Raw genomic sequence first — 55,249 nt, forward strand, 5'->3', positions numbered from 1 at the left:
GGTGGTCGCGGTTGGGTGCGGATGCAGCGACGCGGAACGCGCACGGTGGGGGCGTGAGGGACTCTCCGCGTTCAACACCCCCGGTGTTGAGAGGACACCCCACCCCGCTCGCGCTTCGCGCGAACGACCCTCCCCCTCCAGGGGAGGGTAGAGACCTCGCTCCTTCGGCGGCGCCGGCGGCTGCACGATCTCCCTGGACGGCGCCTGCGCCTCGCAACAACCGACAGTGCGCGACGCAAAGAGCGGCCTGCTCCTTTCTGACACACCACCAGGACGAGTCGCGGTCCGGAATTCGGCTCACCGGCAATTTCGCGCAGGAACCGGGCGGTGTGAACTCGTTCACTTGTCCGCTCAACCTTGATTCGATACTCTATCGGTCTACTACCTTCAAACCGATGGTTTGCTTGGGATCGAGCATATGAACCAGTTCATTGCACTGTTCGTCGCCGCGATCGCCCTTGTCGTGCTGCCCACGATTGCCGCGGCTGACTGTCCGAAAGGCTACGTGCCATGCGGCGAACGAAACCAGTTGTGCTGCCCGCGAAAGTAGCAAGTCGCAAATGGCTTTGGCTTGGTAGCCTCGTCTTTGTCGCGATCGGCCTGGTGATGGTTGCAGCCTGGGTCGGGTTCCCGCGAAAGAAACAGACGATCACGGCCATCCTCTCCGAGACCGGATATTTCGAGGTGGTCCCGCCGAGCACGTTCGGCGGTCCCGGCACCATCAACACGATCGAATATTTGAGCAATGGCCGGCTGGAGCTGCATCCGACCTGCGATATCGACCCCGCGCTGCTGGCCGACAAGATCCGGAAATCACCGACCGTGGACCGGGACCTGAAGCAGTCGCTCGAGAAGAATCTCGACGTGTCCGCGCAGGTCAGGGACAAGCTGTCGGCGGTCGCCGGAATGCAGCAAGTTGATTCAATTCACCTCAAGCTCGAGAACGCCAACATTCTCCTGATTTCCGACGAGTCGCTGATATCGACCCGCAATGCATTGCTGAAGGCCGAATGCGAGGACGCGATCGCCCTGAACCTTTCGAGCGGCGGAGTCGTCTGCCAGACGCGGTCCGTGCTGGAGGCCGACGTCGTCTACGAGATCAAATATCACAACACGATTTCGATGGAGGAGCGGGCCAAGCTGACATCCGAGATCGCAGCGAAGCTCGAGCTGGACGCACACCAGGGATCGGACGACAAGGTGTCCGGCTCTCAATTGTTCTTTGGCATAAGACTGTCGCCAAATCCGATCGTCCTGAAGTCCGCAGCGGGTGAGATCAAGCCCTGTAACAGGAGATAGGACGGCGCGCTTTCACCCCTTCGGCGGGGCCAGCGGCTGCACGATCTCCCCGAACGGTGCCAGCGCCTCGCAGCGTTCGGCGTGTGCCGACAGCGCCGGATAGCGCGACGGCTCGAACAGTTGCGGATGCGCTTCGCGGGTGAAGCGAACGACGCAGGCAACCGCAATGTCGGCGTGGCCGATCCGGCCGCCCAGCCAATACGGCGTCGTCACCCCGGCGCGTTCGGCTTCGAGCACTTTCAGCACGTCGGCGATCTGCGCCTGGCAGCGCTCGACCCACAGCGCAAGCTGCTCCTTCCGCAGCACGCGCTCATAGAGCAGGCTCACCGCCTTGTCGCCGAGGCCGGTGGCGAGTGCGCAGATGCGTAAATGCTTTCGCCGCTCGGCGCCGCCGCGCGGCAGCATCGCCTTCTCAGGCCCGACGAGCTCATCGAGATAATCGAGAATGATCGTGCTCTCGATCAGCGCCTCGCCGTCGTCGAGCACCAGGGTCGGCACGCGGCGCAGCGGATTATACGGCGCGATCTTGTCGGCGTCGCCGAAGGTGGACCATGGCCGGTGCTCAAAGGCGAGGCCGTAGAGCCGCAGCGCGATCGCGACACGGCGGACGAAGGGAGAATCGTATTGGCCAATCAGGAGCATGGTTCTCGCTCACTAGTCAGGGCCGGGGCTCGAAGCCGGCCATTCATCTTCTTCACAGGGCTATTATCGAACGACACAGCCAGCGAGCGGTGCCCAACGGCAACAGCTACGCATTTTCGTCTCGGCACCGCCTCAACTCCAGCTTGCCGAACAAATTGTCGCATGGTTCATTCCGCGGACCCAGAGGGAAGCCAAATGAATCGGCGGGCATTGAGAGCGGCAGCAGTCGGCCTGGCTCTTACGGCGATCGTGCCCGACGTCACGTCAGCAGCCGATCTGCCGATGAAGGCGCCGCCCAAACCTGCCGACTTCAATCCGTTCTGGGCCGAGGCCGACTACCTTGCCTGGAGCGTGACGGGCGACAAGCTGCCGGCGCTGGTGACCACGAGCGCGGTCGGCACGCCGCTGGGAGTTGTCGGCGTGCTCGGCCAGCCCACGACGACCGTGCTGTTCGGCAATTCCAGTGTGAACAGCGACTGGCGTTCGGGCGGGCGCATCACCGCCGGCTACTGGTTCGATCCGCAGCGCAGCCGCGGCATCGAAGCCTCGTTCTTCGGGCTGGAGAATCTCTCGACCGGATTTGCGACCGACATCAATGCCAATCCGATCCTGGCACGGCCCTTCACCAATGCGCTGACGGGAGTTCCCGACGCGCTGATCGCGGGATTTCCGGGGCTGGCCACCGGCAGTGCTAGCGCGAGCGAAACCTCGCGCCTGCTCGGCGCCGGCGCGCTCTATCGCTGGGATCTCGGCGCGTGGAGCGGACAGCGCGTCAGCGCGCTGGTTGGCTATCGCTATCTGCGGTCGACCGACACGCTGACGATCTCCAATACCGCGACCATTCTTGCCTTCGGCACCTTCAGCCCCACCGACAATTTCAAGGCGTCGAGCAATTTCCACGGCCTCGATCTCGGCCTTACCGGCGACTGGCGCAATGGCCCGTGGTCGCTGGAGTGGCGCGGCAAGGTGGCGCTCGGCGCCAATCTCAACAGCGCCGACATTTCGGGCTCGACCGCCTCGACCGTGGCCGGCGTCACCACGACGGCCCCGGGCGGCTTCCTCGCGCTGTCGAGCAATATAGGCCATTACGACCAGACCCGCTTCGCCGTGGTACCGGAGCTGTCGTTGAAGGCGGGATATCAGGTTGCGCCCGGCTGGCGGCTGATCGCCGGCTACGACGTGATGTACTGGACCGGCGTACAGCGCGCCGGCGGGCTGATCGACACCACCGTCAATCCGAACCTCACGCCACCGCCGGCCGGCGGCGGGCCGAACCGACCCGGGCCGGTGCTCAACACGACGAACCTGCTTGCGCAGGGGTTCAGCTTTGGCGTGCGGTATAATTATTGAGGGCGCGTAGCCCGGCATTACTCAATGATCGGCACATGCCTCGCCGCCGTCGGCAATGCCGTTCCATCGAGGCGCGGATCATCGGCCACCTCGATCTGGCGACGGAACGCACGAAATCCCGAGCGCTGATAGAACGCAACGGCGGACGGATGATCAAAGGTGCAGGTGTGCACCCAGACGCGGCGCAGCTCGCGCGACCAGGCAGTCTCCAGCGCGCGGTTCATCAGGAAGCGAGCGGCTCCCGTCCCGATCAATCCGGCGGTGACGCCGAAATAGACCAGCTCGCACTGGCCGGCCTCGCGGAAATCCAGCTCGAGCAGGCCTTCGTCGCGGCCGTCCACGACCAGGGCATGGACCTCGATGCCCGGCGCGTGGACGATTGCGGCAAGCTCCCCGTCATTCAGGCGCGCACGCGAGAACCACAGCCACTCCTCGCCGACGCGGCGATGGAGATCGCGATACCAGTGAAGCGCGGGCGCGTCGACCTTGCGCAAGGTCCAACTGCCTGGAGGATCGTCGCGGCGCGCGGGAGGTGCGGTCATCTCCAGATGGGTGACGACCGCCGCGATCTTGCCAGCGGGGATGTCGGAATAGCCGTCGGGGATGATCATGGGTGGCCTCTCAGAAAGACATGGCGAACAGCTCGCTTGCGGCCCATCCTTCGAGACGCCCGCCTACGGCGGGCCCTCAGGATGACGGCGCATTTCGCGGCGAGATATCAGACCCTCATGGTGAGGAGCCCGCCTAAGCGGGCGTCTCGAACCATGCAGGCCGCGCTCTTCCGGCACTCTCCAGCCAACAAGTCGATCATCGCGGCGTCAAAATGATCGCTTCCGCGGTTGCGGCTTCGACGGCCGGGCGGCTGTAGAGCAGCGGGACATATTGGCCCGTGGCCCAGAGCGGAGCGAGGTCGCGGTAATGGGCGCTGAAGGGATCGCCGGATTGGCCGGGCGTGTTGATGGTGCGGCTCGCATCCCAATTGCCGACGTCGAGCACCATGCGGAACGATGCGCCGGCGAACAGCTGGTAATCGGCGCGGCGGTAGGTGGCCGCGCGCGGCACATTGGCGGCACCGCCATAGGCGAGCGGGCCGACCGAGAGCTGCGCGGCGGTCGCCTTGTCGGCGAGCGGCATCAGCGCATGGTCGAATTTCGCGACATGCAGCCGGCCCCAGCGCCAGGTCGAGGCATCCGGCCCGAGCTTGCCCGTGACGTCAGCCACCGCGGCGCCGAGGCTGTCGCGCAGGATCTGGTCGCGCGCGGCAGCGGGATCGGCGCCGAACGACGCATCGGGAGATTCCAGATAGGCGACCAGCGCCGAAATGCTCGACGCCTCCGGCGCGATCAGATCGGCGGCCTTGGGCGCCGTGGTCTTCAGCAGCACCGGCCCAAGATGATTGGCGATCCAGACCTCGAACACGGCAGCCGCCGCGCTGTCGGCGGCATCGCGCGCGTCCCATGGCTTGAGCAGCTCGAGACCCTTCTTCACATTGGGATCGTCGGAGGTGAGCGGCTGCAACAGTTTGACGAGGCGCCGCCCCAGCATCGCGGTGTCGTCGTTCTGCAAATCCATGGCGTCGGCGAGCGTGACCTTGCTGTTGGCCGCAAGCACCTCGGTGATGCGCTGCCAGCGCGCGCTGTCGGACCATTCGAAGCCGACCTTGCGTTCGGCTATCGGGTAATCGGCCGGCAGGTTCATCTGGTTGGCGGTGGCGAGAAAGCCCTGCTTGGGCTGATAGGCCTTCGGCAATTCGTCGAGCGAGAGAAAGCCCTGCCACTCATAGCGGCCGTCGCCGGGCACCGGCATCAGGCCGTCGAAGTTGGCGCGCCGCGGCGTCTTGCCGGCGGCGACCCAGCCGATATTGCCGCGGGTGTCGGCATAGACCTGGTTCTCCGACGGCGCGCCCCAGCGCCGCATGGCGGCGAGGAAGCCGTTCCAGTCCTTCGCGGTCATGTAGTCGGACGAGCCGAAATAGGCTGACGTGCCGGGCTCGAACCAGATCGAGCGGACCGCAAAGGCGCGCTTGTTCGCATCGTCGACGAAGATGACGGGACCGTGGCGGGTGAACTTCAGCTCGAGGTCGCGATCGGCCTCGCCTTTGACCTGCTCGGTCTCGTGGACGATGCGCATGTCCTCCCAGCCATTGCCGTAGCGGTACTGGTTGGGGTTTTGCGGATTGAGCTCGTAGACGTAGAGGTCTTCCTGGTCGACGTTGAAGATGGTGAGGCCGAACGCAATGGTGCCGTTGTGGCCGATCGAGATGCCGGGCAGCGCCGGCTCGCCGGCACCGATCACGGAGAGGCCGGGCGCATTGAGGCCGACGATGTAGCGCAGCGAGGGCACGCTGTGCTCGCGATGCGGATCGTTGGCGAGGATCGGGCGGCCCGTCGCGGTGCGCGATGCCGCGATCACCCAATTGTTGGAGCCGATGGTGTCGCGCTGCTGGTCGGCCTCGGTGAGGTATTTGTCGGGATCATGCGCAAGTGCGGCCTGCTTGTCCTTCGGTGCCGCGAAGGCCACCGGGCGCGTCGCAAGATCGTAGGCCGCGAGCACGGCCTTCGGCACGCTGCAGGGGTCGAGCCCATCAGGGACTTTCGTGGTCCATGCCGGTTCGAGCTTGACGCGGAAACGATCGGCATCGAGGCCGGCCGCGCAGGCGACCAGCGAGCGCTTGACCTCGGAGGCGACATTGCGCGTCAGGCCGTGGCTGCGAATGCGGACGACGTCATCCGCCGTCCACGGATCAGGCATGGTGCCGGCGATCCTGAACTCGATCGGCAGCGGACGTTTTCCCGCGCGCACATCGGCGACATAGGCATTGACGCCGGCGACAAACGCGTCCGCATAGGTCTTCGCCTTGGGACCGTAGGCCGCCCACTCCGCGTTCATGTCGCCGCGATAGAGGAACAGCCGCAGCGCCTTGTCCTGCTCGGCATAGGCCGGGCCGAAATCCTTTGCGAGCAGGCCGAGGCCGCGCTTGCGCCAGAGATCGATCTGCCAGAGCCGATCGCGCGCGGCGTTGAAACCCTGCAGGAAGAACAGGTCGTGCTCATTGCCGGCATAGATGTGCGGGATGCCCCAGACGTCGACCAGGATCTGGGCGGGGGCGTCGAGGCCTGCGACGTCGGTCTTGAGCTGCCGCGCGCTTCCGAGCGGGTTCGCCTTCTCGCGCGCGATGGCTGTCGAGGTCAGCAGCGCGGCGCAGATGGCTGCGCCGCAGAGTTTTTGGATGACCCGGTTGAGATCCGTGTTCATTGTCTTCTCCCGTTGTTGTTCTTTTAGTCCGTAGCCCGGATGGAGCGAAGCGTAATCCGGGAATCTTATTCGTGGAAAAAACCCCGGATTACGCTTCGCTCCATCCGGGCTACGACATCCGCCCTATCCTTCTCCCTCATCGCTCGCGAGCACGCCCTTCACCGCCCTCGCCCAACCCGCGAGCTTCCGCTCCCGCGTCGCCTGACTCATGTTCGGCTTGAAACGATGCTCGAGGCGCCAATTGTCGGCAAACTTCGTCGGCTCGGGATAGACGCCGGCCTGGAGGCCGGCGAGATAGGCCGCGCCCAACGCCGTGGTCTCCTGGATCACGGGGCGATCGACCGGTGCGTCCAAGAGATCGGCGAGGCGCTGCATGGTCCAGTCGGAGGCGGTCATGCCGCCGTCGACGCGCAGCACGACGCTCGCGACTTCCGAGCTCGGCCAGTCCGCGCGCATCGCGGCCCAGAGGTCGAAGGTCTGGTAACACACGCTCTCCAGCGCGGCGTGCGCGAGCTCGGCAGGGCCGGTGTTGCGGGTGAGGCCGAACAGCGCGCCGCGCACGCGCGGATTCCAGTAGGGCGCGCCCATGCCGACGAAGGCCGGGACCAGATAGACGCTCTGCATGGAATCGGACTGATCGGCGAGAGGCCCGGTCTCGGCGGCGTGCTTGATGATGCCGAGGCCGTCGCGCAGCCACTGCACCGCCGAGCCGGCGACGAAGATCGAGCCTTCGAGCGCGTAGGTGCGCTTTCCGTCGAGCTGATAGGCGACGGTGGTGAGCAGCTTGTTCTTGGAGACGACCGGCGTGGTGCCGGTGTTGAGCAGGGCAAAACAGCCGGTGCCATAGGTGGACTTCATCATGCCCGGGCGGAAGCAGGCCTGGCCGATGGTTGCGGCCTGCTGGTCGCCGGCAATGCCTGAGATCGCGATCGCGCCGCCGAACAGGTCTGGCGTGCTCTCGCCGAAGCGGGCGGAGGAATCCTTCACCTCGGGCAGCATCGAGCGCGGCACGCCGATGATCTCCAGCAGCTCGTCATCCCACTGGCCGGTGTGGATGTTGAACAGCAGCGTGCGCGAGGCGTTGGTGGCATCAGTGGCGTGCACCTTGCCGCCGGTGAGGCGCCAGAGCAGATAGCAGTCGACGGTGCCAAACATCAATTCGCCGCGCGCCGCACGCGCCCGTGCGCCGGGTACGTGGTCGAGGATCCAGGCGACCTTGGTGCCGGAGAAATAGGGATCGATGATCAGGCCGGTCTTCTGCGAGATCACGGGCTCGCGGCCGTCGTGCTTCAGTTTCGCGCAGATGTCGGCGGTGCGACGGTCCTGCCAGACGATGGCGCGGTGCACGGCCTGGCCGGTGGCGCGGTCCCACACCACGGTGGTCTCGCGCTGGTTGGTGATGCCGATCGCGGCGATATCCTTTGCGGTGATGCCGGCCTGCTCGATCGCGTCGCGGCAGACCATGACGGTCGAGGTCCAGATGTCCTCCGGCTCGTGCTCGACCCAGCCCGAGGCCGGAAAATGCTGCGGAAACTCCTGCTGCGCGCGGGCGGCAATCGAGATGTCACTGCGAAAGACGATGGCGCGCGACGAGGTGGTGCCCTGGTCGATGGCGAGGACGAAAGACATGGAAGCTACCTTGGCGTTTCCCTGAGAGGGGGTCATTGTGTCGCGCCAAAGGGAGCGGATTAGGGCGGCAAGGTCAAGATTGGATGAGCGGACACGGCCGCCTTCCCTTCTCCCCTTGTGGGAGAAGGTGGCGCGCAAAGCGCGCCGGATGAGGGGTATGTTTCGGCGAATTCAGCAGGAAGAGATTCACTCGCGGAGAGATACCCCTCACCCGTCTCGCCGCTATGCGGCGAGCCACCCTCTCCCACAAGGGGAGAGGGAAGAAGGCTACACCGCTGCCGTGGTCACGCCGCCGTCGATGACGATGGTCTGGCCGGTCATGAAGCTGGACGCGTCGGAGGCGAGGTAGGCGACGGCGCCGGCGATTTCGTCGGGTTCGCCGATGCGGCGAAGGGGCGTGGTGGCAGTGCGGCGCTTGAGGTTGGCTTCGTCTTCCCACAGCGCGCGGGCGAAATCGGTCTTGACGAGGCCGGGCGCGATGCAGTTGACGCGGACGCCTTTCGGGCCCCATTCACCGGCGAGCGAGCGGCACAGCGCGAAATCGGCGGCCTTGGAGATGCCGTAGGCGCCGATCACGGTCGAGCCGCGCAGGCCCCCGATCGAGGAGATGATGACTACGGAGCCGTTGCCGCGCTCGGCCATTTGCGGGATCGCCAGCGCGGAGAGCCAGATGTTGCTCTTGACGTTGCTGCCCATGATCTTGTCGAAGGCCTCGTCGGTGATGTCGAGCAGCGGACCGTAATACGGATTCACCGCCGCGTTGCAGACCAGGATGTCGATCTTGCCGTAGTGCTTGATCGTGCCCGAAATCAGCGCCTCGACCTCGGCCTTGCGCGCGATGTTGCAGGGAATGACGATGGCATCGCCGCCGGCCGCGATGATGCCGTCGGCGACTTCCTTGCAGGCCTCCGCTTTCCGTGATGACACCACGACCTTGGCGCCGAGCTTTGCGAGCAGCTCCGCGGAAGAGCGGCCGATGCCGCGGCTGGAGCCGGTGACGATTGCGACCTTGCCGGTGAGATCGAACGGGGTGTTTTTCATTTTAGTGGTTCCCTCTTCTTTGCATCGTCAAACTCACCGTCATGGCCGGGCTTGTCCCGGCCATCCACGTTCTTCCCTTGCCGCCAAGACGTGGATGCCCGGGACAAGCCCGGGCATGACGATCTCAGTGCGGCTACCGTCTCGCGATACGGTGACTAGATCAACCCGCTCCCATCCGCGACGCGGCGCTGGTGGTAGTCGGTGTCACCAAAGCTGTTCTCGATCATGGTGAGGCGCTTGAAGTAGTGGCCGATCTTCGCCTCCATGGTCATGCCGATGCCGCCGTGGAGCTGGATCGCCTGCTGTCCGACGAACTTCAGCGACTTGCCGATCTGCACCTTGGCCGCGGCGATGGCGTTGGAACGCTCCTTGGCGTCCTCGAAATCGCCGGCCATGGTCGCGAACATCGACATCGATCGCGCCTGCTCGGCGGCGACGAACATGTCGGAGGCGCGGTGCTGCAACGACTGGAACGAGCCGATCGCGACGCCGAACTGCTTTCGGGTCTTGATGTACTCGACGGTGGTCTTGAGCGACTCGTCCATCAGCCCGACCGCCTCGGCGCAGAGCGCGATGCGGGCTTCGTCGACGACGCGCTCGATCAGTGCGAGCGAGTCGTCGGGATTGCCGATCGCGGCGTCCGCGCCCACTTCAACACCGGTGAAGGTGATGTCGGCGGCGTGCAGGCCGTCCTGGGTCGGATACGACTTCTTGGTCACGCCCTTGGCGCCCGCCGGCACCAGGAACACGCCGATGCCGGTCTTGTCGCGGCGGTCGCCCTTGGTGCGGGCGGTGACGATCAGGGTCTCGGCGTTCTCGCCGTTCAGAACGACGAACTTCTCGCCGTCGATCACGTAAGCCTCGCCCTTCTTCTTCGCCGTCGTCGAGACGTCGAAGAGATCGTAGCGCGAGTTCTTCTCGAGCTGGGCGAACGCCAGCGTCTTGCTGCCGTCGATGATCCCCGGCACGTGCGCGGCCTTCTGCGCATCGGAGCCGGCGTGGCGCAGGAAGCCGCCGCCGATCACGACCGTTGCCAGATACGGCTCGAGCACCAGCGCCTTGCCGAGCGCTTCCATCACGATCATGGTCTCGACACCGCCGCCGCCGAAGCCGCCATCGGCCTCCGCGAAGGGCAGGCCAAGCAGGCCCTGCTCGGCGAGCTTGCCCCAGACGGCCTGGCTCCAGCCGCCCTTCTCCTTCATGTACTTCTTGCGGCTCTCGAAATCATAAGAATCGGTCAGCAGGCCGTCGATGCTGTCCTTGAGAAGCCGTTGCTCCTCGTTCAGATCAAAATCCATTTCTTTGGTTCCTCGTACCCGAAATTATCTGGCTTCGTCATCCCGGGGCGCGCATCGCGCGAGCCCGGGATCCATACTCCCGATCGTGGCTATGGATTCCGGGCTCGCGCTGCGCGCGCCCCGGAATGACGCCTAGAGCCCCAGCACCGCCTTGGCGATGATGTTGCGCTGGATCTCGTTGGAGCCGCCGTAGATCGAGACCTTGCGGTTGTTGAAGTAGCTCGGCGCGATCTGGGCGGTCCACTCCATGGCTTCGTTCGAGCCGTCGTCGCCGTGCACGTCGTAGGGTGCTGCGAACGGACCGATCACTTCCATCAAGAGCTCGGTGGTGGTCTGCTGGATCTCGGAGCCCTTGATCTTCAGCACCGAGGACGCCGGATTAGGCTTGCCCTTGCCGTGCTTGCCTTCGTCCGCGACGACGCGCAGCTGCGTCAGCTCGAGCGCCTTCAGCTCGATCTCGCAGGCCGCCAGCTTCTCGCGGAACGCTGCGTCCTGGATGATCGGCTTGCCGCCGGATTCGACCTTGCCGGCCAAATCGCGGATGCGGCGCAGCCGCTCCTTGGACACGCCGACCCGGGCGATGCCGGTGCGCTCATTGCCGAGCAGGAATTTGGCGTAATCCCAGCCCTTGTTCTCCTCGCCGATCAGGTTCTCGATGGGCACCTCGACGTCGTCGAAGAACACTTCGTTGACCTCGACGCCGCCGTCGATGGTCTGGATCGGACGCACGGTGACGCCCTTCGACTTCATGCTGAAGACGATGAAGGAGATGCCCATCTGCTTCTTGGCGGAGGGGTCGGTGCGGCAGAGGCAGAAGATCATGTCGGCGTGCTGAGCGAGCGTGGTCCAGGTCTTCTGGCCGTTGATGATCCACTTGTCACCCTTGCGCTCGGCCTTGGTCTTGAGCGAGGCGAGGTCGGAGCCGGAGCCGGGCTCGGAGAAGCCCTGGCACCACCAGTCGTCGACATTGGCGATGCGCGGCAGATACTGCTTCTTCTGCTCTTCGTTGCCGAAGGTGTAGATGACAGGGCCCACCATGTTGACGCCGAAGGCGAGCGGCTGCGGCGCCGGATAGGACTGCAGCTCCTCGTTGAAGATGTAGTGCTGCACGGAGGTCCAGCCGGTGCCGCCATACTGCTTCGGCCAGTGGCTGACGCCCCAGCCCTTCTTGTTGAGGATGCGCCACCACGTCACCATCTCGTCCTTCGAGAGGTGACGGCCCTCGACCAGCTTACGCCGCGTATCCGGCGGTACGTTGTCGCGGAAGAATGATCGCACTTCCTCGCGAAACGCCTGCTCTTCCCTAGTGAATGCGAGATCCATCGGATCCTCCTGTGAGCTTCTTTGTTTCGTCGCCGTCAGGACGACGGTGAAATTACTGCAACACCTCGAACAGCCCGGCCGCGCCCATGCCGCCGCCGACGCACATGGTGACGACCGCATACTTGGCCTTGCGGCGGCGACCTTCGATCAGGGCGTGGCCGGTGAGGCGCGCGCCCGACATGCCGTAGGGATGGCCGACCGAGATCGCGCCGCCGTCGACGTTGATCTTCTCGGGGTCGATGCCGAGCTTGTCGCGGCAATACAGCACCTGCACCGCGAAGGCTTCGTTCAGCTCCCAGAGGCCGATGTCGTCGACGGTGAGGCCGTGGCGCTTGAGCAGGCGCGGCACGGCGAAGACCGGGCCGATGCCCATCTCGTCCGGCTCGCAGCCGGCGGAGACGAAGCCGCGGAAGATGCCGAGCGGCTTGAGGCCGCGCTTTGAGGCTTCCTTGTCGCTCATGATGACGGAGGCGCTGGCGCCGTCGGAGAGCTGGCTGGCATTGCCCGCGGTGATCGAAAAGCCTTCGCCGCGCACCGGCTTAAGGCCGGCAAGGCCTTCAGCGGTGGTCTCGGGGCGCGGACCTTCGTCCTGCGACAAGGTCACCTCCTTGAACGAGACGGCGCCGGTCGCCTTGTCGGTGACCGCCATCTGCGTCGTGATCGGCGCGAGCTCGTCCTTGAACTTGCCGCCCTGCTGGGCCGCGGCTGTGCGGCGCTGGCTCTCCAGCGAATACTCGTCCTGCTTCTCGCGCGAGATGCCGTAGCGCTTGGCGACGACTTCGGCGGTGTCGATCATGGGCATGTAGACTTCGCCCTTGATCTTGAGCAGCGCGGGGTCCTGGGCGTGAAAGCCGTTCATCTTGTCGTTCTGAACCAGCGAGATCGACTCGCCGCCGCCGCCGACCGCGATCTCGACGCCGTCGAAGATCACCGAGCGCGCGGCGAGCGCGATCGCCTGCAGGCCCGAGGCGCATTGCCGGTCGATGGTGGTGCCGGCGACCGTCACGGGCAGACCTGCGCGGAGCAGCGCCTTGCGCGCGATGTTACCGCCGGTCGCGCCCTGCTGGAGCGCCGCGCCCATCACGACGTCCTCGACCTCCTTCGGATCGACCTTGGCGCGGGCGACGGCCTCGCCGATGGCGTGGCCGAGCAGCGTTGCGCCCTCGGTGGCGTTGAGCATGCCGCGATAGGCCTTGCCGATCGGGGTGCGGGCGGTGGAAACGATGACGGCGTCGGTCAAGAGCGACCTCCTGGTTGCGTGGATTGTGCTGGTTTCTGCTGCTGGCGCAATTCGTGGCGCGACAATTTTCCGACCGGCGTGCGCGGCAGATCGTCGACGAACTCGACCGCTGCCGGCAGCTCGTGCTTCCCGACCTTGCCGGCGAGCTGCGCGCGCAGCTCGTCGAGCGAGAACGGCTTGGCGTCCGGCTTGAGCTTGATGAAAGCCTTGGCGGCCTCGCCGCGATACTGGTCGGGAATGCCGAGCACGATCACCTCGTGCACGCCTGGAATGGTGTAGATCGCCTGCTCGATCATCTGCGGATAGACGTTGAAGCCGCCGGAGATGATCATGTCCTTCTTGCGGTCGACCAGGAAGAAATAGCCGTCGGTGTCGACATAGCCGATGTCGCCGGTGAGGAAGCGGCCGTCCGAAAAGGACTCCGCGGACTCCTTCGCCTTGTTCCAGTAGCCCTTGGTGACGTTCGGGCCCTTGATGCGGATCTCGCCGACTTCGCCCGGCGGCAGCACTTTTGTCGGATCATCCAGCGAGACCACGTCCATCTCGATACCGGGCAGCATCAGGCCGATCGACCCCGGCTTGTCCGGTCCCGTCGGCGGGTGGCCGGTGCCTGGCGAGCAGGTCTCGGTCATGCCCCAGCCGCTGCGCAGCTTCTTGCCGACCTTGCGCTCGAAGAAGTTCGCGATCTCCACCGGCAGCGGCGCGCCGCCGGAGCCGATGACGGCGAGCGAGGAGAAGTCGCGCTTGTCGAGATCAGGCAGGGCTGCGATCGCGATCCACATCGTCGGCACGCCCGGGAAGTACGTCGCGCGCTTGATTTCGATGTCGCGCATCACCGCCTCGACATCGAAGCGCTGGTGGAGCGAGATCAGATTGCCGCGGCTGAGCGAGGACAGCAGCACGACGGTGAGCGCATAGATGTGGAACAGCGGCAGCACGCAGATCACGCGCTCGACGACGTCGCCGCGCGCCGCGCGCGACGGCTTGCCCCAGACATCGTAGATCGACACCGCCGAGGTGAGATTGCCATGGGTGAGCATCGCGCCCTTGGGCAGGCCGGTGGTGCCGCCGGTATATTGCAGCAGCGCGACGTCGTCCGCCGTCACGGACGGCCACTCAGCCGGCGCGGTGGCGCCTTCGACGAAGCTCTTGAAGGTGACGATGCGGGGATCATCGGGGATCGGCGCCTGCGGCGTGCCGACCTTGCCCCAATCGTCGTCCTCGCAGACGACCAAGCGATCGATCAGGCCCTTCTCCAGAAACTTCAGCGCGGTCGGCAGCAGCGCCGCGAGGTTGGAGGTGACGAGCAGGCGCGAGCCGGAATCCGAGACCTTGTGCGTCAGCGCGATCTCGCCGTCGAGCGGGGAGAGATGCGCGACGCGGGCGCCGGCCTTGAGCGCGCCGAAGAAATTGACGGGGTGATCGGGCGTATTGCCGAGGAACAGCGCCACGGAACTGGTCTTGCCGCAGCCGGCACGCAGGAACGCCGCTGCCGCGCGCTCGGCCATGGCGGCAAGCTCGGTATAGCTGATCGGACGATCGCGGAATTCCAGCGCGGTGCGCGGGCCGAAATCGGCGGCGGCGTTCGACAAGAGGTCAGGCAGCGAGCCCTGGACGATGGTGTCGTCCCAATGCACGCCCTCGGGATAAAACTGTTCGCCGGGATGGGTCATTATTCTTGATTGGTTGAGCGAGCAACTAACAGAGACCGTCATTCCGGGGCGCGACAAAGTCGCGAGCCCGGAATCCATAACCACCAGCTGGGGTTATGGATTCCGGGCCTGCGCCTTGCGGCGCATCCCGGAATGACGAGGGTTGAGATGAAGCGGCCATCACGCCGCCTTCGACGCCGCCGCCAGCGACGCGAACGTCTTGCCTTCGGCCGCGAGCTTCTTCAGCAGCGGCGCGGGCTCGAGGCTCGGGTCGTTGGTCTCCTTGGCGTAGAAGGAGAGACGATCGGCGATGTGCTTGAGGCCGACGGTGTCGGCCCAGAACATCGGGCCGCCGCGGTAGATCGGCCAGCCGTAGCCATAGAGCCAGACCACGTCGATGTCGGAAGGACGCGCCGCGATGCCCTCTTCGAGGATCTTCGCGCCCTCGTTGATCATCGGGTACATCATGCGCTCGAGGATCTCCTCGTCGCTGACGACGCGCTTCTTGCGGCCGAGACGGAGCAGCGTCTCGTCGATCAGCTTTTCGACCTCCGGATCGGGCAGCGCCGAGCGACTTCCTGCTTCATACTTGTAGTAGCCCTTGCCGGTCTTCTGGCCGAAGCGGCCGGCTTCGCAGAGCGCGTCCGCGATCTCCGACTTGATGCCGCGGTCCTTGCGCGAGCGCCAGCCGATGTCGAGGCCGGCGAGATCGCCCATCGCGAACGGCCCCATCGGCATGCCGAATTTTGTAACCACAGCATCGACCTGCTGCGGCAAGGCACCTTCGAACAGCAGCTTCTCGGACTGCTTGCCACGCTGCGCCAGCATGCGGTTGCCGACGAAGCCGTCGCAGACGCCGACCACGGCCGGCACCTTCGCGATCTTTCGCGCGATGGTCACGGCGGTGACCAGCGCATCCGGCGCGGTCTTGTCGGCGCGCACGATCTCGCACAGCTTCATGACGTTGGCGGGCGAGAAGAAGTGCATGCCGAGCACGTCCTGCGGCCGCTTGGTCGACTTCGCGATCTCGTCGATGTTGAGGTAGGAGGTGTTGGAGGCGAGCACGGCGCCGGGCTTGACGTATTGGTCGAGCTTGCCGAACACTTCCTTCTTCACCGCCATGGTCTCGAACACGGCCTCGATCACCAGGTCAGCATCACCGACGTTCTCGATGCCGACGACGCCGTTGATCAGCGCCATGCGCTTGGCGGGCGCGTCGGCCGGGATGCCGCCGCGCGCGGCGGTCGCTTCCCAGTTCTTCTGCATGATGCCCATGCCGCGCTTGAGCTGCTCCTCGCCGGTCTCGATCAGGGTGACCGGCACGCCGGCATTGGCAAAGGACATCGCAATGCCGCCGCCCATGGTGCCGGCACCGAGGATGGCGACGCGGTTCACCGGCCGCGACTTGGTGCCTTCAGGGACGCCGGCGATCTTGCTGGCCTCGCGCTCGGCGAAGAAGGCATAGCGCTGCGCCTTGGACTGGTCGCTGGAGACGAGCTTGAGGAAGCCCTCGCGCTCCTTCTTCAGCCCCTCGTCGAACGGCAGGTCGATGGCGTAGCCGACGGCGTCGGCGGCGGCGAACGGCGCTTCCAGGCCGCGCGCCTTCTTGGTCATGGCCGCGACCGCATTGGTGAAGATCGAGCGGTCGGCCTTGGCCGCGGCGAGCTTGGAATCGTCGTCGCGCAGGCGCCGCAGCGGACGCTTCTCGGCGAGCAGCTTGCGCACGAAGGCCTCGCCGCCGGAGGCCGGACCTTCGACGATCTCCTCGATCAGGCCGTTCTTGAGCGCTTCGGCAGCACCGATCGGATCACCGCCCACGATCATCTTGACCGCGAGTTCCGGCCCGACCGCGCGCGGCAGACGCTGGGTGCCGCCGGCGCCCGGCAGCAGGCCGAGCTTCACCTCGGGCAGGCCGAGCTTGGCTTCCTTCACGGCCACGCGGAAATGACAGGCCAGCGCGACCTCGAGGCCGCCGCCGAGCGCGGTGCCATGGATCGCGGCAACGACCGGCTTGGGCGAGTTCTCGATCTCGGCGAGGACGTCGTTGAGGGCGGGCGGCTTCGGCGGCTTGCCGAACTCGGTGATGTCGGCACCGGCGATAAAGGTGCGGCCGGCGCAGGTCAGCACGATGCCCTTGATCGCGGGATCGGCGATCGCGGCCTTGATGCATTCGAGAATACCGCCGCGCACTGCGGCACTCAGCGCATTGACCGGAGGACTGTTGACCGTGACGATCCCGACTTCGTCATGACGCTCAAGCTTGACCACTTCGCTCACGGCTTCCCTCCTTGGTGGGGATTTACTTTTGTTCGATTTCGCGGTGCGGAATTTAATTCCGCATCTTGACGGCAGGGTTATTTTGAAGCACGGACGTTGTCAACGACTCCGCGCAAGAAGCAGATCAGGGATGAAGCGTACAGGCAAGAAGACTGCGACCGATCGGAATTTCGTCGTCGCGCTTTCCCGCGGACTAGATGTATTGCGCGCATTCCAACCCAGCGACGGACTTCTCGGCAACCAGGAGATCGCCGCGCGGACGAACCTGCCCAAGCCGACCGTTTCGCGCCTGACCTACACGTTGACGAAGCTCGGTTATCTGACACCGGTTCCCCGTTTCGAGAAGTATCAGCTCGCGCCCGCCGCGATGGCGCTCGGTTATGCGGCGTTATCCAATCTCGGCGTTCGGCATTTGTCCGAGCCATTTCGCGAGGAATTGATGCGCGCGACCGGCGGCGCCGTCGCGATCGGCGGCCGCGACCGTCACAGCATGATCTATTTCGGGCAAAGTCGCGGCAGCGAGACGGTCGGCGTTCAACTTGACGTCGGCTCCCGCGTGCCGATTGCAACCAGCGCGATGGGCCGCGCCTATTTCTGGGCGCTCGATGACGAGGGGCGCGCCGAGGTGTCCCGCATCCTGCGCGAACATTACGGCAGCCGGTGGCCGAAGATGCGCGACGGACTGGAACGTTCGGGCGAGACCGTTGCGAAATACGGTTTCGCGATGTCCGTCGGCGACTGGCACGACGACATCGGCGCCGCTGGCGTCGCGCTCAAGCTCAACGACGGAACCGGACCTTACGCGTTCAATTGCGGCGCGCCCGCATTCCGCTTCACGGAAGAGCGTTTGATCAACGACATTGGACCGCGTCTGCTGGCGATGGTAAGGAACATTGAAGCGGCACTCGGGGGACTGATGCCGCAATCCAAAAAAGAAGTCAGCAAAAAGCTGAAATCAGGAGGAAAAGTTGCGCGTGTGGCCGAGGGGTTCAGATAGCCTTTGTCATCACCGGGAGCGGTTCGCATCGCCCCTTCGCCCACTGACGTGTGTGGGCGAGACGAGATGACGCAGGCACAGCTCGCGCGGGGGACATCGCCCCTGCTCGCGGTTCGCGACGTCAGCGTCGTGTTCGGCGGCATCATCGCGCTCAACGGCGTGTCCTTTGACATGCACAAGGGCCAGATCCTCGGATTGATCGGCCCCAACGGCGCCGGCAAGACCACGCTCTTCAACTGCCTCTCGCGGCTCTATCAGCCGTCGTCGGGCGACATCCTGATGGAAGGCGTGAGCATCCTGTCGCGGCCTCCGCACCGGATCGCCGAGATCGGTATCGGCCGCACCTTCCAGAACGTGGCGCTGTTTCCGAACCTCTCGGTGATGGACAACGTCCGCGTCGGCGCCCATTCGAAGACCTCCAGCGACATCATCAGCGACTCGCTTCGGCTCGCCTGGGTCCGGCGCAGCGAGACCGAGGTCAACAAGAAGGTGCAGGAGATCCTCGCCTATCTCAAGCTCGAGGACGTCGCCCACACCATCGTGTCCGGCCTGCCCTTCGGCACGCAGAAACGCGTCGAGCTGGCGCGCGCGCTCGCGGCAGACCCGAAGATCCTGCTGCTCGACGAGCCGGCCGGCGGCCTCAACCACGAGGAAGTCTATCTGCTCGGCGACCTCATCCGCCGCATCCGCGACGACCGCCACATGACCGTGCTGCTGGTCGAGCACCACATGGGCCTCGTGATGTCGATCGCCGACCACGTCGTCGCGCTGAATTTCGGCAAGAAGCTCGCGGAAGGCACGCCGGCCCAGGTGCAGGCGGACCCCGACGTCATCAAGGCCTATCTCGGGAGCAAGGACCAATGACGACGCTGCTCAACGTCAAGGACCTGCGCGCCTATTACGGCCAGGTCCAGGCGCTCCATGGCCTGTCCTTCTCGCTCAACGAAGGATCGTTGACGACGCTGCTCGGCGCCAATGGCGCCGGCAAGACCACCACCCTGCGCGCGATCTGCAACATGGTGCGTTCCACCGGCGCGATCGAGTTCGAAGGCAAGCCGCTCAGCAACCGCTCCACCGAGAGCATCGTGCGGTTCGGCATCGCCCACGTGCCGCAGGGCCGCGGCACCTTCACGACCATGACGGTCGAGGAGAACCTCCAGCTCGGGGCCATCACCCGCAAGGACAGCGCCGGCATCGTTTCCGACATCGAGCGCATGTACGCGCATTTCCCGGTGCTGAAGCAGCGCCACACCCAGCAGGCCGGCACGCTCTCCGGCGGCGAGCAGCAGATGCTCGCGGTCGCCCGTGCGCTGATGCTGCGGCCGCGCCTGATGCTGCTCGACGAGCCGTCCTTCGGACTGGCGCCGCTGGTCGTGCGCGACCTGTTCGGCATCCTCGGCAAGATCAACCGCGAGGACAAGGTTTCGATCCTGGTGGTCGAGCAGAACGCCCAGCTCGCGCTCGAGCTCGCCGACCAGGCCTATGTGATCGAGACCGGACGCATCGTGATGTCGGGCAATGCCAAGGACATCGCGAACAACGAAGAAATCCGCAAATCCTATCTGGGTTACTGAGGAGCCGGCACGATGGAGCTGTTCACCAACCAAGTGCTGGCCGGCATCGCCACGGGCGCGATCTACGCCTGCATGGCGCTCGCCGTGGTCATGATCTACCAGGCGATCGACCATCTCAACTTCGCGCAGGGCGAGATGGCGATGTTCTCGACCTTCATCTCCTGGCAGCTGATGCAATGGGGCGTGCCTTACTGGGCCGCCTTCATCCTGACGCTGGCGCTCTCCTTCGTCGCCGGCATCGCGATCGAGCGCATCCTGTTCAAGCCGCTGGCGAAAGCGCCGGTGCTGACCAACGTCGCCGGCTTCATCGCGCTGTTTGCGATCATCAACTCCTCAGCCGGCCTGATCTGGGACTTCACCATCAAGCAGTACCCGACCCCGTTCGGCTCCGCGCCGTTCCTGGGCAGCCAGCTGATCTCGACCCACCAGGCCGGCATGATCGGCGTCACGGTGCTGCTGCTGCTCGGCCTCTACTTCTTCTTCCAGTACACGCGCATCGGCCTGGCCATGCGCGCGGCCGCCTCGGTGCCTGAATCGGCCCGCCTCGTCGGCATCAACACGTCCTGGATGATCGCGCTCGGCTGGGGCATGGCGACCGCGATCGGCGCGATCGCCGGCATGCTGATCGCCCCTGTCGTGTTCCTCGAGCCCAACATGATGGGCGGCGTGCTGATCTACGGCTTTGCCGCCGCCGTGCTCGGCGGTCTCACCAGCCCGTTCGGCGCCGTGGTCGGCGGCTTCCTGGTCGGCATCTTCGAGAACCTCGCCGGCACCTACATCCCCGGCGTCGGCAACGAGCTGAAGCTCCCGATCGCGCTCGCGCTGATCATCTCCGTCCTGGTCGTCAAACCCGCTGGCCTGTTCGGCCGGCACATCGTCAAGCGAGTTTGATCATGAGCGCTGCAGAAGAAGTCGTTGCAGAAGGCCACGAGGCGGTCGAGGCTGTTCCGAAGCGGGCCATGACGCTGGGCACCGGCACCTCGCTGGTGGTGCTCGCGGCACTGCTGATCGCACCCGTTTTCGTCAAGAACTTCATCATCTTCCAGATGACGATGCTCCTGATCTACGGGCTCGCGGTGCTGGCGCTGAACATCCTGACCGGCGGAAGCGGCCAGTTCTCGCTCGGCCAGAGCGCGTTCTACGCGGTCGGTGCCTATACGACAGCGGTGCTGATGGAGCACTTCAACGTCAATTACGCGCTGACGCTGCCGATCGCCGGCGTCGTCTGTTTCGGCTTCGGCTTCCTGTTCGGGCAGCCGGCGCTGCGGCTCTCCGGCGTCTACCTCGCGCTTGCGACCTTCGCGCTCGCCACCGCCATGCCGCAGCTCCTCAAGCTGAACTTCCTCGAGCACTGGACCGGCGGCGTGCAGGGCCTCGTCGTCACCAAGCCGGATGCGCCGTTCGGCCTGCCGATGTCGCAGGACATGTGGCTGTACTACTTCACGCTGGTGGTCGTGATTGCGATCTACATCTTCTCGGTGAACCTGCTGCGTTCCCGCTCGGGCCGCGCCTTCATGGCGATCCGCGACAACGAGATCGCGGCCTCCGCGATGGGCGTCGACGTCGCGCTGTACAAGACGCTGGCGTTCGGCGTCTCCGCCGCCATCACCGGCATCGCCGGCTCGCTTGGCGCCATTGCGGTGCAGTTCGTCGCGCCCGACAGCTACACCATCACGCTCGCAATCTCGCTGTTCCTCGGCATGGTCGTCGGCGGCGTCGGCTGGCTGCCCGGCTCGATCGTCGGCGCTGCCTTCATCATCTTCGTGCCGAACATCGCGGAGGGCATCTCCAAGGGCCTCTCCGGCGCGGTGTTCGGCGTGCTCCTGTTCCTCGTCATCTACCTCGTGCCGCATGGCGCAAGGCAAGTCGCGATCCTGGGCCAGCAACTCGCCGGTCGGCTCAGGAAGAACTGAAACTTCCATCCAGACTGTTGTTTTAACCAAGGAGACCCAATTGCTTTTCGGAAGAATACTGCGAACCACCGCACTCGTAACGGCGGTCGCGACCCTCACCTCCGGCGCAGCACTTGCCCAGAAGAAATACGACACCGGCGCGTCCGATACCGAGATCAAGATCGGCAACATCATGCCGTACAGCGGTCCGGCGTCGGCCTATGGCATCATCGGCAAGACCGAAGAAGCCTATTTCAAGATGATCAACGACAAGGGCGGCATCAACGGCCGCAAGATCAACTTCGTCACCTATGACGACGCCTATTCGCCGCCGAAGGCCGTCGAGCAGGTCCGCAAGCTGGTCGAGAGCGACGAAGTGCTGGCCGTGTACAATCCGCTCGGCACGCCCTCGAACACCGCGATCCAGAAGTACCTGAACGCCAAGAAGATCCCGCAGCTGTTCGTCGCCACCGGCGCCACCAAGTGGAACGACGCGAAGAACTTCCCCTGGACCATCGGCTGGCAGCCCTCCTACCAGAGCGAAGCGCAGATCTACGCGAAATGGCTGATGAAGGAAAAGCCGAACGCCAAGGTCGCGATCCTCTACCAGAACGACGATTTCGGCAAAGACTACCTCAAGGGCACCAAGGACGGTCTCGGCGCCAAGGGCGCGTCCATGATCATCATGGAAGAGAGCTACGAGATCTCCGAGCCGTCGATCGACGGCCACATCGTCAAGATCAAGGCCGCCAATCCCGACGTGCTGCTGATCTACGCGACGCCGAAGTTCGCGGCCCAGACCATCAAGAAGACCGCCGAGCTCAGCTGGAAGCCGCTCCAGATCCTCACCAACGTGTCGATCTCGGTCGGCAGTGTGATGAAGCCGGCCGGCTTCGAGGCTTCGCAGGACGTGCTGTCGGCGGCCTATGCCAAGGATTCCACCGACCCGCAGTGGAACAACGATCCCGGCATGAAGAAGTGGAACGAGTTCGTCGACAAGTACATGCCCGGCGCCGACAAGACCGACACCGGCATGGTCTACGGCTACGGCGCGGCGTCGACCCTGGTCAAGACGCTGGAAATGTGCGGTGACGACCTCACCCGCGCCAACCTGATGAAGCAGGCCGCTTCCTTGAAGGATTTTGCACCGGACACGCTGCTGCCCGGCGTCAAGATCAACACCAGCGCCACCGACTTCGCCCCGATTTCGCAGCTCCAGATGCAGCGCTTCAAGGGCGAGAAGTGGGAACTGTTCGGCGAGATCATCAGCGGCGACGTCGCTTCCGAGTGACGCTGACGCAATAGTCCAAGTCTGGTCAGTTCAAGTCTAGTCAAATCTGACAAAGCCCCCGCGGGCGACCGCGGGGGCTTTTTGTTGACGTCAGACGTCAATCTTGTTCAATGCGGCGCCGATCCATTCCGGGTGGAGAAAGATGACTGTCGTTCGATTTCAGGTTGCGGCCGTTTCGGCCGCGCTCGCGTTGTGCACTGCGGTGAGCAGCCCGGCACTGGCGCAAAAAAAATACGACAGCGGCGCTTCCGATACCGAGATCAAGATCGGCAACATCATGCCCTATAGCGGTCCGGCCTCCGCCTATGCCGCGATCGGCAAGACCGAGGAAGCCTATTTCAACAAGATCAATGCCGAGGGTGGCATCAACGGCCGCAAGATCAAGTTCATCTCCTACGACGACGGTTATTCGCCGCCGAAGACGGTGGAGCAGGCGCGCAAGCTGGTCGAGAGCGACGGTGTGCTGCTGATCTTCGGCTCGCTCGGCACCTCCACCAACGGCGCCATCCGCAAATACATGAACGAGAAGAAGGTGCCGCAGCTGTTCGTGGCGAGCGGCGCCTCCAAGTGGAACGATCCCAAGCAATATCCGTGGACCATGGGCTGGCAGCCGAGCTACGCCAGCGAGGCGCGGATCTACGCCAAATACATCATGAAGGAGAAGCCGGACGCGAAGATCGGCGTGCTCTACCAGAACGACGATTTCGGCAAGGACTATCTGAAGGGGCTGAAGGACGGCTTAGGGGCCAAGGCGTCGATGATCGTGCTCGAAGACGGCTACGACACATCGGAGCCCGCGATCGACGAGCACGTCGTGAAGCTGAAGGCCTCCGGCGCCGACGTCTTCCTCAGCATCACCACGCCGAAATTCGCCGCGCAGGCGATCAAGAAGGCGGCCGAGATCAACTGGCATCCGGTCCACATCATCTCCAACGTCTCGGCTTCGGTCGGCGGCGTGCTCGAGCCCGCGGGCCTGGAGATCTCGCAAGGCATCCTGTCGGCGAGCTACACCAAGGACGGCTCCGACCCGCAATGGAATGCCGATGACGGCATGAAGAAGTTCTATAATTTCCTCGCGCAGTACGACCCCAAGGCCAACAAGCTCGATGCCGGTGTGGTGTTCGGCTATGCCGCGGCCCAGACCATGGTGAAGGTGCTGCAGATGTGCGGCGACGAGCTCACCCATGAGAACGTCATGAAGCAGGCCGCTTCATTGAAGGATTTCGAGCCCGACACGCTGCTGCCCGGCATCAAGATCAACACCTCCGCCGATAATTTCGCCCCGATCGAGCAGCTCCAGATGATGCGGTTCAAGGGCAGGAAATGGGAGCTGTTCGGCGACATCATCTCGAGCGAGCTCGGCCATTGAAGCCGCGCAACTCAAAATCGCCTCCGACTGGTTAATCAACTCAAGACAGCGGCGCCGTCTCGCAGTCGCACACGAGCGCGCGCCGGTCCTTGACTACTAAAGGAGCAGCCCCTGCGACACAGCCGCGGGGGCTTTCTGTTGAAGGCTCCCGGTAAATCGTATTGAATTGCCTCCGCGCCGCCAAAAATCATCAAGCCAAGAAAAGGGACGCACACACACCAAGAAAATAGGGAGATAGGAATGCCCGCTGTCACCGGCAAACTTGCGGCCGCGTCACTGGCGCTTGCGCTCATTGCGGCCTCGGCCTCCACTGCATCGGCCCAGAAGAAATACGATACCGGCGCGACCGACACCGAAATCAAGATCGGCAACATCATGCCCTACAGCGGACCGGCCTCCGCCTACGGCATCATCGGGCGGACCGAAGCCGCCTATTTCAAGAAGATCAACGACGAGGGCGGCATCAACGGCCGCAAGATCAATTACATCTCCTATGACGACGCCTACTCGCCGCCGAAGACGGTGGAGCAGGCCCGCAAGCTGGTCGAGAGCGACGAGGTGCTGTTCATCTTCAACTCGCTCGGCACGCCGCCGAACTCGGCGATCCACAAATACATGAACTCGAAGAAGGTGCCGCAGCTGTTCGTCGCGACCGGCGCCACCAAGTGGAACGATCCGCAGAACTTCCCCTGGACGATGGGCTGGCAGCCCAATTACCAGAGCGAGACGCAGATCTATGCGAAGTGGCTGCTCAAGAACAAGCCGGACGCCAAGATCGCGGTGCTTTACCAGAACGACGATTACGGCAAGGACTATCTCAAGGGCCTCAAGGACGGCCTCGGCTCGAAAGCCGCCTCGATGATCGTCATCGAAGAGAGCTACGAGACCTCCGAGCCAACCATCGACAACCACATCGTCAAGCTGAAGTCGACCGGCGCCGACGTCTTCATGAACATCACGACGCCGAAATTCGCCGCGCAAGCGATCAAGAAGAATTCCGAGATCGGCTGGAAGCCGCTGCACTTCCTCAACAACGTCTCGGCCTCCGTCGGCAGCGTGATGAAGCCGGCCGGCTTCGAGAACGGTCAGGACATCATCTCGGCCGACTATCTCAAGGACGTGTCGGATCCCGCGTGGAACAACGATCCCGGCATGAAGGAGTTTCTGGCGTTCATGACCAAATACTTCCCCGAGGGCGACAAGCTCGATAAGGGCACGATCGTCGGCTATGCCGTGGCGCAGACACTGGTCCAGGTCTTGAAGCAGTGCGGTGACAATCTCACGCGCGAGAACATCATGAAGCAGGCGGCGAACCTGAAGGACTTCCGCACCGAGGCACTGCTGCCGGGCGTGAAGGTCAACACCTCGCCGACCGATTTCGCGCCGATCAGCCAGCTTCAACTCGAGAAGTTCAAGGGCGAGAAGTGGGAGCTGTTCGGAGACGTGATCAGCGCCGACGTCGGCGGCTAACCCCAAACGACAGAGAGCCCCCTGCGCGGCCATCGCAGGGGGCTTTTGCTTGCGCGCGGATTATGATCACGCGATTGCACAATCGAATGATGGTAAAGCCCGCTTACGCTTTGGCGCCTGATGCGGTAGGCAGGGAGCCGGCGATTTTGTCGCCATCATTTCAGTTCGCTGAAGGCCTTCGCCATGACCGACCGACGTCCCCTGCTCCGCGCGCTCTACGACGCCGCCGTTGCCGCCGCCCATCCCAGCACGATTCTGGCGCCGCATCTGCGGCCCGCGCCTAAAGGACGCGTGATCTGCCTCGCCGCCGGCAAGGGCGCGGCTGCGATGGCCGCGGCCGCCGAGCGGCACTATCTCGACACGCTCAAGCTCGCGCCGGAGCGCCTCGTCGGCATCGCCACCACGCGCCACGGCTACGGCGTGCCGACGCGCCGCATCCGCGTGGTCGAGGCCGGTCACCCCGTGCCCGACGAGGCCGGCCTGAAGGGCGCCGCCGATACGCTCGCGCTCGCTGGCGAGGCCGGGCCCGACGATCTGCTGCTGGTGCTGCTCACCGGCGGCGGCTCGGCGAACTGGATCGCGCCGGTGGACGGCATCAGCTTCGCGCAGAAGCAGGCGGTCAACAAGGCGCTGCTCCGCTCGGGCGCGCCGATCGGCGAGATGAACACGGTCCGGAAACATTTGTCGCGGATCAAGGGCGGCCGGTTGGCGCGCGCCGGCAAGAATGCCGCCGAGATCGTGACGCTCGCGATTTCCGACGTGCCGCACGACGATCCGTCCGCCATTGCTTCCGGCCCCACCGTGCCCGATCCGACCACGCTGGCGGATGCGCGCGCGATCGTCGCGAAGTACAAGCTCGCCATCGACGACGCCGTCCGCCGCGCGCTCGACGACCCCGCCAACGAAAGCTGCAAGCCGGGCGATGCCGCCTTCGCGCGCGCGCATTTCGAGCTGATCGCGCGGCCCAAGCAATCGCTCGACGCCGCGGTGAAGCTCGCCAAGGAAGCGGGTTATGAGACCATCGATCTCGGCGCCGATCTCGAAGGCGAGGCCCGCGAGGTCGCCGCCGATCACGCCAGGCTCGCGCTTGAAGCACGCGCGCAGGGCAAGCGCCTTGCGATCCTCTCCGGTGGCGAGCTCACCGTTACCGTGCGCGGCAATGGGCGCGGCGGCCCCAACCAGGAATATGCGCTGGCGCTCGCCGGCCTGCTGAAGGACACGCCTGACATATCCGCTCTCGCCGGCGACACCGACGGCGCCGATGGCGGCGCCGGCCACCCCACCGATCCCGCCGGCGCGCTGATTGATGCTGCGACGTTCGCGAAGATGAAGGCGCTGGCGCTTCAGCCGCAGGCGTATCTGGACAACAACGACGCGACGACGTTCTTCGAGGCGACCGGCGATCTGCTGATGCCGGGACCGACGCTGACGAACGTGAACGATATCCGGGTGATTTTGGTGGATTGAGGCGCCTGCCCAGGTCTCGCTGTCATTCCCCGCGAAGGCGGGGAATCCAGTACGCTGCGGCCTATCGGCTCGATCACAAACGTCTCGGAGTACTGGATCGCCCGGTCAAGCCGGGCGATGACAGCCGGGCCTCAAAACTCGTTCGCGATCTTCGAGAGCATCCCGATCAGGGCTTCGCGGTTGGACTGCCCGAGCAGCTCGTTCAGCCGGGACTCGTGCTTGGTGGCGACCAGCTTTTTCGCCCGGGTCAGGACGGCCTTGCCCTTGTCGGTCAGCACCAGGATGTGCGAGCGGCGGTCGTTGGTGGAGCGGATCCGCGCGCAAAGGTCGCGGCTCTCCAGATTGTCGAGCATCGCCACGAAGTTCGGGCGCAGGATGCCGAGCGTCGAGGCGATCTCGGTCTGGTTACGGCCCGGATTCTTCTCGACCAGCAGCAGCACGGAGAACTGCGCAGGCGTGAGCTGGAGCGAGGCCATGCAGCGCAAAAAGTTCTCGAACACCTTGAGCTGCGCCCGCTTCAGCACGTAGCCGAGCTGCTCGGAGAGCTCGCCAAGCTGGAGGGCTTCAGGCTGGGCCTCGGCCGCGTCCTTGCGGCCCTTGGCCGCGTCGCCGGGCTTTTCAGAAGACTTTTCAGCGGTTTTGGAAACGGTCATCGCCTCGTGCTCGTGATCCCGCTAAATTCGGGGCGGGTCGTCCGCCCCACCCTTGAAGTTATATTTGATAATTGTTATGGACCATATCAAATATCGTCAGCGTTTCAATGGCTGTGAGCGGACCGTCCACCGCAATTGCGGAGCCCGGTCCCGATCTTTGAGGGGGAGCGTCCGGTCTTGAATACCACCATCATGCTGTTCCTGGTACAGGACGGCATCACCAATGGCGCGATCTACGCGCTGCTCGGCCTGGCGCTGGTGCTGGTGTTCGCCGTCACGCGCGTCATCCTCATTCCCCAGGGCGAATTCGTCACCTACGGCGCGCTGACCTATGCCTCGCTGGCCGCGGGCCAGATGCCGGGCACGGCAAAGCTCGCGCTGGCGCTGGGCATCGGCGCCTTCGTGTTCGACCTGTTCGTGGCGCGCAAGGCGCTGCACGGCCGCCTGATCGTGCGCAGCCTCGTCACCAACGTCGTGCTGCCGGCCATCGTGCTGGCGCTGACCATCTACTTCGCCGCCCAGAAGCCGCCGGTGGCGGTCTGCATCGCGCTGTCGCTGGTGATCGTGGCGATGATCGGCCTCTACCTCTACCGCATCGCGTTCCAGCCGCTGGCGCACACCTCCGTGCTGGTGCTGCTGATCGCATCGGTGGGCGTCCACCTGGCGCTGCAGGGCCTCGGCCTGCTGTTCTTCGGCGCCGAAGGCCAGCGCGGACCTGCCGTGCTATCAGGCTCCTTCACCGCCGGTGCACTGCGCTTCACCGGCCAGAGCATCACCGTCTACGGCATCACCATCGCCTTCATCGTCGGGCTCTGGCTGTTTTTCGGGCTGACGCTCTACGGCAAGGCGCTGCGCGCGACCGCCGTGAACCGGCTCGGCGCCCGCCTTGCCGGCATCCGCACCACGCTGTCCGGCCAGATCGCCTTCCTGCTGGCGTCCGTCATCGGCGCGCTGTCGGGCATCATGATCGTGCCGATCACGACGCTCTATTACGACTCCGGCTTCCTGATCGGCCTCAAGGGCTTCGTTGCCGCGATCATCGGCGGCCTGGTCAGCTATCCGCTCACCGCCGTCGCGGCGCTGGTCGTCGGCATCGTCGAGGCGTTCTCGTCCTTCTACGCCTCCAACTACAAGGAAGTGATCGTCTTCATGCTGCTGATCCCCGTGCTGCTGCTGCGCTCGCTCGCCGCGCCCGCGGTCGAGGAAGAGAAGGACTGACGCGCGATGCAGAGCCGGCTTCCCATCCTCATCTTCGCGCTTCTGATGGCGGCGATTCCGTTCGTCCCGGGCATGCCGCCGTTCTGGATCGTGCTGCTCGACAATATCGGCCTTGCCGCCCTCGTCGCGATGGGCCTCGTGCTGCTCACCGGCGTCGGCGGCCTGACCTCGTTTGGCCAGGCGGCTTTCGTCGGCTTCGGCGCCTACACCACCGCGGTGCTGTCGACGGCCTATGGCCTGTCGCCGTGGCTGACCTTGCCGCTGTCGCTGTTGGTCAGCGGATCGTTGGCGGTGCTGCTTGGCCTCGTCACTGTCCGTCTCTCCGGGCACTATCTGCCGCTTGGCACGCTCGCCTGGGGGCTGGGCCTGTTCTATCTCTTCAGCAAGCTGGAATTCCTGGGAAGAAACGACGGCATCTCAGCGATCCCGCCGCTGTCGATCGGCTCGTTCAAGATGCTCTCGCCCGGCTCGATCTATTACGCGATCTGGGTTGCCGTCATCCTCTCGGCCCTGCTCACGATGAACCTGCTGGATTCCCGCACCGGCCGCGCCATCCGCGCACTGCGCCGCGGACACGTCGCGGCCGAAGCGTTCGGCGTGCACACGCCGCGCGCGAAGCTGCTGGTGTTCATCCACGCCGCGGTGCTCGCCGGCCTCTCCGGCTGGCTCTACGCACATCTCCAGCGCGCGGTGAACCCGACGCCGTTCGGCGCGCAGGCCGGCATCGAATATCTCTTCATCGCGGTGGTCGGCGGCGCCGGCTATGTCTGGGGCGGCGTGCTGGGCGCGGCGATCGTCGTGGTCCTGAAGGAGGTGCTGCAAAGCTATTTGCCGCTGATCCTGCCCGGCTCCGGACAGGTCGAGACCATCGTGTTCGGCATCCTGCTGGTGGCGCTGCTCCAGCTTGCGCCCGGCGGCGTCTGGCCCTGGCTGATGTCGTTCCTGCCCGAGCGAACCCGCGGCAAGAAGCCGGACACCTCGCTGAAACTGGAGCAGCGCACCCGCGCGGCCGGCCAGTCCGGCGTCCTGCTCCAGGTCGAGAAGGCGCGAAAGCAGTTCGGTGGCGTGATCGCGGTCAACAACGTCTCCTTCGACGTGCAGGCCCGCGAGATCGTCGCGTTGATCGGACCGAACGGCGCCGGCAAGAGCACGACGTTCAACCTGATCACCGGCGTGCTGTCGGCGACATCGGGCTCGATCTCGGTGCTCGGCAAGAAGGTCGACAGGGCGCCACCGCAGGAGATCGTCAAGCTCGGCATCTCCCGCACCTTCCAGCATGTGAAGCTCGTCCCTGATATGACCGTGCTGGAGAACGTCGCGATCGGCGCGCATCTGCGCGGCCATTCGGGACCGATCTCCTCGATGCTGCGGCTCGACCGCGCCGATGAAGCGAAGCTGCTCGCGGAGGCCGCCCGCCAGATCGAGCGCGTGGGCCTCGCCGAGCAGATGCATCAGCTCGCAGGCTCGCTCTCGCTCGGCCAGCAGCGCATCGTCGAGATCGCGCGTGCGCTATGCGTCGATCCGATGCTGCTGCTGCTCGACGAGCCGGCCGCCGGCCTGCGCCACATGGAGAAGCAGCGCCTTGCCGCGCTGCTGCGCGAATTGCGCGACGGCGGCATGAGCGTGCTTCTTGTCGAGCACGACATGGGCTTCGTGATGAACCTCGCCGACCGCATCGTGGTGCTCGATTTCGGCACCAAGATCGCGGAAGGCACGCCCGCCACGATCAAGACGAATCCCGAAGTGATCAAGGCCTATCTCGGAGTGGCGGCATGAGCGCGCTGTTGTCCGTCGCCGACGCCCATGTCGCCTATGGCAAGGTCGAGGCCGTGCGCTCGGTCTCGCTCGAGGTCGGCGCCAACCAGATCGTCACCATCGTCGGCGCCAATGGCGCCGGCAAGACCACGCTGCTCTCCGCCATCATGGGCATCTTGCCGCTGAAGGGCCGCGTCGCCTTCGCCGGGCAGGATCTGTCACGGCTCGACATCGAGGACCGCGTCGCGATGGGGCTCGGCCTCGTCCCCGAGCACCGCGAGCTGTTCGTGACCATGAATGTCGAGGACAATCTCGAGCTCGGGGCCTTCCGCATCGAGCGCAGCAAGGCGAAAGCCTCGATGGAGCGCGTCTACACGCTGTTTCCGCGGCTGAGGGAGCGGCGCAAGCAGCTCGCGGGCACCCTCTCCGGCGGCGAACAGCAGATGCTCGCGATGGGCCGCGCACTGATGGGCGAGCCGAAGCTCTTGATGCTGGACGAGCCGAGCCTCGGCCTCGCCCCGATCATCGTCGCCGACATCTTCCGCATCGTCACTGAGCTGCGCGCCAGCGGCGTTTCCGTGCTGCTGGTCGAGCAGAACGCGCAGGCCGCGCTGAAGATTGCGGACCAGGCCTATGTCATGGAGCTCGGCGAGTTCGTGCTCAGCGGCAAGGCCAGCGATGTCGCGGCGAACGAGCGCGTGGCGGCCAGCTACCTCGGTTTCCAGCACGAAGGCGCGAGTGTGATCTGATTTCTTGGCTGGCTCCTCTTCCTTCTCCCTCGTTGGAGAAGGTGGCGCGCGTCAGCGCGCCGGATGAGGGGTTCTCTCCACGAATGACGACGTGGGACCATCGCCTGCGGAGAGACACCCCTCACCCGTCTCGCGGCTACGCCGCGAGCCACCCTCTCCCGCAGGGAGAGAGGGTGTACCGTGAGCCACGCTAGCTTTCTCCTGAAGGCAGACTTGCTTTTCCCTTCAACGCCGCGACCTCCGCTTCCAGCTCCGCGATCCGCTGGTCCCTCGCCGCCAGCGCTGCCGCGACATCCGGCGCATCGAACTTCTGCGGAATGTGCTGCGGGCAGTTGGTGTCCCACGCTGCGATCTTGAACAGGATCACCTGCTCCGGGCGCGCGCGGTACCCCTTGGGCATCAGCGACGTCGTCAGCGCCTCATCGTCCTCGACGACGCGCGCCTCGCCCCAGATCTTCACGCGGCGGCGATGGGCGTAGTCCATCACGAAGATATAGGCCTTGGGATTCTCGGACAGGTTTCCCTGCGTGATGTATTGCCGGTTGCCGGCGTAGTCCGTGAAAGCCAGCGTCTGCTTGTCCAGCACCTTCAAAAACCCCTTCGGGCCGCCGCGGTGCTGGATGTAGGGCTGGCCATCGGCCGAGGCGGTGGCGAAATAGAAGCTGTTGGCGTCAGCCAGGAACGCCGCGAGGTTCTCATCGACCTCGGTGCGCCAGCCGCGCTGCTCGGCATGGGCATAGCCTTCGCGCGATCCCTTTCGGGTCTGGATCAATTTCACCGCCGGCGTGAACGCCACGTCGCTGGCGTAGGTGTGAGTTGCCGTCATCGGAACATCTCCTGAAATCCCGGCGCATCCCTGCGTCTTTCGCTCTCCAAAATGGACCTTCCGGCGGGCAAAACAATCTGGCCACTTGACACTTCATCATTGCAATATATGCAATAATTCCATGGACCGCCTCGAAGCCATGCACGTCTTCGTCACCGTCGCCGATCTGCGCGGCTTTGCGCCGGCGGCGCGCAAGCTGCAGCTGTCGCCGTCGGCCGTGACGCGGCTGATCGCGGCGCTGGAGGAGCATCTCGGCGCGCGCCTGCTGCAGCGGACCACGCGGCAGGTGCGGCTGACCGATGTCGGCACACGCTATCTGGAGCGCGCGCGGCGGATCCTCGCCGATGTCGAGGAGGCCGACGGCTCGGCGCGGGAGGAGCGTAACCGGCCGAGCGGCCGTCTGGTGGTGTCGGCGCCCCTCGGCTTCGGGCGGCTGCATGTCGCGCCGGTCATGACCGATTATCTCAAGCGCTATCCGGAGGTCACGGCCGAGCTCAGGCTCTCGGACAACCTCGTCAATCTCGTCGAGGACGCAGTCGATGCCGCGGTGCGGATCGGCCATCTCGCCGATTCTTCGCTGGTCGCACGCCAGGTCGGCGAGATGCGGCGGATCACGGTGGCGACGCCGGGCTACCTGAAACGCCACGGCGAGCCGAAGACGCCACAGGAATTGCTCGCGCACCAGACCATCGCGTTCGGCCCCTACGCCAATTGGCACTTCGTCCAGGACGGCCGCGATATCGAGTGGACGCCGACGCCACGTTTTACCAGCAACAGCGCCGACGCCGCCCTGCAATATGCAGAAGCCGGCGGGGGCATCACGCGGGTGCTGGCCTATCAGGCCGCAGAGGGGTTGAAGCGCGGGCGGCTGAAAATCGTGCTGGCGAAATACGAGCAGCCGGCGCTGCCGATCCACATCGTCTATCCGACCTCGCGTTTGCTGTCGGCCAAGGTGCGCGCGTTCATTGATTTGGTGGTGGAGACGGCGGAGTGGAAGTTTGGGTGATGGTCTCGTGTACCGGACGCGCTGCAACGCGTAGCGTTGCTGCGCAGAGCCGGGACCCAGAAGGCCAGAGCAAGGGCTGCGGATGGATGGGCCCCGGCTCTGCGGAGCGGCACTTCGCGCCGCACCGCGTCCGGGGCACGAGAGCCTTACCCCTTCTTCGGAACCACCCGAAATGTCCCGCTGGCGCGCGCGATCACGGTGTCGTCCGCCTTCACCAGACATTGCGCGAAACAGATCGTCTTGCCGGTCCGGATCACGTCGCTCTCGATCGCGAGCCACTGGCCGATCTCGGCGGAGCCGACGAAATCGACCGTGAGCGAGATCGTGACGAACGAGGTGGTCCAGTTCGTCATCTGCGCGCAGCTATAGCCCATGGCGTTGTCCGCGAGTGCGGCGATGAGGCCGCCATGGATCAAGCCGCGGCCGTTGGTGTGCGGCCTGGCGAGGCGCAGGCCGATGATCACGGCCTTGTCGGTTTTCTTCGCGTAGAGCGGCTCCCACGGCTCGGTGAGCGGACTCTTGCGCGAAAGCGGCTCGAAGCCGTCGGGGATGTCGGTGTCGGTCATAGCGTGTCTCGTGTTGCTGGCTGGCGCCATTGAACGCGATGTGGATGACGATTTCATCGCCTACAAAGTTTTAAACGGAATTTGCGTGGGTGTTTGAAATGATGCTCATTGTTGAGAACAGTGCCGTAGGGTGGGCAAAGGCGCGCAGCGCCGTGCCCACCGTCCCTCACCGAAGGTAGTGCTGGTGGGCACGCTACGCTTTGCCCACCCTACGGCACCGACGGCACCGTCCTAAAACGGCAGCCCCACATAATTCTCCGACAGCGACGTCATCGCGGCCTGCGACTGCGTGACGTAGTCGAGCTCGGCGAGCTGGATGCGCCCGCCGATGGTGCCGGTGTCGGGGAATTTGTGCAGCATCGAGGTCATCCACCAGGAGAAGCGCACCGCTTTCCAGACCCGCGCCAGCGCCGTGGCGGAATAGGCATCGATGCCGGCGTTGGATTTCTCGTCGTAGAATTCGCGAAGTGCGTTCGACAGATAATGCGCATCGCTGGCAGCTAAGTTCAGCCCCTTCGCGCCGGTCGGCGGCACGATGTGGGCGGCGTCGCCGCACAGGAACATCCTGCCGAATCGCATCGGCTCCGCGACGAAGCTGCGCAGCGGCGCGATGCTCTTCTCGATCGAGGGGCCGGTGACGAGACTGTCGGCCGCCTCCTGGTCGAGCCGGCGCTTCAATTCGTCCCAGAAGCGGTCGTCCGGCCATTGGTCGACATGGTCGTCGAGCGCGCACTGCACGTAGTAACGGCTGCGCTTGGTCGAGCGCATGGTGCAGAGCGCGAAGCCGCGGGCGTGGTTGGAATAGATCAGCTCGTGGCTGACAGGCGGCGTCTCCGAGAGGATGCCGAGCCAGCCGAACGGGTAGATCCGCTCGAACTCCTCGATCGCCGTGGCCGGGACGCTGGCGCGGCTGACGCCGTGAAAGCCATCGCAGCCGGCGATGAAGTCGCAATCGATCGTGTGGGTGACCCCGTCCTTGACATAGGTGACGCGCGGCCGACTGCCGTCGAAATCATGCGGCTGCACGTCCTTGGCCTCGTAGACCGAGGTGAGACCAGCGGCCTTGCGCGCATTCATCAGGTCGAGCGTGACCTCGGTCTGGCCATAGATCATGACCGTCTTGCCGGTCGCGGCCTTCATGTCGATGCGGTGACGGCGGCCGGAAAAGGCGAGCTCGATGCCTTCATGCACCAGGCCTTCGGCATGCGCCCGCGCGCTGGCGCCGATCTGGTCGAGCAGCGCAACGGTTCCCTCCTCGAGGAGACCGGCACGGATGCGGCCCAACACGTAGTCCGGGCTCTGCCGCTCCAGAATCACATTGTCGATGCCGTATTGGTGCAGCAGTTGCCCAAGCAACAATCCGGCCGGCCCGGCCCCGATGATTGCGACTTTTGTCCGCAATACTTGCTCCTCCCGATCCTGTAGGTTTTCGCCGCGGCTCGCTTGTCGCGTCGGTCCGCGCAAGATAATTATATCATATAATCGTTGGGCAAAAGGGGAGTGCGCCCGAGCAGCGACAAATCCATGCAACATGGCTGACGTAGATGACGCGGCGGCACGCCGCGCCAGTTCCGGCTTGAACGCGCCGGCAAATTAGATAACATGTTAATTAATGAGACCGGGCCATCGAAGCCCGCCGTCGAAACAGGGAGAGACGACCGATGAGGAAAGCCTGTCTGGCGTTGCTGCTGGCAGCAAGCGTGAGCCCCGCGTTCGCGCAGGACAAGACCTTCGATTTGAAGGTTTCGCACTGGGTGCCGGCCTCGCATCCGCTGCAGAAGTCCCTGGAAGACTGGGTGGCCGCGGTGAATAAGGATTCCGGCGGCACCATCACGGGCAAGGTGTTTCCCGCCCAGCAGCTCGGCAAGGCGTTTGACCATTACGACATGGCACGCGACGGCATCGCCGACGTCACCTACGTCAATCCCGGCTATCAGCCCGGCCGCTTCCCGATCGTCGGCGCCGGCGAATTGCCGTTCCTGATTTCGGACGCCAAAGGCGGCTCGATGGGCCTGGACGCCTGGTACCGCAAATATGCCGAGAAGGAGATGAAGGACGTCAAATACTGCCTCGCCTTCGTCCACTCGCCTTCGTCGTTCCATTCCAAGACGAAGAAGATCGTGATGCCGGAGGACGTGAAGGGCCTGAAGATCCGTCCCGCGCACGCCACCATGGCGAATTTCGTCACCTCGCTCGGCGGCACCAATGTGCAATCCTCCGCGCCCGAAGTGCGCGACATCATCGAGCGCGGCGTCGCCGACGGCGTCACCTTCCCCTGGGGCTCGCTGGTGCTGTTCGGCATCGACAAGGTGACCAAGTACGACATGGAGGCGCCTCTCTACACTACGACCTTCGTGTTCGTGATCAACAAGGACAAGTACAACGCGATGTCCGACAAGCAGAAGGCCGCGATCGACAAGAACTGCTCGACCGAGATGGCCGGCGTGGTCGGCGAGCACTGGGGCAAGTTCGAGGACGCGGGCATCGACAAGGTCAAGGCGGAATCCAATCATGAGGTCTACAAGCTGACACCCGAGCAGACCGCCGCCTGGAAGAAGGCAGCCGATCCCTTGGTCAAGACCTGGGGCGAAGGCGCCAAGAAGGCCGGCGCCGATCCCGACGCGGCGTTGGCGGATCTGAAGGCGTCGCTGAAGAAGTACAACGCGCTGGCGGAGTAGCGCCAAGCTGCGGCCGCGGCCAGCTCTCTTCTTCCCCCTCTCCCCGTTCTTACGGGGAGAGGGTTGGGGTGAGGGGCTGCTTCCGCAGAGACGGTGACAGCTCGATTCGCGGAGAGTCCCCTCACCCGAATTCGAGCGACGCTCGAATTCGGCCTCTCCCCGCAAGCGGGGCGAGGTGAAGTGCGCGGCGAGACCGAGATCAAACAATGACAGCACACGACGTGACACCTCCCATGAAGCGCTCCTGGATGGACCGGATCATCGACACGATCGAATGGATCGCGGCCGGCTTCGTCGGCATCGTCGCGCTCGACATCTTCCTGTCGGTGCTGCTGCGCAACACACTGAATTACTCGATCCCCGATTCGTTCGACATCGGCCGCATGCTGCTCGGCATTCTCATTTTCTGGGGCATCGCGGCGACGTCCTATCGCGGCACCCACATCACGGTCGACCTCGTCTGGGGCAATGTTGGGCCGCGCTATCAGCGCTGGATCGACGTGTTCGCAACGCTGGTGCTGCTGTTCGTCGTCACCGTGCAGACCTGGACGCTGTTCGACAAGGTGCGCGGCACCTACAACGACAATGTCCAGACCTTCGACATGCACATGCCGACCTGGCCGTTCTTCGCGGTCGCGTGGATCGGTGATGCCGCGGCCGTGCTGCTGATCGCGATCCGCACCTACCGCCTGATCTTCCATCCCGAAGACATGCACGATCCCAAATTGAAGGCGACGGAGTAATCATGAGCACCGATGCCGTCGCCTTAATCGGCTTCGTTTCCCTGTTCGTCCTGATGCTGCTGCGCGTGCCCGTCGGCATGGCCATGGGCCTCGTCGGCGTGACCGGCTTCGCCTATCTCGTCAACGGCACTGCGGCGCTGAAACTGGTCGGCCAGACCTCGATGCGTACGGTCACCGACTACACGTTCGGCGTCATCCCGATGTTCCTGCTGATGGGCTCCTTCGTCAGCAATTCCGGCATGAGCCGCGAGCTGTTCCGCGCCGCCAACGGTTTCGTCGGGCATCTGCGCGGCGGGCTCGGCATCGCCACCGTCGGCGCCTGCGGCGGCTTTGCCGCGATCTGCGGCTCCTCCGTCGCGACCGCCGCGACCTTCTCCGCGGTCGCCTATCCCGAGATGCGCCGCTTCGGCTATCCGCAATCGTTCGCCACCGGCGTGATCGCCGCCGGCGGCACGCTGGGCGCGATGCTGCCGCCGTCCACCGTGCTCGCGGTCTACGGCATCATCACCGAGCAGGACATCGGAAAGCTCTTCATCGCCGGCATCATTCCGGGCCTCCTGGCGATGACCATGTACATGATCACGATCTTCCTGATCGGTCATTTCCGCCCGGACTTCCTGCCCAAGGGCAAGGTGCTGCCGTGGCGCGAGCGCTTTGCGGGCCTGAAGGACATCTGGGCGCCGGTCTTGCTGTTCGTGTTCGTGATCGGCGGCCTCTACGGCCTGCCGTTCCTGCCGCGCTTCACGCCGACCGAAGCCGGCGGCGTCGGCGCCGCGGGCGCCTTCATCATCGGCGTGGTCACGGGGCGGCTCGACCGCGAGAAGATCCTGGCCTCGCTGCTGCAGGCGACGCGCACCGCGGCCGCCGTGTTCACCGTGCTGATCGGCGCGTTGATCTTCGGCTATTTCCTCACGGTGACGCAGACGCCGCAGAAGGTCACCGAATTCCTCACCGGTCTCGGTCTCGGCCCCTACGGCGTGCTGGCGCTGATCATGGTGATGTATCTCGTGCTCGGCTGCCTGATGGACGCCATGGCGATGATCATCCTCACCGTGCCGATCATCTTTCCCGTCATCACGCATCTCGGATTTGATCCGATCTGGTTCGGCGTCATCATCGTGATGACCGTCGAGCTCGGCCTGATCCATCCGCCGGTCGGGATGAACGTCTTTGTCATCAAGAGCGTGGTGAAGGACGTTTCCTTCTCCACGATCTTCAAGGGTGTGATCCCGTTCGTGGCGACGGATCTGGTGCGGCTGGTGATTTTGATCGCGTTCCCGCTGCTGGCGACCTGGCTGCCGACACGGATGATGGCGCACTGACGAGGTGAAACGATGACCACACCGGCGCTCGAGACCAAATACGTCTTCACCGTCACCGCAAAGATCGGCGACGTCGTCACCGCCGGCGAGACCGGCATTGGGGTCCGCCGCATCATCCCGATTATCGGCGGCGAGGTGACGGGCGCGATCACCGGCAAGGTGCTGCCGTTCGGCGCCGACTTCCAGACCATCCGTCCCAACGAGCTGATCGATCTCGAAGCGAAATACGCCTTCGAGACGGATGACGGCGCTATCGTCTACGTCGAGAACAAGGGCATGCGGTTCGGCCCGGTCGAGCTGCTGCAAAAGCTCAAGCGCGGTGAGCCGGTCGATCCGAAGCTGATCTATTTCCGCACGGTCCCGAAGTTCGAGACGGGGCACGAAAAATATCGCTGGCTGATGGAGCACATTTTTGTCGGCTCAGCCGCACGCCATGCGGATCGCGTGGTGATCGACGTGCACCAGGTGGTGTGAGAAAGCTGCCACCTCGTCATTGCGAGCGCAGCGAAGCAATCCGGGATCTTTCCGCGGAGAGACTCTGGATTGCTTCGCTGCGCTCGCAATGACGGAGGGTGCGGCAACAGCAGCGTATTGCAGGGCCGTAGAGACCCCTGACCGCCGGATGAGATCCAGGCAATTCAATCCCCGCCCGGGGTGATATCCTCCCCGCACTCCTTGACTCCCCCAGAATTCGTTATACAACATAACTATTCTGACAAGGACGCAAATGACACAGGGAAACGCCGAGACCGCTAACGCGGGCGCCTCCGGGCTTTTGAGGATCGAGCGGGCGGACCGGGTTCTGACCGTGGGCCTGAACCGGCCGGCCAAGCGCAATGCGCTCAATGACGGCATTATCCTCGAAATCGGCGAGTGCTTTGCCTCCCTGCCCGAGGATATCGGCGCGGTCGTCATCCACGGCATCGGCGATCATTTCTCCAGCGGTCTCGACCTCTCCGAGCTTCAGGACCACGACGCGACCGGCGGCCTCCTCCATTCCCAGATGTGGCACCGGGTGTTCGACCGCATCCAGTACAGCCGCGTGCCGGTGATCGCCGCACTCCGGGGCGCGGTGATCGGCGGCGGGCTGGAGCTTGCCTGCGCCGCCCATATTCGCGTCGCCGAGCCCTCGACCTATTTCGCCCTGCCGGAAGGGCAGCGCGGCATCTTCGTCGGCGGCGGCGGCTCGGTGCGGCTGCCGCGGCTGATCGGCGTTGCCAGGATGATGGACATGATGCTGACCGGCCGCGTCTACAGCGCGACCGAAGGCGCCTCCTACGGCTTTACGCAATATGTGACGGAGGCCGGCAACGGGCTCGGCAAGGCGCTGGAGCTTGCGACCAAGGTCGCCTCCAACGCGCCGCTGACGAACTTCGCCGTGCTCCAGGCGCTGCCGATGATCGCGGAGGCCAATCCGCAGGCCGGCCTGTTGATGGAATCGCTGATGGCAACAGTTGCGCAGAGCGACAAAGAGGCAAAACGCAGGATCCGCGAATTCCTCGAACACAAGACCGCAAAGGTGAAGCCGAAGTCATGAGCGGACAGCCGTCCTCTTCCAGCATGGAGCGCGGCGCGAGCACTTCCCCGCTGCGGCCCATTTCGTTCGGCGATCCCGTCGTCAACATCGAGCGGCGCGACGACGGCACGATTTACCTGCGGCCAAAGCAGCCGCTCGGCGACTATCCGGTCCGCCTCACGGACCGCCTGCATCATTGGGCGACGACGACGCCGGACCGCGTCTTCATGGCCGAGCGCGAAGGCGGCCGCGGCTGGCGCAAGATCACTTACGCCGAGCTGCTCGCCGCCAGCCGGCACATTGCCTCCGGCCTGATTGCGCGCGGCCTGTCGGCGGAGCGGCCGGTCGTCATCCTCTCAGGCAATTCGATCGACCACGCGCTGCTCGCGTTCGGCGCGTTCTATGCCGGAATCCCGTTCTGCCCGGTGTCGCCGGCCTATTCGCTGGTGTCGAAGGATTACGGCAAGCTCTCTTACCTGATGAAGCTGCTGACGCCCGGCCTCGTCTTTGCCGAGGATGCGGGCAAGTTCGCGGACGCGCTCGCCGCCAATGTCTCGCTCGGCACCGAGATCGCCGCGTCCTGGGGCAGCGTGCCGGGCCACGACGTCACCCTGCTCGCCGACCTCATGGCGACGCCGCTCCACGGCGATCTCGACGCGATACACGACAAAATCGGCCCCGACACGATCGCAAAGTTCTTGCTGACGTCGGGCTCGACCGGCAATCCCAAGGCCGTCATCAACACCCAGCGCATGATCTGCGCCAACCAGGTGATGCTGCGCGAGACGCTCGCCTTCCTCAAGGACGAGCCCCCGGTCATCATCGACTGGCTGCCCTGGAATCACACCTTTGGCGGCAACCACAATATCGGGCTGACGCTCTACAATGGCGGCTCGATGTATCTCGACGCCGGCAAGCCGGTGCCGGGCGGTATCGAGGAGACCGTGCGCAATCTCCAGGAGATTTCGCCGACGGTCTATTTCAACGTGCCCAAGGGCTATGAATCGCTGCTGCCCTATTTGCGCGACGACCAGGGCCTGCGCGCAAAATTCTTCGACCGGCTGCACGCGATGTTCTTCTCGGGCGCCGCGCTGTCGCCGTTCGTCTGGAACAGCCTCGACGAGCTCGCGGTGAAGGAGAAGGGCTACCGCGTGCCGATGCTGACGGGCCTTGGCGCCACCGAGACCGCGCCGTTCTTCATGTCGGTCAATCCGCGCACCAGCCGGTCCGGCCATGTCGGGCTGCCCGTGTCGGGCAATGACGCCAAGCTGGTGCCGAACAACGGCAAGATGGAAGTGCGTGCCAAGGGGCCGAACGTGATGCCCGGCTATTGGCGCCAGCCCGACATCACCGCAAAATCCTTCGACGAGGAAGGATTCTATAAGATGGGCGACGCGCTCAAGCCCGTCGATCCCGATGATCTCAACGCCGGCTTCGATTTCGACGGCCGTGTCAGCGAAGACTTCAAGCTCGGCAGCGGAACCTGGGTCAGCGTCGGCCCGCTGCGTGCGCGCTTCGTCGCGGCCTGCGCGCCGCTGGTGCGCGACGTCGTCATCGCCGGCATTAACCGCGACGAAATCTCCGCGCTGGTGCTGCTCGATCTCGACGGCTGCCGGCTGATCAACCCGACGCTGCCGGCCGACGATCTCACCGTCACCGCCCGCGACCGGCTGGTGCGCGAGGCCTTCCGCGAGCGCCTGACGCGCTTTCTGTCTTCGGCCACCGGTTCCTCGACGCGGATCACGCGCGCGATCCTGCTGGATACGCCGCTTTCGATCGACAAGGGCGAGGTCACCGACAAGGGCTCGATCAACCAGCGCGCGGTGCTCGAGCATCGCGACGCGCTGATCGAGGAGCTCTACGCTGCCAATCCATCGGACCGTGTGATATCGGTCGGGTAAGAAACCATCGCCAAAGGAGAACGCCATGTTGTTGAAGGATCAGGCAGTCATCGTTACCGGCGGTGCATCGGGACTGGGCGCTGCGACCGCGCGAAAGCTGGCGGCGCAGGGCGCCAAGGTCGCGGTGTTCGACCTCAATGCCAAGCTTGCGGAGACCGTCGCCGCCGAGCTCAAGGGCGTCGCCGTGACCTGCGACGTCTCCGATGCCGCCTCGGCTGAGGCCGCGATCACGCAGGCGACCAAGGCGCATGGACCCGCGCGCGTGCTGGTGAACTGCGCCGGCATCGGCGTCGCCAAGCGCGTGGTCGGCCGCGACGGGCCGATGGCGCTTGCCGATTTCGACAAAGTGATCAAGGTCAACCTCATCGGCACCTTCAACATGCTGCGCCTCGCCGCGACCGAGATGTCCAAGCTCGAGCCGCAGGCGACCGGCGAGCGCGGCGTCATCATCAATACGGCGTCCGTTGCCGCCTATGACGGCCAGATCGGCCAGTCGGCCTATTCGGCCTCCAAGGGCGGCATCGTCGGCATGACGCTGCCGATCGCGCGCGAGCTCGCGCAGTTCGGCGTCCGCGTGCTGACGATCGCACCCGGCCTGTTCCTGACGCCGCTGCTCGCCAACCTGCCGCAGGAAGCCCAGGACTCGCTCGCCGCCGCGATCCCGTTCCCGCGCCGGCTCGGCCACGCCGACGAGTTCGCCGCGCTCGCGCTGCACATGGTCGAGAACTCGTACCTGAACGGCGAAGTGGTGCGCCTCGACGGCTCGCTGCGCATGGCGCCGAAGTAAGGCGCAACGAAAGCAGGGTCATCGCATGTTCGTGAACCGGCGCGACGTCCAGATCCAGTGGGGCGACTGCGACCCCGCCAACATCGTCTATTACCCGCGCTATTTCGCGATGTTCGACGATTCGACGTCGACCCTGTTCGAGGTCGCCGGATTCTCCAAGCAGGATTTGGTCCGCAAATACGGCCTGGTGGGCATCCCCATGGTCGACACGCGGTCCAAGTTCTACATCCCTTCGACCTATGGCGACTGGATCACCATCGAAACGAAGATCGAGAGCATCAAGCGCTCGAGCTTCGAGGTGAAGCACAACGTCTACAAGGGCGAGGCGCTGGCGATCGAGGGTTTTGAGACCCGCGTCCTGGTCCGCCGCGATCCCGTTAACCCCGACAAGCTGAAATCGGCACCGTTTCCGGCCGAAATGGTAGCCAAATTCACGGGGAGCCAGGTCTGGAGCTAAATCGCCGCATCACCAAAAGAGGGGGCTGAATTACCCCCCGATTTCTGCTTTCAAAGAAACACGTCAAGGGAGGAATAGATGAAACGCTTTTACCTGACCGCCGCCATCGCTGCGGCGACGCTTGCCCTGCCGGCTCTGCCTGCGCTGGCCCAGACCAGCGAAATCACCATCGGCATCACCACCACCACGACCGGCCCGGGCGCAGCTCTCGGCATTCCCGAGCGCAACGCCCTGGAATTCGTGCCGAAGGAGATCGGCGGCGTGCCGCTGAAGGTGATCGTGCTCGACGACGGCGGCGATCCCACCACGGCGACCACCAACGCGCGCCGCTTCGTGACCGAATCCAAGGCCGACATCATCATGGGCTCGGCGCTGACGCCGCCGACCATCGCGGTCTCCAATGTCGCCAACGAGGCCGGCATTCCGCATTTCGGCCTGGCGCCGTTCCCGATCACGCCTGAGCGCATGAAGTGGTCGGTGGCGATGCCGCAGCCGATCCCGATCGTGGGCAAGGTGCTGTACGACCACATGAAGTCGAAGGGCGTGAAGACCGTCGGCTATATCGGCTATTCCGACTCCTATGGCGACCTCTGGTTCAACGACCTGAAGGCCCAGGCCGTGCCGATGGGCATCACCATCGCCGATGAGGAGCGCTTCGCCCGCCCTGATACGTCAGTGACCGGACAGGTGCTGAAGCTCGTCGCCGCCAACCCCGACGCGATCCTGGTCGGCGCTTCCGGGACCGCGGCTGCGCTGCCGCAGACCGAGCTGCGCGAGCGCGGCTATCAGGGCCTGATCTACCAGACCCATGGCGCCGCCAGCATGGACTTCATCCGCATCGCCGGCAAAGCGGCGGAAGGCGTGCTGATGGCCTCCGGTCCCGTCATGGACCCCGAGGACCAGCCCGACGAGGCCGCCACCAAGAAGCCGGGCCTCGCGCTCAACACCGCCTATGAGGCCAAGTACGGCCCGAACAGCCGCAGCCAGTTCGCCGGTCATTCCTATGATGCGTTCGAGATCCTCAAGCGCATCATTCCGACGGCGCTGAAAACCGCAAAGCCCGGCACGCCGGAATTCCGCGAAGCGATCCGCCAGGCGCTGCTGTCCGAGAAGGAGCTGGCGGCGAGCCAGGGCGTCTACAACTTCACCGAAAAGGACCGCTACGGCCTCGACGAGCGCTCGCGCATCCTGCTCACGGTGAAGAACGGCAAGTACACGCTCGTGAGGTAAGGCGCGGCGAAAGTTTCTGAAACGACGAGAGCCGGCCTGATGGCCGGCTCTTTTGTTTTGGCCTTGAGATTGGCGAGCGTGGAGTCGAATCCAGTTCAGCCAACAGCGGCGCTCTCTCCGTACCCTCCCCCCTTGCGGGGGAGGTCGGGTCTCATCCCATCACGCCGCCTGCCGCAGCGGGGTCCAGGCGAACTCCGGATAATAATCGTCCATCATGCGGTCGACATAAGCGGTGAGGTTCGCAAATCCCTCGGCGCGCTGACGCAGGCCGGATTCGAAGAAGGGCGTCAGGATTCCGGCGAGCGCGCCGAAGGCGGTGGCATCGACACCGCAGGGCCTGTTGCCCATCAGATAGGCCTTGTCGCCGAGCTGGACCGAGAGCGCGAACAGCGAACGCACCGCGAGATCGACGTCGTCATCGGGCGCGTGACGGCCGAGGCCGGAGAGCAGATAGTTCTCGGCGACACGGAATTGCGCATCCTCGCGCAACTTTTCGCGATTGTGCTCCGGCGCGCCGTCGAAGAAATGCGCGGGCCCCTTGGCGAAGTTGACCGGATCGACCCAGCGCGCCCCGACCAGCGCCCAGTAGACGTGATGCTCGATCATGCGCTCGAATGCCCAGGCCTGCGCACGCTCGGCCAGCGACAGCCCGGCGTCGAAATCGAAGCCATAGCGGCGCTCGATATGGGCGCGAATGAAGGTGGAATCGGCCACCGCCTCGCCGCCATCGTCGATGAACGGCAGCTGCCCCTTGGGCGAGGCCGGCGGCATCGCCCGCTCCTTCCGGTAGGGTAGTCCCGCCATCTTGAGCTGCACCTCGGTCTTGGTGACGAAGGGGCTGATTTCCGGCAGGCCGAAGCCGGCGCCAAAGCCATAAAGCGTGATCATGCGAACTCTCTCCTGGACCTGCGAAATTTGGGCTTGCGAAATTTGGACTTGCGAAACTTTGAGGGAACCTAGTGACCGGCTGCTGCCACCATGGTGGCAGCAGCCGTGATATCTTCTGCGAAACGGGCCCCCCGCCAGGCGCGGGCCATGACATGGCGGGCCAGCGCGTCCGCAGCCTGGGTCAGCAAGCGTGCCATCACGCTTGCGAGAGCAAATCGGAGGTCGACGGCCATGAGATCGAGCGAAACGAGACGGCTGAGCGCCCAGGCGGACCAGACCTGTGCCCGCAACATCGGAATCGCCGGGCCGAAATGGGTTGGAATGATCATGGGCAAATCCTCTTCAGTCGATGTGTTGTCCCGGTATAGACACCCCCTGCTGCCAACATCCTGTCAGCAGCAGCGCGCCATTTTCTGATCCGTCCCCCGATAAGAGAATTGCCATGAGACGCGCTGACCGGCTGTTTCAGATCATCCAGGTGCTGAGGCGCACGCGTAAGCCGCTGACCGCGGACGCGATCGCGTCCGAGCTCGAGACCTCGAAGCGCACCATCTATCGCGACATCGCAACCTTGATCGGTCAGCGCGTGCCGATCCGCGGCGAAGCCGGCATGGGGTACATCCTGGAGAAGGGTTTCGACCTGCCGCCCTTGATGCTGACACCCGACGAGATCGAGGCGGCGGTGCTGGGCGCGCAATGGGTCGCGGGCCATGCCGATTCCGCGCTGGCACGCGCGGCCGAAGATTTGATGGCCAAGATCGCCGACACCGTGCCTGAGCGCTTGCGTCCCTTCGTGCTGGAGCCGGCAAGCCGCGCGCGGCCGAGCTGGAACAGGGAGCCGGATCGCCTCGACATGGCGCGCACGCGCACCCAGATCCACGAAGGCAAGAAGATCATGCTGCGCTATCGCGACGAGCAGGGCCGCCCCAGCGAGCGCATGATCTGGCCGATCTCGGTCGGCTATCTCGAAGCCGTGCGCCTGCTTGCGGCCTGGTGCGAGCTGCGCGGCGACTTCCGCAGCTTCCGCACCGATCGCGTCGTGGATGCGAACTATCTCGACGATAAATATCCGGAGCGGCGCGACGTGCTGCGCGCAAGATGGCGGCAGAGCCTGGTCTGGGGCCCGCCAAAGGACACGTGAGCGCGATGGAAGAGATCTCCCCCGTCGACCTGTCGAGCTGGTGCCAGAGCTGCGGCGCCTGCTGTGGCTATTCGGAGAACTGGCCGCGCTTCTCGATCGAGAGCGACGAGGAGCTTGCCGCAATTCCCGAGACGCTCGTCAACGCGCGCCAATCCGGCATGCGCTGCGAGGGCGATCGCTGTTCGGCGTTGCGGGGGGAGATCGGAAAGCAGACGGCCTGCGGCATCTACGCGGTCCGGCCGGAGGTGTGCCGCACCTGCATGCCGGGAGACGCCGAATGCGCGATGGCGCGGCGGAAATTCGGACTGCCGGTAATCGAGGTCGCTTAGGCTGGAACGGCTACAGCTGGAACGGCTTCGCTGACCTCGTCGTCGAACCCGTCCTCAAGCGGTGCAAGCACCGAGAGCGGCTTGGTCGACAGCGTGATCGGCTTGCGGCCCCCCGACAGTGACGGCGACGATTTGACCGTGCTTTCGCGCGACAGCGCGTAGAGCGTCGAGCCGACGCGGCCGCCGTTGTCGATCAGGTCACGCTCGTTGCAGCTGGCTGCGATCGCGACCGCCAGCGAGTGCAGATGGCTGCGGCGATAGCAGAACAGCGCCAGCCTGGCGCGCGCGTCAGGGGAAACACTCTCAACCAGCCTCGGCAGGCCACTCTCGCTGGCGCGATACATCTCGCCAAGGAGCTCGTCGCGGACCGGGCAGAAATCGCTTTCATAGGCGTCGCGGCTTGAAAACATTGCGGTTCTCCTCGTTGCCGAAGATGCAGCGCAATTCTCTAATGAAAGGTTAACCACGCCGCCCGGTAGTCACCCGGGGTCCTTGCGCCCTGGTCGCGAATCGGAGGCGACCTGGTGGGTTGAAAACGGGGTTGGCGACCGCATGCGGCTATCCTTCGAGACGCCCGCCATTGGCGGGCTCCTCAGGATGAGGTCTGTTTCTGCTGAAAGATCCTAACCCCTCATGGTGAGGAGGCGCGGAGCGCCGTCTCGAACCATGCAGGCCCGGCAGCCGCTCCGGAGAGCCGCCGGCCTCAGTTCGCCGCCATGAAGATCGAAAGGCCGAAGCCGGTCAAATGATGCAGGGCCTGGTCGACGCCGATCAGGGTCCAGAACCAGGGATGCTGCAGGTCGACACCGAAATTGGCGGAGACGAACCCCTTGGCGCGGTCGATGGTGATGTGGATCGCGAAGTCGATGAACGCGACGAACCAGAATCGCGGCGCCACCAACAGGATCAGCGGCAGCGCAACCGCGAAGTGAATCAGGCAATGCACCAGAAGCGGCAAAGCCCAGCCGTGCTTCTGGTCCTTGCCGTGCGCCATCCAGGCGGTCTGGAGCACGAAATCGGCGATGATGTGCTTGAAGGTGAGCAGCAACATCCAGCCAATGAGCGCTTCGACCGGAACCGCCGATGACATGGGTGGAAACGACAAGCTGACGCCCTCATTGACGTGACAAGAAAGATCGGAGCGTTAGCGCAACTTCTTTTTGGACCGGTCAAATCGCCGGGACGTGTGATTTATGACATCTCCCGCGACGGAATGCAGCCGGGGGGAACTGGAAAATCGCCAACTGTGGCTAACTGGTGATAGGATGACCAATCGCCGCGGCCAGATCGAGTAAGGTTACCTCCGGCTCGAATTTTGCATTCCGGCATCGGCGCGCTATCATTGTCGGCAGAGAATATCATTCTTTTTTCAGACGTTTAGGAATTGCAGGGCGCCCGCCGCGATCGCATCCGCGAGCCGCCCGCCACTCAGGAATAGGGCCGGAGTGCTGCCATGAGTACTGAAGGCCCGACCTCGTCACCGACCGAACCGCCGCCGCGGCGCCCCAAGGTGATCAAAACCAATCAGCAGCAGGTCTTTCTCTACGTCGTGCTGACCCTGCTGCTGTCGCTCGCCACCGTCTGGGGCGGCCGCGCCATGCTGCACAATTCGGAGACGCTGACCTTTGCCGTCGGCACCCCCAACAGCGACGAGGCGCTGTTCGCCGCCAAGCTCGCCACGCTGCTGAAGAACAACGCCTCGCGCTTCCGGATCAAGATCGTCAACAACGCAGACAATGCCAAGGCGCTCGCACAGTTCGACCGCAAGCAGGCCGACCTCGCCGTCCTTCGCACCGACGCCAAGGTGCCGCTGCGGGCGCGCACGCTCGCGATCCTCGAGCACGATCTGGTGCTGCTGCTCGGTCCCGGCAACAAGAAGATCAAGTCGCTCGCCGAGTTGAAGAAGAAGAAAGTTGCCGTCCTCGCCGAGAACGAATCCTCGCTCGTCTTCGTCCGTAGCATCCTCGACATCCCCGACGGTCCGGATGCCGCCAGGATCCAGATGGCGCCGCAGGGTGCAACGCTCGACAAGCTGTTTGCGCCGGCGAGCGGCTTTGGCGCGGTGATCGCCATCGTCCATGCCTCCAGGGCGGTGCGGGACAAGGCCTATGAGCAGGTCGCCAAGCGCGGCGGCTTCACGCTGAACGCGATCGACGAGGCCAAGGCGCTCGCGCGCAAGATTCCCGGCATTTCCAGCGAAACGCTGACTGCGGGCACGCTGTCTGCGTCGCCGGAAATTCCCGACGACGACCTCGACACGATCGGGCTCGAATGGCTGCTGGTCGCGCAATCCAGGATGTCGGCGAGCACGGCGGGCGAGCTCGCGCGCGTCGTCTATGAGAACAAATCCGCGCTCGGGCTCGACAACGGCTTCGCCAGCCGAATCGAGCCGGCCTCCGTCGAGAAGGATGCCTACGTGATGGCGCATCAGGGGGCGGCCGACTACATCAACGACGACACCAAGTCGTTCATGGATAAGTACAGCGACCTGATGTATCTGGGCGCCGCCGCGCTCAGCGTGATCGGTTCGATCTTCGCCGCGATCTACGCCAAGATCACCCGGATCGCGCCGGAGAAGGCTGGCGAGCTTTCCACCGCCGTCCTCGACATCGGCGAACGCATCGAGCACGCCCATTCGCTGGACCAGCTCGAATGTCTCCAGGACGAGCTGGAGGGCATTTTACGCGGCGCGGTCATAGGTCTCAGGGACGGCACGATCAGTACCGACGGGCTCGACACCTTCAAGCTCGGCTACGAGTTCGTCCGCGACGAGATCGGCATGCGCCGCGACTATCTCAAACGCCACTGCGGCGAGGCCGACAAGGTCGCCCAGGATACCGCCCCTCCCCAGCAGGACGAGAGCAAGATCGTCGTGGTGAAGACAGCTCAGAGTGCCTGACCTATCGATTTGACGGCTTTCGCAGCGGCGTCTTGCCGACATTTCCCGCGAATCTCCCGGCCGAATTCGGGAACCGCCCCCATCCACAACCGTTTGCTCCCGGATACAACCGGAGCACGCGCGATGCGTACACTCCTCGTCATCATCCTTCTAGGCATGCTGGTAGCGGCTGGATATTTCGCCTATTCCGCAATGGCGATCGAGGGCGAGCCGATCCCGACGGAAGGCTATGTGGCGTTGGCGCTGGGAGCGGGTTTCGCCATCGTCGTCGGCATCGGCCTGATGATGTTGCTTTTTTTCAGCAGCCGTCGCGGCTACGACGAGCCACCGCATTTCAGGTAGCGCCCCGGATCCACCACGGCACCGGGCTTGCCGCGTGCCTGTCCGACGATGCTGCGGGCAGCCCCCTGCCCGTCGTTGACGGCTCCTGCCCGGGCGGGCACTTTGGCGGCGGCGTCCCAGCCGGGACCGCAACAGACACGACCGAGCCCGCCTTCCCGCATGTCCAAGCCGCTGATCCCCGCACTGGCCCAGTTCGTGGCCGCCACGGCCGGGCGCAACATGACCAAGGCGGCCTATGTGGCGGTCGGCCTCGGCGTGCTCAGCATGGTGCTGCTGACGGTCAACCCGGCCTATGAAACGGCGCACCGCTGGGTCGACGCCCTGCTATGGGCCTGCCTCGTCTATTTCGTGTTCGAATGGGTGGTCCGGCTGCGCCACATGGCACAAACGGGGCGCCTGTCGCTCTACATGACCTCCTCTGCCGGACTGGTCGATGCTCTGGGCGCGCTGGCCGTGCCGGTCGCGCTCCTGATCGGCATCGAGCCGAAGACGGCTTGGCTGCTCAGCGTGCTCTGGGTGTTGAAGGTGGTGCCGGGCATTCCGGGCCTGCGGCAGCTGCGCCGGGTGCTGGTGCTGGAATCGGGGCCGCTGGTCAGCGTGCTCGTGATCTTCCTGATGGTGGTGTTCCTCGCTTCCGTCGCCGAATATTTCCTGGAGCGGGACGTGCAGCCGCAGACTTTCGGCAGCGTCCCCGCAGCGCTGTGGTGGGCTGTCGTCACGCTGACAACGACGGGCTATGGCGACGTCGTGCCGGTGACGCCGCTCGGGCGCATCGTGGCGGCGATGGTGATGATCTCGGGCCTCGGCGTGTTCGGGCTGTGGACTGGTATCCTGGCGACCGGCTTTGCCGCCGAGACCCGCCGCGACAATTTCCTCAAGACCTGGGAATCCGTCAGCAAGGTGCCGTTCTTCGCAGCGCTCGGCCCTGCCGCCATCGCCGACGTCACCCACATGCTGCGCACCATGGAGCTGCCGGCGCGCACCATGATCATCCGCAAGGGCACGCAGGGCGACTGCATGTATTTCATCGCCGCCGGCGAGGTCGAGGTCGACCTGCCCGGCAAGAAGGTCCAGCTCGGCGAGGGCGCGTTCTTCGGCGAGATGGCGCTGCTCGGCAACAACAAGCGCGGCGCCAATGTCTCGACCACGAAGGTGTCGCGGCTGCTGGTGCTCGACCTCGTCGATTTCCGCGTGCTGATGGCGCGGCATCCCGATCTCGCCGAGACCATCGATGCGGAAGCCAAGCGCCGCACGCTCGAAAACAAATAAATGGAGACAAGAATGTCGGACACAGCCGACGCAGCCTCAGGCCCCGTGCTCGAACGCGACGGCGCACGCGCCACCATCCGCCTCAACCGGCCCAAACATCTCAACCGGCTCCAGGCCGAGGATCTCGGCGAGCTGGTCAGACTTTTCGACCGGATCGAGGCCGATCCCGATATCCGCGTGCTGGTGCTGACCGGCACGGGGCGGGCCTTCTCGGCGGGCTATGACCTCAACTCGGTTGCCGAGCGCGCGGTCAGCGCCAACGAGCAGCAGAGCGCGGGCTCGGCGTTCGAGGTCGTCGTCAACCGGCTGGAGGATCTCGGCGTGCCGACGATCTGCCGGCTCAACGGCGGCGTCTATGGCGGCTCGACCGACCTCGCGCTAGCCTGCGATTTCCGCATCGGCGTCGACACCGCCGAGATGTTCATGCCGGCGGCGCGGCTCGGGCTGCACTACTACAGAAGCGGCATCAAGCGTTACGTGACGCGGCTCGGCGTCGACAATGCGAAGAAGCTGTTCCTCACCGCGCAGAAAATCAGCGCGCCGGAGATGCTGCGGATCGGATACCTCACGGCCATGGTGCCGGAGGAAACGCTCGATGAAGAGGTTGACAAGCTCGCGAGCGTTCTCGCCGGCAACGCCCCGCAGGCGATGCGCGGCATGAAGCGCGCCATCAATGAATTCGCCCGCGGAGAGCTGGATGAAGCCGCTGCCGACCAGCGCCACCGCGACAGCATGCGCGGCGACGAGATCAAGGAAGGCATCAAGGCGTTCGCGGAAAAACGGCCGCCAAAATTCTGATCACGCCCGCTGCGACCGCATCGCGCGCACCTGCGTGAGCTTGGGATCGCGGACGAGCACTTGGTAGCGTTTGCTGTCGACGGCGTAAATCGCGATCCGGCCCTCACTGTCGGCATGAACGCCCCAGCCGAAGCGCTTGCCCAGGCTCGACGCCCTCATGCACGCCTGGCCCCGGGAGAAGAACGCTTCACGGGCTGTACGCTTCTCCGTCTTCGTGGCCTTCACATCGAGCTCGCGTCCCGGCGCAGACGTCGCGAAGATCACGTCGTCGGACGTGTGCTTGTAGGGTGCCTTGGCGATCATCTCGTATTGCAGGCATGCCACCGTCGGCTTTCCCGCGCGCAGCGGCGGCTCCTCGCCAGTATGCGCGGGACAGTCTTCAGCCACCCGGATGAAGGTGTTGAAGCAGTTGGTCGTGTGCATCGACTTTGTCATCTGCAACCCTGGATCATTCAACCACCCGCAGCCGCGGCATGCTGCGCCGCCATCTCGTCGTCGGCGGCATTGATCCGCTGGAACGCAGGCCGCGACGTCATCCGTTCGGCATAACGAACGAATACATCTTTTTTCGGCACGATGCCGAACATCATCGTCCAGCTGAACGCGACGCCCCACAACACATCCGCCGCCGTCATGCGCTCGCCGAGCAGATACGGCCCCTTCGACAATTGCGTCTCGAGGGCGCCCAGCATGGTGTCGTAATCGGCATAGGGCGACTGCATGATCGGCGCCGGCTCGCGCTGCATGAACTTGTCGATCAGGGCCGGCTCGAAGGATGCGCCGTAATAGGCGATCCAGCGCAGGTAAGGACCGCGCAGCGGATCGTTCAGTGCGGGCGTCAGCCCCGCCTGCGGAAACAGATCGGCGAGATAGATGGTGATCGCGACCTGCTCGGTCACCAGCGCCTCGCCGTGGCGGACCGCCGGCACCTTGCCCAGCGGATTGAGGACGAGATAGGCGGGCTTGCGCTGCTCGCCGGCCTTCATGTTGAGGACGTGGAGATCGTAGGGCGCGCCCAGCTCCTCCAGCAGCACCCGCGTGCCCGTGGCGCGGCTTTGCGGCGAATAATACAGGGTGATGCGGTTTTGATCGGTCATAACAGGTCTCCATCTGGCCGGCTGGCGATGGCGCTTGTAGCGGACCATACCTGACATCCTGTGTCAGGTATGGTTTAAAGGATCATGCGCGCGAGCAGAATGCTGTCGATCCTCACCACCCTCCAGGCCAGGGGGCAGGTCACTGCGCCCGAGCTTGCGGAAGCCTGCGAGGTCTCGGTGCGCACGATCTATCGTGACATCGACGCACTCGCGGCGTCCGGCGTCCCTGTTTACGCCGACCGTGGCGCGGAGGGCGGCTATCGCCTGCTCGACGGTTATCGCGTGCGTTTGAACGGCCTGTCGCAGAACGAGGCGGAGGCTCTGTTCCTTGCGGGACTGCCGGGACCGGCCGCGGCGCTCGGGCTGGACGCGGCGATGATCGCCGCGCAGAACAAGCTGATGGCGGCACTTCCTGCCAACCTTCGCGAAGACGCCGGGCGGATGCAGGAGCGTTTTCACCTGGACGCGCCCGGCTGGTTCGGCGAGACGGAAGAACCCAAACATCTGCGCACCATCGCCGGCGCGGCTCTGCGCGGGACGCTGATCAAGATCCGCTACCAGAGCTGGCGCGCGGAGAAGCAGCGCCGCGTCGCACCGCTCGGGCTCGTGCTGAAGGGCGGCAGCTGGTATCTCGCCGGTCACGTCGACGGCAGCACGCGCACCTATCGCATCGCGCGCGTGCTGGACTGCACCGCGCTCGACGATCGCTTCGATCGTCCCGCCGCGTTCGATCTCGCCGCCTATTGGCAGGCCGCGACGCTTCGCCTCGAAGCCGAGATGCATCCTAGTATCGCGATCGTGCGGCTGTCGCCGTTCGGCGTCAAACTGCTCGACGCGCTGAGCCAGCCTTACGTCAAGGCGCGCACACAGATTGAAGAGACCACGGATGCCGACGGCTGGCGCATCGCGCGCGTGCCGACCGGCAAAACGTCATGGCACGCGGCATCCGAATTGTTGCGGCTGGGGTCCGAAGCCGAAGTGCTGGAGCCCGCCGATCTCCGCGAGAAGATGGCGGAGATGACGCAGGCGATGGCTGCGCGCTATCGCGCAGCGGCGCGAAAAGCCTGACAGCGGCGCATTTCACCGAAGCTCACGAAACATTCCTGAAACACGATTCCTGCCTCGCGCCCTGAACGCGTTCGCGTCTCAGCCCGACGGAGAAGCAGGGACACAACAACGGCCTTAGCGCCACACTGGAGAATGAAAATGTTTCGTAAGCTTGCTCTTGGTCTGATCGCCGCTGGTTCGCTCGGTGCTGCCGCTCTCGCGCCCACCGCGGCTTCGGCCCACGGCTTCCATCATCACTGGGGTCCCGGCTGGGGCTTTGGCGGCGTCTACGTCAACACCGGCGTCAGCAACTGCTACCAGGAGCGCGTCGTCCGGACCCGCCATGGTCTGCGCGTTCGCGTCGTGAATGTCTGCGCCTACGGGATCTACTGATATCTGATGCCCTCGACAAAGCTCCGGTCGCAGTGCGGCCGGAGTTTTGCATTGGGTTAACCAATCTGCCGATGCCGGCGAAACCAGGCCCAGGTCTCGCGCGTCGTCCTGATATAGCCGCGGCCGCGATGGACGATCTCGTCGTCGACGATCTCGTTCAGCTTCGGCAGCGCGTGAAACGGGATCGAGGGATAGGCGTGGTGCTCGACGTGGTAGGGCATATTCCACGCGAACCATTTGACGATCGCGCTGGTGTAGGTCGTGCGGGTGTTCTGGAAGGCGCTGCGGGTGCGGTCGCAGCCGGTGTGCTCGGCATAGAGATAGGGCCGCAGGAAGGACTGCCCGATCACGAGCGGGACGATCCAGACCCAGAGCAGCAACGCTGAGGAAAACCACAGCGAGAGCGCGAGCAGCAGCGCATAGAGCCCGGCATAGGCGCGCGCCTCGCGCACGATGACGGCGCGCTTGTTTTCGGGAATCCAGGGCACGGTGACCTTGCCGGTGACGGCGTGGCCGAGCATCAACCGGAGGCGGCCGGCGACCTGAAGCAGGCCGCTATAGGCGAGCGCGAGC

The 55,249-nt window shown here is 64.7% G+C and carries 53 protein-coding genes (1 of these 53 cut by a window edge); 32 read left to right on the plus strand and 21 right to left on the minus strand.

Annotated elements, in window-relative coordinates; translation table 11 throughout:
* Positions 1-510 precede the first annotated feature (510 nt).
* Positions 511-1,299, plus strand: a complete 789-nt coding sequence (locus ABIB95_RS29785) for a hypothetical protein (RefSeq protein WP_071916715.1) — start codon at positions 511-513, stop codon at positions 1,297-1,299.
* Positions 1,300-1,311: 12 nt separating this feature from the next.
* Here the strand turns inward: ABIB95_RS29785 and ABIB95_RS29790 are convergent, their stop codons facing one another.
* Positions 1,312-1,941 carry a glutathione S-transferase family protein gene (locus tag ABIB95_RS29790; protein ID WP_354244585.1) on the minus strand — a complete coding sequence of 210 codons (630 nt, stop codon included), beginning with the start codon at positions 1,939-1,941 and terminating at the stop codon, positions 1,312-1,314.
* Positions 1,942-2,136: 195 nt separating this feature from the next.
* Here ABIB95_RS29790 and ABIB95_RS29795 point away from each other — a divergent pair, with 195 nt between their 5' ends.
* Positions 2,137-3,291 (plus strand): BBP7 family outer membrane beta-barrel protein, encoded by a 1,155-nt coding sequence (locus tag ABIB95_RS29795; protein WP_354244588.1) that lies wholly within the window; start codon positions 2,137-2,139, stop codon positions 3,289-3,291.
* 17 nt (positions 3,292-3,308) lie between these two features.
* Here ABIB95_RS29795 and ABIB95_RS29800 read toward each other — a convergent pair whose 3' ends face one another.
* The 9 genes from ABIB95_RS29800 to ABIB95_RS29840 all read right to left on the minus strand — a co-directional run bounded on the left by ABIB95_RS29800 (position 3,309) and on the right by ABIB95_RS29840 (position 17,006).
* Positions 3,309-3,902: a GNAT family N-acetyltransferase gene (locus tag ABIB95_RS29800; RefSeq protein ID WP_354244591.1), complete on the minus strand. Its 594-nt coding sequence runs from the start codon at positions 3,900-3,902 to the stop codon at positions 3,309-3,311.
* 196 nt (positions 3,903-4,098) lie between these two features.
* The gene (locus tag ABIB95_RS29805; protein WP_354244594.1) at positions 4,099-6,546 is read right to left on the minus strand and encodes a penicillin acylase family protein; all 2,448 of its coding nucleotides are present in this window, start codon (positions 6,544-6,546) and stop codon (positions 4,099-4,101) included.
* Positions 6,547-6,669: 123 nt separating this feature from the next.
* On the minus strand, positions 6,670-8,175 hold the full coding sequence (glpK, locus tag ABIB95_RS29810; RefSeq protein ID WP_354244597.1) for a glycerol kinase GlpK: 1,506 nt from the start codon (positions 8,173-8,175) through the stop codon (positions 6,670-6,672).
* A 267-nt stretch (positions 8,176-8,442) separates the two neighbouring features.
* The gene (locus tag ABIB95_RS29815; RefSeq protein WP_247316099.1) at positions 8,443-9,216 is read right to left on the minus strand and encodes an SDR family NAD(P)-dependent oxidoreductase; all 774 of its coding nucleotides are present in this window, start codon (positions 9,214-9,216) and stop codon (positions 8,443-8,445) included.
* A gap of 155 nt (positions 9,217-9,371) precedes the next feature.
* Positions 9,372-10,514, minus strand: a complete 1,143-nt coding sequence (pimD, locus tag ABIB95_RS29820) for a pimeloyl-CoA dehydrogenase small subunit (protein WP_354244600.1) — start codon at positions 10,512-10,514, stop codon at positions 9,372-9,374.
* Positions 10,515-10,646: 132 nt separating this feature from the next.
* Entirely contained in the window at positions 10,647-11,837 is a 1,191-nt protein-coding gene (gene pimC / locus ABIB95_RS29825) for a pimeloyl-CoA dehydrogenase large subunit (protein ID WP_354244602.1), read from the minus strand.
* Between the two features lie 52 nt (positions 11,838-11,889).
* Positions 11,890-13,077, minus strand: a complete 1,188-nt coding sequence (locus ABIB95_RS29830) for an acetyl-CoA C-acyltransferase (protein WP_014498261.1) — start codon at positions 13,075-13,077, stop codon at positions 11,890-11,892.
* Positions 13,074-14,750: a dicarboxylate--CoA ligase PimA gene (gene pimA, locus ABIB95_RS29835; protein WP_354244605.1), complete on the minus strand. Its 1,677-nt coding sequence runs from the start codon at positions 14,748-14,750 to the stop codon at positions 13,074-13,076. The genes ABIB95_RS29830 and pimA overlap by 4 nt, the downstream gene beginning before the upstream one ends.
* Positions 14,751-14,909: 159 nt before the next feature.
* A complete protein-coding gene (locus ABIB95_RS29840) occupies positions 14,910-17,006 on the minus strand; it encodes a 3-hydroxyacyl-CoA dehydrogenase NAD-binding domain-containing protein (protein ID WP_208088863.1) in 2,097 nt (698 codons plus the stop codon).
* Positions 17,007-17,136: 130 nt separating this feature from the next.
* Between ABIB95_RS29840 and ABIB95_RS29845 the strand changes: the two genes are divergently transcribed.
* The 9 genes from ABIB95_RS29845 to ABIB95_RS29885 all read left to right on the plus strand — a co-directional run bounded on the left by ABIB95_RS29845 (position 17,137) and on the right by ABIB95_RS29885 (position 27,066).
* Positions 17,137-18,003: an IclR family transcriptional regulator gene (locus tag ABIB95_RS29845; RefSeq protein ID WP_063980942.1), complete on the plus strand. Its 867-nt coding sequence runs from the start codon at positions 17,137-17,139 to the stop codon at positions 18,001-18,003.
* A 66-nt stretch (positions 18,004-18,069) separates the two neighbouring features.
* Complete coding sequence (locus tag ABIB95_RS29850) at positions 18,070-18,867, plus strand: ABC transporter ATP-binding protein (RefSeq protein ID WP_166345288.1); 798 nt, start codon at positions 18,070-18,072, stop codon at positions 18,865-18,867.
* Positions 18,864-19,577 carry an ABC transporter ATP-binding protein gene (locus ABIB95_RS29855; protein WP_014498266.1) on the plus strand — a complete coding sequence of 238 codons (714 nt, stop codon included), beginning with the start codon at positions 18,864-18,866 and terminating at the stop codon, positions 19,575-19,577. The genes ABIB95_RS29850 and ABIB95_RS29855 overlap by 4 nt, the downstream gene beginning before the upstream one ends.
* A gap of 12 nt (positions 19,578-19,589) precedes the next feature.
* Positions 19,590-20,468 (plus strand): branched-chain amino acid ABC transporter permease, encoded by an 879-nt coding sequence (locus tag ABIB95_RS29860; RefSeq protein WP_063980940.1) that lies wholly within the window; start codon positions 19,590-19,592, stop codon positions 20,466-20,468.
* A 2-nt stretch (positions 20,469-20,470) separates the two neighbouring features.
* On the plus strand, positions 20,471-21,490 hold the full coding sequence (locus ABIB95_RS29865) for a branched-chain amino acid ABC transporter permease (protein WP_028151939.1): 1,020 nt from the start codon (positions 20,471-20,473) through the stop codon (positions 21,488-21,490).
* Between the two features lie 40 nt (positions 21,491-21,530).
* Entirely contained in the window at positions 21,531-22,760 is a 1,230-nt protein-coding gene (locus tag ABIB95_RS29870) for an ABC transporter substrate-binding protein (RefSeq protein WP_071916729.1), read from the plus strand.
* A gap of 142 nt (positions 22,761-22,902) precedes the next feature.
* A complete protein-coding gene (locus tag ABIB95_RS29875; RefSeq protein ID WP_354244609.1) occupies positions 22,903-24,129 on the plus strand; it encodes an ABC transporter substrate-binding protein in 1,227 nt (408 codons plus the stop codon).
* 240 nt (positions 24,130-24,369) lie between these two features.
* A complete protein-coding gene (locus tag ABIB95_RS29880) occupies positions 24,370-25,599 on the plus strand; it encodes an ABC transporter substrate-binding protein (RefSeq protein WP_071916731.1) in 1,230 nt (409 codons plus the stop codon).
* A gap of 183 nt (positions 25,600-25,782) precedes the next feature.
* Positions 25,783-27,066 carry a glycerate kinase type-2 family protein gene (locus tag ABIB95_RS29885; RefSeq protein WP_231143881.1) on the plus strand — a complete coding sequence of 428 codons (1,284 nt, stop codon included), beginning with the start codon at positions 25,783-25,785 and terminating at the stop codon, positions 27,064-27,066.
* 131 nt (positions 27,067-27,197) lie between these two features.
* Here ABIB95_RS29885 and ABIB95_RS29890 read toward each other — a convergent pair whose 3' ends face one another.
* A complete protein-coding gene (locus tag ABIB95_RS29890) occupies positions 27,198-27,719 on the minus strand; it encodes a MarR family winged helix-turn-helix transcriptional regulator (RefSeq protein ID WP_038933532.1) in 522 nt (173 codons plus the stop codon).
* A gap of 177 nt (positions 27,720-27,896) precedes the next feature.
* Between ABIB95_RS29890 and ABIB95_RS29895 the strand changes: the two genes are divergently transcribed.
* The 3 genes from ABIB95_RS29895 to ABIB95_RS29905 are packed head-to-tail and all read left to right on the plus strand — an operon-like array spanning position 27,897 to position 31,441.
* Positions 27,897-28,937 (plus strand): branched-chain amino acid ABC transporter permease, encoded by a 1,041-nt coding sequence (locus tag ABIB95_RS29895; RefSeq protein WP_085403557.1) that lies wholly within the window; start codon positions 27,897-27,899, stop codon positions 28,935-28,937.
* 6 nt (positions 28,938-28,943) lie between these two features.
* Complete coding sequence (locus ABIB95_RS29900) at positions 28,944-30,713, plus strand: branched-chain amino acid ABC transporter ATP-binding protein/permease (RefSeq protein WP_354244613.1); 1,770 nt, start codon at positions 28,944-28,946, stop codon at positions 30,711-30,713.
* Positions 30,710-31,441 carry an ABC transporter ATP-binding protein gene (locus tag ABIB95_RS29905; RefSeq protein ID WP_354244616.1) on the plus strand — a complete coding sequence of 244 codons (732 nt, stop codon included), beginning with the start codon at positions 30,710-30,712 and terminating at the stop codon, positions 31,439-31,441. The genes ABIB95_RS29900 and ABIB95_RS29905 overlap by 4 nt, the downstream gene beginning before the upstream one ends.
* Before the next feature lie 190 nt (positions 31,442-31,631).
* Here ABIB95_RS29905 and ABIB95_RS29910 read toward each other — a convergent pair whose 3' ends face one another.
* Positions 31,632-32,267 carry a pyridoxamine 5'-phosphate oxidase family protein gene (locus ABIB95_RS29910; protein WP_354244619.1) on the minus strand — a complete coding sequence of 212 codons (636 nt, stop codon included), beginning with the start codon at positions 32,265-32,267 and terminating at the stop codon, positions 31,632-31,634.
* 121 nt (positions 32,268-32,388) lie between these two features.
* Between ABIB95_RS29910 and ABIB95_RS29915 the strand changes: the two genes are divergently transcribed.
* Complete coding sequence (locus tag ABIB95_RS29915) at positions 32,389-33,273, plus strand: LysR family transcriptional regulator (protein ID WP_354244621.1); 885 nt, start codon at positions 32,389-32,391, stop codon at positions 33,271-33,273.
* A 146-nt stretch (positions 33,274-33,419) separates the two neighbouring features.
* On the opposite strand, the gene ABIB95_RS29920 is transcribed toward ABIB95_RS29915, so the two are convergent.
* Positions 33,420-33,839, minus strand: a complete 420-nt coding sequence (locus tag ABIB95_RS29920) for a PaaI family thioesterase (protein WP_354244624.1) — start codon at positions 33,837-33,839, stop codon at positions 33,420-33,422.
* Positions 33,840-34,070: 231 nt separating this feature from the next.
* On the minus strand, positions 34,071-35,240 hold the full coding sequence (pobA, locus tag ABIB95_RS29925) for a 4-hydroxybenzoate 3-monooxygenase (protein WP_354244626.1): 1,170 nt from the start codon (positions 35,238-35,240) through the stop codon (positions 34,071-34,073).
* A 260-nt stretch (positions 35,241-35,500) separates the two neighbouring features.
* Here pobA and ABIB95_RS29930 point away from each other — a divergent pair, with 260 nt between their 5' ends.
* The 9 genes from ABIB95_RS29930 (at position 35,501) to ABIB95_RS29970 (ending at position 44,473) form a co-directional block, all read left to right on the plus strand.
* Positions 35,501-36,517, plus strand: a complete 1,017-nt coding sequence (locus tag ABIB95_RS29930) for a TRAP transporter substrate-binding protein (protein ID WP_354244629.1) — start codon at positions 35,501-35,503, stop codon at positions 36,515-36,517.
* Positions 36,518-36,750: 233 nt separating this feature from the next.
* A complete protein-coding gene (locus tag ABIB95_RS29935; protein ID WP_014498282.1) occupies positions 36,751-37,260 on the plus strand; it encodes a TRAP transporter small permease in 510 nt (169 codons plus the stop codon).
* A gap of 2 nt (positions 37,261-37,262) precedes the next feature.
* Positions 37,263-38,582 (plus strand): TRAP transporter large permease, encoded by a 1,320-nt coding sequence (locus ABIB95_RS29940; protein ID WP_071916741.1) that lies wholly within the window; start codon positions 37,263-37,265, stop codon positions 38,580-38,582.
* A 12-nt stretch (positions 38,583-38,594) separates the two neighbouring features.
* Positions 38,595-39,056 carry a DUF3237 domain-containing protein gene (locus tag ABIB95_RS29945; RefSeq protein ID WP_354244632.1) on the plus strand — a complete coding sequence of 154 codons (462 nt, stop codon included), beginning with the start codon at positions 38,595-38,597 and terminating at the stop codon, positions 39,054-39,056.
* A 253-nt stretch (positions 39,057-39,309) separates the two neighbouring features.
* Positions 39,310-40,119: a crotonase/enoyl-CoA hydratase family protein gene (locus ABIB95_RS29950; RefSeq protein WP_071916743.1), complete on the plus strand. Its 810-nt coding sequence runs from the start codon at positions 39,310-39,312 to the stop codon at positions 40,117-40,119.
* Complete coding sequence (locus ABIB95_RS29955) at positions 40,116-41,999, plus strand: feruloyl-CoA synthase (RefSeq protein ID WP_354244635.1); 1,884 nt, start codon at positions 40,116-40,118, stop codon at positions 41,997-41,999. Before ABIB95_RS29950 ends, ABIB95_RS29955 begins: the two co-directional genes overlap by 4 nt.
* Positions 42,000-42,024: 25 nt before the next feature.
* On the plus strand, positions 42,025-42,786 hold the full coding sequence (locus ABIB95_RS29960) for a 3-hydroxyacyl-CoA dehydrogenase (protein ID WP_038933541.1): 762 nt from the start codon (positions 42,025-42,027) through the stop codon (positions 42,784-42,786).
* A gap of 25 nt (positions 42,787-42,811) precedes the next feature.
* On the plus strand, positions 42,812-43,243 hold the full coding sequence (locus ABIB95_RS29965) for an acyl-CoA thioesterase (protein WP_354244637.1): 432 nt from the start codon (positions 42,812-42,814) through the stop codon (positions 43,241-43,243).
* Positions 43,244-43,321: 78 nt separating this feature from the next.
* Positions 43,322-44,473, plus strand: coding sequence for an ABC transporter substrate-binding protein (locus tag ABIB95_RS29970; RefSeq protein WP_028151958.1), 1,152 nt, complete (start codon positions 43,322-43,324; stop codon positions 44,471-44,473).
* Between the two features lie 159 nt (positions 44,474-44,632).
* On the opposite strand, the gene ABIB95_RS29975 is transcribed toward ABIB95_RS29970, so the two are convergent.
* Together ABIB95_RS29975 and ABIB95_RS29980 are read right to left on the minus strand one after the other, a co-directional pair.
* Positions 44,633-45,361 carry a glutathione S-transferase family protein gene (locus ABIB95_RS29975; protein ID WP_354244640.1) on the minus strand — a complete coding sequence of 243 codons (729 nt, stop codon included), beginning with the start codon at positions 45,359-45,361 and terminating at the stop codon, positions 44,633-44,635.
* Between the two features lie 68 nt (positions 45,362-45,429).
* A complete protein-coding gene (locus ABIB95_RS29980; protein ID WP_354244642.1) occupies positions 45,430-45,690 on the minus strand; it encodes a hypothetical protein in 261 nt (86 codons plus the stop codon).
* A 113-nt stretch (positions 45,691-45,803) separates the two neighbouring features.
* On the opposite strand from ABIB95_RS29980, the gene ABIB95_RS29985 reads away from it, so the two are divergent.
* Complete coding sequence (locus ABIB95_RS29985; RefSeq protein ID WP_354244644.1) at positions 45,804-46,502, plus strand: helix-turn-helix transcriptional regulator; 699 nt, start codon at positions 45,804-45,806, stop codon at positions 46,500-46,502.
* A 5-nt stretch (positions 46,503-46,507) separates the two neighbouring features.
* Positions 46,508-46,831, plus strand: coding sequence for a YkgJ family cysteine cluster protein (locus ABIB95_RS29990; protein WP_354244646.1), 324 nt, complete (start codon positions 46,508-46,510; stop codon positions 46,829-46,831).
* Here ABIB95_RS29990 and ABIB95_RS29995 read toward each other — a convergent pair.
* Complete coding sequence (locus ABIB95_RS29995) at positions 46,828-47,241, minus strand: hypothetical protein (protein ID WP_028148857.1); 414 nt, start codon at positions 47,239-47,241, stop codon at positions 46,828-46,830. The two genes, ABIB95_RS29990 and ABIB95_RS29995, sit on opposite strands and share 4 nt — an antisense overlap.
* Before the next feature lie 293 nt (positions 47,242-47,534).
* On the minus strand, positions 47,535-47,882 hold the full coding sequence (locus ABIB95_RS30000) for a DUF3307 domain-containing protein (protein WP_354244891.1): 348 nt from the start codon (positions 47,880-47,882) through the stop codon (positions 47,535-47,537).
* 402 nt (positions 47,883-48,284) lie between these two features.
* Between ABIB95_RS30000 and ABIB95_RS30005 the strand changes: the two genes are divergently transcribed.
* The 4 genes from ABIB95_RS30005 (at position 48,285) to ABIB95_RS30020 (ending at position 52,139) form a co-directional block, all read left to right on the plus strand.
* Entirely contained in the window at positions 48,285-49,730 is a 1,446-nt protein-coding gene (locus ABIB95_RS30005; RefSeq protein WP_354244648.1) for a TAXI family TRAP transporter solute-binding subunit, read from the plus strand.
* A 123-nt stretch (positions 49,731-49,853) separates the two neighbouring features.
* On the plus strand, positions 49,854-50,072 hold the full coding sequence (locus ABIB95_RS30010; protein WP_135214674.1) for a hypothetical protein: 219 nt from the start codon (positions 49,854-49,856) through the stop codon (positions 50,070-50,072).
* Positions 50,073-50,231: 159 nt separating this feature from the next.
* On the plus strand, positions 50,232-51,341 hold the full coding sequence (locus ABIB95_RS30015) for a cyclic nucleotide-gated ion channel (RefSeq protein ID WP_071916753.1): 1,110 nt from the start codon (positions 50,232-50,234) through the stop codon (positions 51,339-51,341).
* Positions 51,342-51,353: 12 nt separating this feature from the next.
* On the plus strand, positions 51,354-52,139 hold the full coding sequence (locus ABIB95_RS30020) for an enoyl-CoA hydratase/isomerase family protein (RefSeq protein ID WP_354244651.1): 786 nt from the start codon (positions 51,354-51,356) through the stop codon (positions 52,137-52,139).
* On the opposite strand, the gene ABIB95_RS30025 is transcribed toward ABIB95_RS30020, so the two are convergent.
* The gene (locus tag ABIB95_RS30025) at positions 52,140-52,562 is read right to left on the minus strand and encodes a DUF6157 family protein (protein WP_354244653.1); all 423 of its coding nucleotides are present in this window, start codon (positions 52,560-52,562) and stop codon (positions 52,140-52,142) included.
* A gap of 29 nt (positions 52,563-52,591) precedes the next feature.
* A complete protein-coding gene (locus tag ABIB95_RS30030; RefSeq protein ID WP_354244655.1) occupies positions 52,592-53,236 on the minus strand; it encodes a glutathione S-transferase family protein in 645 nt (214 codons plus the stop codon).
* Positions 53,237-53,320: 84 nt separating this feature from the next.
* Here ABIB95_RS30030 and ABIB95_RS30035 point away from each other — a divergent pair, with 84 nt between their 5' ends.
* Positions 53,321-54,304, plus strand: coding sequence for a helix-turn-helix transcriptional regulator (locus tag ABIB95_RS30035; protein WP_354244657.1), 984 nt, complete (start codon positions 53,321-53,323; stop codon positions 54,302-54,304).
* A 138-nt stretch (positions 54,305-54,442) separates the two neighbouring features.
* Entirely contained in the window at positions 54,443-54,676 is a 234-nt protein-coding gene (locus ABIB95_RS30040) for a hypothetical protein (protein ID WP_014498305.1), read from the plus strand.
* 56 nt (positions 54,677-54,732) lie between these two features.
* On the opposite strand, the gene ABIB95_RS30045 is transcribed toward ABIB95_RS30040, so the two are convergent.
* Positions 54,733-55,249, minus strand: the 3' portion of a protein-coding gene (locus ABIB95_RS30045) for a fatty acid desaturase (protein WP_354244894.1). Its footprint extends 431 nt past the window's final position; only the last 517 of its 948 coding nucleotides appear in the window; its start codon lies beyond the right edge, outside the window; the stop codon is at positions 54,733-54,735.

It is taken from the genome of Bradyrhizobium sp. LA2.1 (assembly GCF_040547725.1).
Lineage (GTDB): Bacteria > Pseudomonadota > Alphaproteobacteria > Rhizobiales > Xanthobacteraceae > Bradyrhizobium > Bradyrhizobium barranii.

What these genes read in the sequence shown, in the direction of transcription:
- ABIB95_RS29865 (WP_028151939.1), top strand. Translation starts at nt 20,471, where the DNA reads ATGAGCGCTGCAGAAGAAGTCGTTGCAGAAGGCCACGAGGCGGTCGAG.
- ABIB95_RS30015 (WP_071916753.1), top strand. Translation starts at nt 50,232, where the DNA reads ATGTCCAAGCCGCTGATCCCCGCACTGGCCCAGTTCGTGGCCGCCACG.
- ABIB95_RS29965 (WP_354244637.1), top strand. Translation starts at nt 42,812, where the DNA reads ATGTTCGTGAACCGGCGCGACGTCCAGATCCAGTGGGGCGACTGCGAC.
- ABIB95_RS29890 (WP_038933532.1), bottom strand. Translation starts at nt 27,719, where the DNA reads ATGACCGTTTCCAAAACCGCTGAAAAGTCTTCTGAAAAGCCCGGCGAC.
- ABIB95_RS30010 (WP_135214674.1), top strand. Translation starts at nt 49,854, where the DNA reads ATGCGTACACTCCTCGTCATCATCCTTCTAGGCATGCTGGTAGCGGCT.
- ABIB95_RS29960 (WP_038933541.1), top strand. Translation starts at nt 42,025, where the DNA reads ATGTTGTTGAAGGATCAGGCAGTCATCGTTACCGGCGGTGCATCGGGA.
- ABIB95_RS29815 (WP_247316099.1), bottom strand. Translation starts at nt 9,216, where the DNA reads ATGAAAAACACCCCGTTCGATCTCACCGGCAAGGTCGCAATCGTCACC.
- ABIB95_RS29785 (WP_071916715.1), top strand. Translation starts at nt 511, where the DNA reads ATGCGGCGAACGAAACCAGTTGTGCTGCCCGCGAAAGTAGCAAGTCGC.
- ABIB95_RS29850 (WP_166345288.1), top strand. Translation starts at nt 18,070, where the DNA reads ATGACGCAGGCACAGCTCGCGCGGGGGACATCGCCCCTGCTCGCGGTT.
- ABIB95_RS29885 (WP_231143881.1), top strand. Translation starts at nt 25,783, where the DNA reads ATGACCGACCGACGTCCCCTGCTCCGCGCGCTCTACGACGCCGCCGTT.
- ABIB95_RS29970 (WP_028151958.1), top strand. Translation starts at nt 43,322, where the DNA reads ATGAAACGCTTTTACCTGACCGCCGCCATCGCTGCGGCGACGCTTGCC.
- ABIB95_RS29955 (WP_354244635.1), top strand. Translation starts at nt 40,116, where the DNA reads ATGAGCGGACAGCCGTCCTCTTCCAGCATGGAGCGCGGCGCGAGCACT.
- ABIB95_RS29880 (WP_071916731.1), top strand. Translation starts at nt 24,370, where the DNA reads ATGCCCGCTGTCACCGGCAAACTTGCGGCCGCGTCACTGGCGCTTGCG.
- ABIB95_RS29790 (WP_354244585.1), bottom strand. Translation starts at nt 1,941, where the DNA reads ATGCTCCTGATTGGCCAATACGATTCTCCCTTCGTCCGCCGTGTCGCG.
- ABIB95_RS29935 (WP_014498282.1), top strand. Translation starts at nt 36,751, where the DNA reads ATGAAGCGCTCCTGGATGGACCGGATCATCGACACGATCGAATGGATC.
- ABIB95_RS30035 (WP_354244657.1), top strand. Translation starts at nt 53,321, where the DNA reads ATGCGCGCGAGCAGAATGCTGTCGATCCTCACCACCCTCCAGGCCAGG.
- pimC (WP_354244602.1), bottom strand. Translation starts at nt 11,837, where the DNA reads ATGGATCTCGCATTCACTAGGGAAGAGCAGGCGTTTCGCGAGGAAGTG.
- ABIB95_RS29915 (WP_354244621.1), top strand. Translation starts at nt 32,389, where the DNA reads ATGGACCGCCTCGAAGCCATGCACGTCTTCGTCACCGTCGCCGATCTG.
- ABIB95_RS29945 (WP_354244632.1), top strand. Translation starts at nt 38,595, where the DNA reads ATGACCACACCGGCGCTCGAGACCAAATACGTCTTCACCGTCACCGCA.
- ABIB95_RS29930 (WP_354244629.1), top strand. Translation starts at nt 35,501, where the DNA reads ATGAGGAAAGCCTGTCTGGCGTTGCTGCTGGCAGCAAGCGTGAGCCCC.
- ABIB95_RS30005 (WP_354244648.1), top strand. Translation starts at nt 48,285, where the DNA reads ATGAGTACTGAAGGCCCGACCTCGTCACCGACCGAACCGCCGCCGCGG.
- ABIB95_RS29805 (WP_354244594.1), bottom strand. Translation starts at nt 6,546, where the DNA reads ATGAACACGGATCTCAACCGGGTCATCCAAAAACTCTGCGGCGCAGCC.
- ABIB95_RS29985 (WP_354244644.1), top strand. Translation starts at nt 45,804, where the DNA reads ATGAGACGCGCTGACCGGCTGTTTCAGATCATCCAGGTGCTGAGGCGC.
- ABIB95_RS29900 (WP_354244613.1), top strand. Translation starts at nt 28,944, where the DNA reads ATGCAGAGCCGGCTTCCCATCCTCATCTTCGCGCTTCTGATGGCGGCG.
- ABIB95_RS29940 (WP_071916741.1), top strand. Translation starts at nt 37,263, where the DNA reads ATGAGCACCGATGCCGTCGCCTTAATCGGCTTCGTTTCCCTGTTCGTC.
- ABIB95_RS29860 (WP_063980940.1), top strand. Translation starts at nt 19,590, where the DNA reads ATGGAGCTGTTCACCAACCAAGTGCTGGCCGGCATCGCCACGGGCGCG.
- ABIB95_RS30030 (WP_354244655.1), bottom strand. Translation starts at nt 53,236, where the DNA reads ATGACCGATCAAAACCGCATCACCCTGTATTATTCGCCGCAAAGCCGC.
- ABIB95_RS29975 (WP_354244640.1), bottom strand. Translation starts at nt 45,361, where the DNA reads ATGATCACGCTTTATGGCTTTGGCGCCGGCTTCGGCCTGCCGGAAATC.
- ABIB95_RS29920 (WP_354244624.1), bottom strand. Translation starts at nt 33,839, where the DNA reads ATGACCGACACCGACATCCCCGACGGCTTCGAGCCGCTTTCGCGCAAG.
- ABIB95_RS30020 (WP_354244651.1), top strand. Translation starts at nt 51,354, where the DNA reads ATGTCGGACACAGCCGACGCAGCCTCAGGCCCCGTGCTCGAACGCGAC.
- ABIB95_RS29855 (WP_014498266.1), top strand. Translation starts at nt 18,864, where the DNA reads ATGACGACGCTGCTCAACGTCAAGGACCTGCGCGCCTATTACGGCCAG.
- pimD (WP_354244600.1), bottom strand. Translation starts at nt 10,514, where the DNA reads ATGGATTTTGATCTGAACGAGGAGCAACGGCTTCTCAAGGACAGCATC.
- glpK (WP_354244597.1), bottom strand. Translation starts at nt 8,175, where the DNA reads ATGTCTTTCGTCCTCGCCATCGACCAGGGCACCACCTCGTCGCGCGCC.
- ABIB95_RS30040 (WP_014498305.1), top strand. Translation starts at nt 54,443, where the DNA reads ATGTTTCGTAAGCTTGCTCTTGGTCTGATCGCCGCTGGTTCGCTCGGT.
- ABIB95_RS29875 (WP_354244609.1), top strand. Translation starts at nt 22,903, where the DNA reads ATGACTGTCGTTCGATTTCAGGTTGCGGCCGTTTCGGCCGCGCTCGCG.
- ABIB95_RS29910 (WP_354244619.1), bottom strand. Translation starts at nt 32,267, where the DNA reads ATGACGGCAACTCACACCTACGCCAGCGACGTGGCGTTCACGCCGGCG.
- ABIB95_RS29845 (WP_063980942.1), top strand. Translation starts at nt 17,137, where the DNA reads ATGAAGCGTACAGGCAAGAAGACTGCGACCGATCGGAATTTCGTCGTC.
- ABIB95_RS29990 (WP_354244646.1), top strand. Translation starts at nt 46,508, where the DNA reads ATGGAAGAGATCTCCCCCGTCGACCTGTCGAGCTGGTGCCAGAGCTGC.
- ABIB95_RS29800 (WP_354244591.1), bottom strand. Translation starts at nt 3,902, where the DNA reads ATGATCATCCCCGACGGCTATTCCGACATCCCCGCTGGCAAGATCGCG.
- ABIB95_RS29905 (WP_354244616.1), top strand. Translation starts at nt 30,710, where the DNA reads ATGAGCGCGCTGTTGTCCGTCGCCGACGCCCATGTCGCCTATGGCAAG.
- ABIB95_RS29795 (WP_354244588.1), top strand. Translation starts at nt 2,137, where the DNA reads ATGAATCGGCGGGCATTGAGAGCGGCAGCAGTCGGCCTGGCTCTTACG.
- ABIB95_RS29995 (WP_028148857.1), bottom strand. Translation starts at nt 47,241, where the DNA reads ATGTTTTCAAGCCGCGACGCCTATGAAAGCGATTTCTGCCCGGTCCGC.
- ABIB95_RS30025 (WP_354244653.1), bottom strand. Translation starts at nt 52,562, where the DNA reads ATGCACACGACCAACTGCTTCAACACCTTCATCCGGGTGGCTGAAGAC.
- ABIB95_RS29980 (WP_354244642.1), bottom strand. Translation starts at nt 45,690, where the DNA reads ATGATCATTCCAACCCATTTCGGCCCGGCGATTCCGATGTTGCGGGCA.
- ABIB95_RS30000 (WP_354244891.1), bottom strand. Translation starts at nt 47,882, where the DNA reads ATGTTGCTGCTCACCTTCAAGCACATCATCGCCGATTTCGTGCTCCAG.
- ABIB95_RS29950 (WP_071916743.1), top strand. Translation starts at nt 39,310, where the DNA reads ATGACACAGGGAAACGCCGAGACCGCTAACGCGGGCGCCTCCGGGCTT.
- pimA (WP_354244605.1), bottom strand. Translation starts at nt 14,750, where the DNA reads ATGACCCATCCCGGCGAACAGTTTTATCCCGAGGGCGTGCATTGGGAC.